Genomic DNA, 47203 nt, shown 5'->3' with positions numbered 1-47203 from the left:
GTTGCGGCGGCTGCGAGCAGACCTGCCGCGACCTCCTGGGCGCCACGCCCCGACTGGAGGGCGTGCGATGAACCAGGTTCACGCGTGGCCCTCCAGTCGCCTACCGGCCGCCCCTGCTCCGTCGGCCCGACTGTGGGCCTGTGAGGTCGGTGAGGCTGTGAGCCAGGTGTCACACGAGTCGTCACGAGCCGTGACGGTCGGGCAACGGCGGGGACGGAGCCTGGTGTCATGAGCCCCACGCACCGTCAACGGATCGTCGTCATCGGCCACGGGATGGTCGGTCACCGGTTCGTGCAGGCCGCGATCGAGCGCGGACTCACCGAGACCCACGACGTGGTCGTCCTCGGGGAGGAGCCGCGGCCGGCGTACGACCGGGTGGCGCTGACCTCCTACTTCGCAGCCGACAGTGCCGACGAGCTGATCGACCCGGCCGCGCGCACCGTGCGGCTGGCCGACGGCGAGGTGCTGGCCTACGACCAGCTCGTGCTCGCCACGGGCGCGGCCCCGTTCGTCCCGCCCGTGCCCGGTCGTGACCTCGACGGCTGCTTCGTCTACCGCACCATCGAGGACCTCGACGCGATCCGGGCGGCCTCGGAACAGGCGACCGCCGGTGTCGTGATCGGCGGCGGGCTGCTCGGCCTCGAGGCCGCCAACGCCCTGGTGCAGCTCGGCCTGGAGACCCACGTCGTGGAGATGGCGCCGCGGCTGATGCCGGTCCAGCTCGACGACGCCGGCGGCGCCACGCTGGTGCGCCACATCGAGAAGCTCGGCGTCACCGTGCACACCGGAGTCGCCACCGAGGCGATCACGGGTGAGGTCTCCGTCGACGGCCTGCAGTTCAAGGACGGCGCGAAGGTCGACGCCTTGCGCCCTGCGTGCGCGAGTTGGACCCCGATCGGCACGCCCTGCTCGTGCACGGCCGCGACCACGCGGCCCCACGCCTCCTGCTGGGCGTCGTCCCAGAGCCCGGTGTCCTCGGGGCTGATGCGACCCTCGGGCACCACCGCGGTGGCCTCGGTCAGGAGCAGCCCGAAGCCGCCCGACGCCCGGGCGACGAGGTGCGCCAGGTGCCAGTCGGTCGGCACGCCGTCGCGCGCGAAGCACGAGTACTGGCACATCGGCGCCAGCCAGACACGGTTGCGGGCGGTGACGCCGCGGAGGGTGACGGGTTCGAGAAGAGCACTCACGTCAGCCGTGCAACGTCCTCGACCGTCCGGATCTTCCCCGCCCCGGCCGCCACGCCCGCCTGGCCCGGCCGGCACGGCAGGACGGCTCAGGGTTCGCTGACCTGGCGGTCGAGCAGGTGCCCCTCGACACCAGGGCCGCGACTCCCGCCGCAACCGCCAGACCTCGTCCGGGAACGGTGATTCGCTTCATCTCTGATCCTTTCTCCTCGGGTCCTGGCCCCGAGCTCCTTGGGTGTCGCGGGGCCCTCGGCCCCACGTGAGGAAGGCGACGACGAGCGCCGCCACGACGACCAGCCACACGACCAGCTCGATCGCGCCGTAGCCCACGCTCCCGCCCAGACCCACGAGCCCGAACGGGAGCAGGACCACCACGACGAGCGCGACCGCGAGGACCTGCCGGCGCCCGGTCACGTGCCCGAGAACGCGTAGCGGTACCTGCCGTTGGAGTACGACCGCAGGGAGTTGGCGGGGTACGACGTCTGGATGCAGCCGTACTTGACGACACAGTTCTCGAACCGACCCTGCCGGTAGTGCCGGAAACCGCTCCGGGGCCGGTTGTTGTTCGCTCCTGCGTCGTAGAAGTTCGTCACCTTGCGCACCTGGCCCCGCCAGTACTGGAACCCGTCCACCGACGAGATGCTCCATCCGGTCTTCACGCCGCGGTGGATCCGCTCGGTCGACCGCGTCCAGCACCAGCGCGTCCAGGTGTTGTAGCGGTAGGCCGTCTTGCCGACGACCGTCTTCGCCCGGTTGGAGATCGTGACCTTGCGGCAGCCCGACGCGGTGCTCGTGCCGCCCGTCCCGCCCCGGTTCGAGAGGGTCGACGGCTCGGTGCCCGCGGAGCCGTCGAGCGGCGTCCGCTGCGTCGACAGCGGCCGACCGTCGAGCGTGAACGACTCCTCCAGGAGATAGTCGCCCTCGGGGGTGTCGACGACCCTCAGGTCGTCGACGGACTGCGCCTCGGCCGGCGGGGCGTGGGCTCCGTCCGGACCTTCGGCCGCTGCGGCGGGTCCGACCACCAGGGCCAGGGCGCACGCCGCCGACGAGACCACCACCGTCATCGCCCGTCTCTGCATCACGTCTCCTCCGATCTCGGCACCTGGGAGGTGCCGGTCCCCCACACGATGGAGGGGCTCGCAGGAGTGCGACAGACTTCTTCAGAGTTGAGGTGGATGGCCTTGACAGGGCGCGTGAGCCGACGTAGCGGAAGCCCTCACCCCTCGTGGATCGGGTCCTTCGGCAGCCGCTTGACCTTGCGGATCCGCTTGCGGCGGCTCGGGATCATCGAGCGCATCTCCTCGAGCTTGCCGAAGCACAGCAGCCGGTCGCCGGCCTCGAGCACGTGCGAGCGGCGCGGGTTCGGGATCACCTGGGTGCCGCGCTGCAGCGTGAGGACGGAGATGTCGCGGTCGCGCAGGCCGCTCTCGCCGAGTGGCGTGCCGACCAGGTCCGACGCCGCCTGCACGAGCAGCTCGGCGACGCCGTAGCCGGTGGAGACGGTCAGCCGCTGCCGGACGTCGATCTCGGGGAAGGCGACCTGGTTGTCGATGTGGTCGATGATCGCCCCGGCGACGTCGAGGTTGGTGGCCGCCTCGATGCCCTCCAGGCCGGGCGAGGAGTTGACCTCCATGACGAGGGGCCCCTCGTCGCCCTCCAGCATGTCGACACCGGCGACCCGCAGACCCATGATCTGCGCCGCCCGTACCGCCACCCGCTCGTACTCGGCGTCGAGCGTGACCGGCTCGACGGAGCCGCCGCGGTGCACGTTGGAGCGGAACTCATCGCCCTTCGCCACGCGTCGCATCGCCGCGACCACACGGTCGCCGACGACGAGCGCACGGATGTCGCGACCCTTGCTCTCCGCGACGAAGTGCTGGATGAGCACGTTCTGGCGGGTGCTCTGCAGGGTCTCGATGATCGCCTCGGCGACCTTGATCTCCGGGGCCAGGATCACGCCGATGCCCTGGGTCCCCTCGAGCAGCTTGATGACGACCGGCGCGCCACCGACCCGCTCGATCGCGGGGATCACGTCGGCCCGGTCGCGCACGAACGTCGTGGCCGGCATGCCGATGTCGTGGCGCGAGAGGATCTGGCTCGCGCGCAGCTTGTCGCGCGAGTTCTGGATGCCCCACGACGTGTTCGGCGTGTACACGTCCATCTGCTCCAGCTGCCGCACGACGGCGGTGCCGTAGTAGGTGATGGAGTTGCCGATGCGCGGCAGCGCGGCATCGTAGTGCGACAGCGGCTTGCCGCGGTACTGCAGGTCGGGCTCGTCGCCCGAGAGGTCGATCGCGAAGCGCAGGGTGTTCAGCACCTTGACGGTGTGACCACGGTCGAGCGCCGCGGTGCGCAGGCGCTGCGTACTGTACGACCGAGGCGCACGTGACAGGATCGCGAGCTTCATGGACTCCCCGAGCTGGAAGGACGGACGGTTGACGCAACCCCCTTCCTACACCTCCGCCCCGCAGTCCGCTCCCCCTGGCGGGCCCGACGCCGACCGTCCGGCGCCGACGCTGGTGGGCTGGCGCGAGTGGGTCCGTCTGCCCGACCTGGACGTGCCGTGGATCAAGGCCAAGATCGACACCGGCGCGCGCACGTCGTCGCTGCACGCCTTCGACCTCGACGACGACGGAGGACGTCGGGTCCGGTTCAGCATCCACCCGTGGCAGGGCAGCGACGAGGACCCGACGCAGGTCGAGCTCGACGTGCTCGACCTGCGCGAGGTGCGGTCGTCGTCGGGCCACGTCGAGGAGCGCTACGTCGTGATGATCGACCTGCACCTCGCCGGTCGCGTGGTGCCCGCCGAGGTGACGCTGTCGCGGCGCGACGAGATGGGCTTCCGGATGCTCGTGGGACGTGAGGCGCTCGCGCAGGGGTTCCTCGTCGACTCCAGCGCGTCCTACCTCGGCGGGCGTCCGCCCGTGCGCGTGCGCCGCCGGAACCGGGGACGGTGATGGTGCGCCCGTCGTTCGAGATCGGCCCCATCCGGGTGCGTCCGGGGCAGGTGAAGTCGGTGTCGCTGCCGATCACCCGACTCGTGACCGGTGCCGACGTCGACCTGCCGGTGCGTGTCGTGCACGGACGTGAGGACGGGCCGACCGTGTGGGTCGACGCCGCCATCCACGGCGACGAGGCGGTCGGCGTCGAGGTGGTCCGCCAGGTGCTCGCCGAGCTCGACCCGAAGACGATGCGCGGCACCCTGATCGCCGTGCCGATCGTCAACGTTCTCGGCTTCATGACCGGCGACCGCTACCTGCCCGACCGCCGCGACCTGAACCGCTCGTTCCCCGGGTCCGCGCGCGGGTCGCTCGCGTCGCGCATCGCGCACCTGATGATGACCGAGGTGGTCGCCAAGTGCGAGGTCGGGATCGACCTGCACACCGGGTCCGATCGCCGCACGAACCTGCCGCAGATCCGCGCCGACCTCGAGGACCCGCGCACGCGCGAGCTCGCGGAGGCCTTCGCCGCCCCCGTCATGCTGCACGCGCGCATCCGCGACGGGTCGCTGCGCGCCGCCGCCCGCGAGGCCGGCGCCACGGTGCTCCTCTACGAGGCCGGCGAGGCATGGCGCATGGACGGGTGGGCGATCGAGGCCGGTGTGCGCGGCGTGCGTCGGGTGCTCGCCGCGCTCGGCATGACCGACGCGCTCGAGGAGGACCCGCCCACCCCCAGCCAGCCGTCGTTCAAGAGCAGCTGGGTCCGGGCCCGCGGCACCGGCATGCTGCACCTGGAGGTCGCGCTCGGCGAGCACGTCAGCGAGGGCCAGCGCCTCGGCGGCCTGTTCGACTCCTTCGGCAAGCGCGTCCGCCTCGTCCACGCCGAGCGGTCCGGCGTCGTCATCGGCCGCACCGAGGCCCCCGTGGTCAACAGCGGCGACGCCGTCGTGCACGTCGCCGAGGTCTGACCCGAGGGAGAGATTCCCAGGTCAGGCGAGGGCGGAGAGCTCGACGGAGGGGTCGGCGAGGCGCTCGGGGTCGACCTCGCGGCCCACGAGGGCGCGCAGGTCGTCCTGGACGTCCCAGATGTTGACGTTCATGGCGGCGGACACGACGCCGTCGTGCAACCAGAAGACGATGAACTCGCCCTCGCCGCTGCCGTCGTCGAGCTCGCCGCGCACGACCACGTCGTCGTCGCCGGACCCGTGGCCGACGTACTCCATGCCGAGGTCGTACTGGTCGGTGAAGAAGTACGGCTCCCAGTCGTAGGTGACGTCCTGGCCGAGCAGCACCTGCGCGACGGCCTCGCCCTGGCGCACGGCGTCGTCCCAGTGCTCGACCCGCACGGCGTGGCCGCGACCGAGGTGCAGCGTGGCCGACACGTCGCCGATGGCGTACACGTCGGGGTGGCTGGTGGCGAAGTGCTCGTCGGTGACGATGCCGTCGTCGACGAGCAGTCCCGCCTCCTGCGCGAGCTCGACGTTGGGCGTCGCACCCACCGCCAGCACCACGACGTCGGCCTCAAGCACCTCGCCGCCGCCCAGCTTCACCGTGCGTGCGGTCACCGCGTCGACCCGTTCGCCCGCCCGCAGCGTCACGCCGTGCGACGTGTGCAGCGACGCGAAGTAGCCGCCGATCCGCTCGCCCATGACCTTCTCCAGCGGCACGTCGTCGCGCAGCACCACCGTCGTCTCGAGGTCGTGGTGGCGCGCCGCGGCCGCCACCTCGAGCCCGATCCAGCCGCCACCCACGACGACGACCGACGACGCGTCGGCGAACGCCGTCGACAGCCGCTCCACGTCGGCCGCGTTCCGCAGGAAGAAGGCGTCGGCACCACCCGCGATGGCGTCGGGGACGGCGGGACGCGCGCCGGTCGCGATGACGGCCTTGTCGAACGGCACGACCTGGCCGTCCGCCAGGTGCACGCGGTGACCCTCCACGTCGAGCCGCTCGGCCTCGGTGCCGGTGACGAGACGCACGTCGTGCTCGGCGTACCACTCCTGAGGCTGCACGACGGCGTCGTCGAGCGTGCCCTCGCCGAGCAGCACGTCCTTCGAGAGGGGCGGACGCTCGTACGGCAGGCGGTCCTCGTCGCCGATGATCGTCAGCCCGCCGTCGTGACCGTTCTCGCGCAGCGCCGCTGCAGCCTTCGCGGCCGCGAGACCGCCTCCGATGATGACGATGTCCATGCGTCGAGCCTCGCACGGACCTCGACGTCGGCAAGCCGAACGCACGAGGGACTAGCCCGGTCCGGGAGTCAGCTCGCCGGGGTCGCGCAGGTGTCGCCGCAGCTCCCGGACCGCCCCAGGGAACCGAGCTCTCGGCCTGCGCCGTCGAACACCACGAGCCGTCCCGACACGAGGCCGTACGACGTCGCAGGGGTCAGCCACTGATCGACGCTCCCACATGCTCTGAGCCCGTGTGCCGTCCTGGCCGGCACGGCACGTCCGTCGACCATCGACCAGGACAGACTCCCGAATCCGTTGCACCCGTCGTAGCCGGCGAGGCGACCGTCGACCACGATCTCCACGTGGACGCCCTCGTGCCCGGGCTCGCCCCACCGGCCGGCGAAGTCGGACGCGACGGCTGGCGTGACGCTCGGCGATGGTGATGGAGATGACGACGGCGTCGGGCCGGGCTCGGGAGACGGGCCGCTGCACGCCGCGAGCACCGCCAAGAGGACCATCCCTGCGACGACGACCGCTCGCTCACCCACGGGGCGTCGCGTCCGGGTCGGTGAGCAGCAGACCGAGCTCGTCGCCGTCGGGTCCGGTCGCCCTCAGCGTGCCGTCGTCCCAGCGGAACGACACCGCCCGGCCCAGCCAGGTGTCGACGCCGTCGCAGGCCATGAGGGTCGAGACGCGGGTGCCCGACGTGGTGACGACGTCGCCCTCGAGCGACCAGTGCTCGCCGCCGAACCGGTTGCACCCGTCGTGCCCGGCGAGGTCGCCGTTGTTGCGCAGCTCGACGAACGCCCGGTCGGGGCCGTTCTCGGGGAGCCAGCGGCCGACGACGTCGGACCGTGCGGGGGCGCTCACTCGCCGTACAGCTCGTTCGTGGGGGTCGACCCCGACGGACCGGACGACAGCACCCGACGGCGGCCGCCGGGCAGCCGCTGGGCGAGCGTGCCGAGCGGCTCGACGGCGCCGCTGAGCACCGACACCGCCTGGTTGAGGCTCGGGATCGCGTTGCCGAGCGCCTCCAGGCGCGGGACGATCGCGTCGATCGTCGACCCGAGCGCGACCAGCTGCTCCAGCGTCCCGCCCGGACGCAGCAGGTTCTCGAGGACGCCCTCCTCCTCCAGCAGCTGCTCCAGCAGGCCACCGGGTCGCAGCACGTTCTCGAGCGTCCCGTCCTGCTCCAGGAGCCGGTCGAGCGGACCATCGGGTGCCAGCATGCGCTCGATCGGGCCGTCCGGTGCAGTGAGCCGCTCCAGGGGGCCGTCGGGCGCGAGCAGCCGGTCGAGCGAGCCGCCGGGCGCCAGGAAGCGGTAGAGCGGGCCGTCCTCGGCGAGGGCGCGGTCGAGTGGACCGCCGGCCTCCAGGAGTCGCACGAACGGGCCGTCCTCCGACGCCATCCGGTCGACGAGGCCGTCGCGCTGCAGCGCCTTGCCCACGGGCCGGTCCTCTGCCGTGATGTCGGCGACCAGGTTGCCGAGCGCGACGATGCCGCGGTCGTCGGCGAGCAGGCGACCCAGCTGCTCCAGCAGCCCGTCCTCGCCGATCAGCACGGCGATCCGGCTCCCGTACCCGCCCTCGCGCAGGATCGGGCCGTCCGGCGACGCCAGCTGGCCCAGCGCCAGGGTCGTGCGGGTGGCCGAGATGGTCACGCGCAGCGGCAGGGTGGCGAGGCCGACGAGGTTCATGCCCGCAGCGTAGGACCGTGACAGCGACGATGTCACGCGCTGCGCACCAGACGCACCGCCCCGTCGCGCCTCGGGTCGGCGGCGCCGCCGTAGTACATCGTGAGGTCCGCCGGGTCCTCGACCTTCACCACCTCGTCGGGGCGTCCGGCCCGGTGCACGTGCACGCGCGGGTGGTCGACGGCTCCCTGCAGGGTCAGGCCGCCGTTGACGAAGCCCGCCACGACCTGCGCGACGGCCGTCGAGATGCGGTCGGCCCCGGGCGAGCCGATCGCCAGCGCCGCGCCGTCGCGGTGGTGGGCCACGGTCGGTGCCATGTTCGACAGCAGCCGGGTGCCCGCCGGCAGGCCGTGCAGCCCCCGCGGGTTCAGCTCCTGCTCGCCGAGGCAGTTGTTCAGCCAGATGCCGGTGCCGCGGGCCACCATGCCCGAGCCGTAGCCCGAGGACACGGTGACGGCGCACGCGCCGCCGTCGCCGTCGGTGGCCGACACGTGGGCGGTGGAGCCCGACGAGCGCACCGTGTCGTCGACCGAGGCCAGGTACGCGAGGGCGTCGGCGACGAGGTCGTCACTGTGGTCGAGCACGTCGAGCCGGTGCCCGAGGACGGTGCGCTGCACCTCGACCAGGCGGTCGACGTCGTGGGTCGACCACCGGCCGTCCACCACATCGAAGGGGACGCCGTCGAGCAGGCGCAGCATGGCCGCGACGCACACCCCACCGATGGCCGGCGTCGGGTTGGTGCCGAGCGTCCAGTCGCCGAGCTCGACGCGCAGCGCCGGCCGGACCACCGGCTGGTACGCCTCGAGGTCAGCGCGGGTCAGCAGACCGCCGCGCGCGACGACGTCGTCGCTGATGAGGTGTCCGAGCTCCCCGGCGTGCAGCGCCGTCGCGCCCTCCTCGGCGATCAGCTCGAGCGAGGCCGCCAGGTCGGCGACCACCACGAGCCCGCGCGTCACCGTGCCGTCGACGTCGTGCACGGCCGCCCGGCTCTGCTGGTCCCAGCCGTAGATGTCGTCGTGCACGTAGTCGAGGTAGTAGCGCGACGCCGAGCCCAGCCGGAACCCTCCGCGGGCGACGTCGACCGCCGGGGCCACGACCTCACGCCACGGGACGCTCCCCCAGCGTCGGTGCGTCTCCTCGAACGCCGCCACCGCACCGTGGGTCGCGACCGACCCGGCCCCGATCGTGACGGTGACCCCACCGCCGTACTCGGTCGTCACGTCCCACGTGCCCGAGCCGCGCGCGGCATCCGCTCCCCGGCCCGGCATGTCCATCCAGCCGTCGACGGTGACGGGGCTCGAGCCGTCCGGGGGCTGGACGGTGACGAACCCGCCCGAGCTGAGCGAGACCAGGCCGACCTCGTTGACCATGGTCACCAGGGCGGCGGCGAGTGCCGCGTCGACGGCGTTGCCGCCCGCGCGGGCCACCTCCGCGCCGGCATCGGCGGCGGCCTCGTTGGGTGCGGCGAGCGCGACGTCGGACATCCCCGCAGGCTAGCCGCGCCGACCGACCCCGCGCGATCCGACGGTAGGATGGACCCCGGTGTGCCGGGAAGTCTGGTCGGCGTCCTGTCGTCGACCCCTGGAGAGCGATTCCCTGTGAACACCACCCGTCCCCGCCTGTTCGGCCGCGGCTCCTGGCCCGAAGCCCAGCGCATCGGCGAGCTGGTCCGCGCCGAGACGTTCGGCGGTGCGCTCCTCGTCGTCGCCGCCCTCGTCGCGCTCGTCGCCGCCAACACGACCGACGCCTACGCGCGGCTGCGCGACACCGTCGTGGGACCGTCGGCGCTGCACCTCGACCTGTCCCTCGGCACCTGGGCCGCCGACGGCCTGCTCGCGATCTTCTTCTTCGTCGTCGGCCTGGAGCTCAAGCGCGAGTTCGTGGCCGGCGACCTGCGCGACCCCTCGCGTGCCGCGGTGCCGATCGTCGCGGCGGTCGGCGGCATGGCCGTCCCCGCCGGCCTCTACCTGCTCGTCAACGGCCTGCACCCCGAGGGACGCCTGGTCGGCTGGGCGATCCCGTCGGCCACCGACATCGCCTTCGCCGTCGCCGTGCTGGCGGTGGTCGGGTCGTTCCTGCCGACCGCGCTGCGGCTGTTCCTGCTGACGTTGGCCATCGTCGACGACCTGCTGGCCATCACGATCATCGCGCTCTTCTACACCGCCGAGCTCGACGTGCTCTGGCTGCTGGCCGCCCTCGTGCCGATCGGCCTGTTCGGGCTGCTCGTCCAGCGTCGCGTCCGCTCACCCTGGCTGCTCGTCCCGCTGGCCGTCGTCGCCTGGGTGCTGGTGCACGAGTCGGGCGTCCACGCGACGGTCGCGGGCGTGCTGCTGGGGTTCACCGTGCCGGTGCTGCGCCGCGACGGCGAGACCGGGCCCGGCCTGGCCGAGCACCTCGAGCACGTCGTGCGCCCGGTGTCGTCGCTGTTCGCGGTGCCGGTGTTCGCGTTCTTCTCCGCCGGTGTGGCGGTCGAGGGGGCGTCGGGCTTCGTGCAGGCCCTGCGCGACCCGGTCACCCTGGGCATCGTCGCCGGGCTGGTGGTCGGCAAGCCGCTCGGCGTCCTCGCCGCGACCTGGCTCATGGCGCGGTTCACCCGCGCCGAGCTCGACGACGACCTGACGTGGACCGACCTGCTCGGCGTGGGCCTGCTCGCCGGCATCGGGTTCACCGTCGCGCTGCTGGTCGGCGAGCTGGCGTTCGGGCCGGGCAGCGAGGCCGACGAGCACGTGAAGGTGGGCGTGCTGCTCGGCTCCCTCACGTCGGCGCTGCTGGCGGTGGTGGTGCTGCGTTCACGCAACCGCACCTACCGTCGCCTGCACGAGCGCGAGACCCGCGACGACGACGGCGACGGCGTGCCCGACGTCTACCAGGCCTGAGCCCTCATCCCTCCCCGTCGCGGGACGTGAGGACTACTCCCACTCGATGGTGCCCGGGGGCTTGCTGGTGATGTCGAGGACGACGCGGTTGACGTCCTCGACCTCGTTGGTGATGCGGGTGGAAATGCGCTCGAGCAGCTCGTAGGGCAGGCGGCTCCAGTCGGCGGTCATCGCGTCCTCGCTCGACACCGGCCGCAGCACGATGGGGTGGCCGTAGGTGCGACCGTCGCCCTGGACGCCCACGGAGCGGACGTCGGCGAGCAGCACCACCGGGAACTGCCAGATGTCGCCGTCGAGGCCGGCGGCCGTCGTCTCCTCGCGCACGATCGCGTCGGCGCGACGCAGGATCGCGAGGCGCTCGGCGTCGACCGCGCCGACGATGCGGATGGCGAGACCCGGACCGGGGAAGGGATGGCGGCCGACGATCGCCTCGGGGATGCCGAGCTGGCGGCCCACCTCGCGCACCTCGTCCTTGAACAACGTGCGCAGCGGCTCCACCAGCGAGAACTCCAGGTCCTCGGGGAGCCCGCCGACGTTGTGGTGGCTCTTGATGTTGGCCGCGCCCTCGCCGCCGCCGGACTCGACGACGTCGGGGTAGAGCGTGCCCTGCACGAGGAACTTGACCGGAGGCCCGGGGGTGGCGAGCACCTCCCGCTCCGCCTCCTCGAACACGCGGATGAACTCGCGGCCGATGATCTTGCGCTTGGTCTCGGGGTCGCTCACGCCGTCGAGGTGCCCGAGGAACCGCTCGCGCGCGTCGACGACCTTCAGGTCGACCCCGGTGGCCTCGACATAGTCGCGCTCGACCTGCTCGGCCTCGCCCTCGCGCAGCAGCCCGTGGTCGACGAACACCGCGGTGAGCCGGTCGCCGACCGCGCGCTGCACGAGCGCCGTCGACACCGCGGAGTCGACACCACCGGACAGTGCGGAGATGACACGGGCGTCACCGACCTCGGCGCGGATCTTCTCGACCTGCTCCTCGACGATGTTGACGCTGGTCCACGTCTGGCGGCAGCCCGCGATCTCGACGAGGAAGCGCTCCAGCACCTGCTGGCCGTGCTCGGAGTGCAGCACCTCCGGGTGCCACTGCACGCCCGCGAGCCGGCGTCCGATGTCCTCGAACGCGGCGACGGTCGCACGCGGCGAGCGGGCGTTCACCGTGAAGCCCTGCGGCGCGCCGACGACCTCGTCGCCGTGCGACATCCACGACGTGAGGCTGCCCGGCAGGCCCTGGAGCAGGGTGCCGGGGTCGAGCACCTCGACGGCCGTGCGCCCGTACTCGCGCTGCCCCGTCCGCGCGACGTCGCCGCCGAGGGCGGCAGCCATGGCCATGAAGCCGTAGCAGATGCCGAACACCGGCACGTCGGACTCGACCATCGTCGGGTCGAGCTGCGGCGCACCCGGCTCGTAGACCGACGACGGACCGCCGGACAGGATGATCGCGGCGGGCTCGCGCGCGAGGATCTGCTCCACCGGCATCGTGTGCGGGACGATCTCGGAGTACACCCGGGCCTCGCGGACGCGACGCGCGATCAGCTGGGCGTACTGGGCGCCGTAGTCGACGACGATGACGAGGTCGTGGTCTGGGGTCACCGCGTCATCGTATCGGTCGAGAAATTTCTTCAGACGGCTCGTAACCCCCTCCGAGGAGCGTCGTTGAACAGGATGGATCTCGCTACACTCCCTCCCGCGAGATCCACATCGTGCCCGCTCCTCGTGGCACATGACAGGACCCGGCCCGTGAGCTCCCTCCAGGCCGGGTCCTGTGCGTTCCGGTACGCCGAGCAAGCCGCAGCGGCTCCACCCCTCCCCCGTCCTCGCCGTAGATTGGTGCCGATGTCCGGTCTCGAGGTCGCCCTCTCGCTCACCGCCGCCGCGCTGGGCGTGCTGCTCGTGGTGACCTGGGGCCTGCTCCTGGGCGCGCGGCGCCGGATCGCCCAGCTGAAGCGGTCGCTGCAGGCCGAGCGGCCCCGACCCCGGCTCACCGTGCCGCGACCCGCCGACGCCGTCCGCACGGTCGTGGGCACGGCGATCAGCCTGAAGGACAAGGGTCTCGGCGGCACGCTGCGCAGCTCGATCGACGACCTCGCGCGCTGGGCCGACGTCGAGCGCCCCGACCTCGCGCGCATGGCCACGCCCGACGGCACCGTCGCGATCCTGTTCTCCGACATCGAGGGCTCCACCGCCCTCAACCACGAGCTGGGCGACGGGGGCTGGGTGCGGCTGCTCGCCAAGCACGACGCCGTCGCCACCCGTGCGGTCGGACGCCACGGCGGCCACGTCGTGAAGACGCAGGGCGACGGTTTCATGGTCGCGTTCCCGTCGGCGACCGCCGCTGTCGCAGCCGCGGGCGAGGTGCAGCGCCGGATCACCCGTGCCCGGCCGGGGTCGCGCCTGGCGGGCGTGGCCGTCCGCATCGGCGTGCACCGCGGCTCGGCGGTCCACCGCGACGGCGACCTCTTCGGACGCAACGTCGCCTACGCCGCGCGCGTCGCCGCGCAGGCAGACGGCGGCGAGGTGCTGGTCAGCGACACCGTCCTCGAGGCGCTCGAGGCCGACGGCACGCCCGTGCCCGTGCTGGAGAGCCGCGAGGTCGACCTCAAGGGGATCCCGGGCACCCAGGTCGTGCACGCCCTCGACTGGCAGGTCTGAGCCCGGACGTGCGACGGCCCGGCGCCTCCGGGGAGGGGCCGGGCCGGGCAGCCACGAGCAGGACGGTCAGTCGAGCCGCTCGGTTGCCTTCTTCTGCAGCTTCTCGGCGAAGTTCGGGTCGTGCTCGAGCAGCTCGGCGACGTCGGAGTCGGTGAGGTGCAGCGCCTTGACCGGCGTCTTCGCCACGACGGTCGCGTTGCGCAGCTTGCCGTTGACGAGCGCCATCTCGCCGATGACGTCGCCGGCACCCAGCTCGGCGATGGACTCCTGGTGGCGACGGATCTCCACCGTGCCCTCGAGGATGATGTACGCCTTGTCCGCGGGAGTGTTCTCGATCATCACGGCCCAGCGCTCGGGGATGTTCACGGGACGACCGACACCGGCGAGCTTCTCGATGGTCTTGGCGTCGAAGTCGGTGACGCGGGTCAGCGCGTCGATGGTCTCGCGGTCTGCCTTGCGTGCCATGGCTTCCTCTCGGTCGAACGGCGCGGGGGTGGGAGGGCGCCGCAGCCGGTCCAACGACCTGGAGCGAAGGAGGACACGCCCGCAGCATGCTGACGGTACGCTGCCCGACGTCCCCTCCGCCAGCCCTGGAAGGCAATGACGTGGCCTCTCGTGACGCGCGTACGGCCCGGTCCCGCCGCGCGTTCGGCTCGGTGCTGCTCGGATCGGCCGAGCAGGACACCAGCCGGCTGCGGGTGCGCATCCAGCTGCTGCTCACCCTCTTCCTCGTCAGCACGAACGTCATCGGCGCCGGCATCGTCGTCGCGCTGTCGGTGTTCGTGGTCCCGAGCCCCCGCCCGACGCGCGACATGGGCGTGGCCCTCGCGGTGGCCGTGCCGATCTACGTCGGGCTCGCCGTGCTCGTGGGCGCGACGTGGGGCACGCGCCGCACGGTCCGCGCCCAGCGGTGGGCGCTGGAGGACCGCGAGCCGACGTCGCGCGAGCGACGCCGCGCCCTGCGCGCCGCACGGTCGCTGACCGTCATGCAGGCGGCCCTGTGGGTGCTGGCCACGGTGCTCTTCACGCTCCTGTCGGTCGCCGTGCAGCCCGAACGCGCGCTCTCGACCGGCCTCACCGTCGGTATCGCGTCGATCGTGGTGACGACCATCGCCTACCTGCTCGCCGAGTTCGCGATGCGACCGATCGCCGCGCGCGCCCTCCGCGGCGCCGTCATGAAGCGTCCGCGCGGGCTGGGTGCCGCGACCCGTGTGCTGATGTTCTGGTGGCTCGGCACCGGCGCACCCGTCGTGGGCCTCGTCGTGGTGGGCATCCTCGCGCTCTCCACCGACCAGCTCACCCTCAGCGAGCTGGCCGTCGTCACGCTCATCATCGGCACGGTCGTGCTGTTCTTCGGCTTCTTCGTCATGTGGCTCACCTCCCGTGCCGTCGTCCAGCCGATGACCGGCGTCACCGAGGCGATGCGTCGGGTCGAGCGCGGCGAGTTCGGCACCACGATCGAGGTGTTCGACGGCTCGGAGCTGGGCATGCTGCAGTCGGGGTTCAACCAGATGTCGACGGGCCTGCTGGAGCGGGAGCGGCTGCGCGACGCGTTCGGCCGCCACGTCGGGCGCGACGTCGCCGAGGCGGCGCTGGACGACGTGCGGCTGGGCGGTGAGACGCGCGAGGTGTCGGTGCTGTTCACCGACCTCGTGGGGTCCACGTCGTACGCCGAGGAGCGCGAGCCGGACGAGGTCGTGGCCATGCTGAACGCCTACTTCGGCGTGATCATCGCCGAGGTCGACGCGCACGGGGGTCTGGTCAACAAGTTCATGGGCGACGCGGTGCTCGCCGTCTTCGGCGCGCCGCGCCACCTCGACGACCACGCGGGTCAGGCGCTGGCCGCCGCCCGGCGCATCGGCGAACGGCTGGAGTCGGAGCTGGTCGGGGTGCGGGCGGGCATCGGCGTCGCCACGGGGCGCGCGGTCGCGGGCTACGTCGGCGACGAGACCCGCTACGAGTTCACCGTGATCGGCGACGCCGTCAACGCCGCCTCTCGCCTGACCGAGCTGGCCAAGGACGTCGACGGCGGCGTGCTGGCAGACCTCCAGGCGGTCACCTCCGCCGATGCTGACGAGGCCGCCCACTGGCGTCGCGAGGGCAGCACCGTGCTCCGCGGCCGGTCCGAGGAGACCGAGACCGCCGTCCCGCGGCGGGCCGACGGTCCCCGGCCTGAGTCCTCGCCCATCGACTGATTCCCATCAGGTCATGGGAATCCCTCGCTCCCCTGCGGATGCATCCGCCGGGGAGCGACGAAGAACCGTGGTGAGCTGCTGATTCCCATCACGTGATGGGAATCAGCAGCGCCAGGCGGAGGTCAGCTGACGCCGACGATGGGCAGGCGCAGGGCCGCGGGGGCGTCCTCGGGGACCACGGGGTTCTTCGGGGCGATCGGCTCGAGCGAGCGGAAGCCCTCCCCTACCGCGGGCCGTGGGTCCGCCTCGCCGCGGTTCGGCCAGTAGGCCATCGCGCGCTCGGCCTGGGCCGTGATGGTCAGCGAGGGGTTGACGCCGAGGTTGGCGCTGATCGACGAGCCGTCGATCACGTGCAGCCCCTCGTGCCCGTAGAGACGGTGGTAGGGGTCGATCACGCCGGTCTCCGGCGAGTCGCCGATGCACGCGCCACCCATGAAGTGCGCCGTGAGCGGCACGTTGAAGGGCTCGCCGATCGTGCCGCCCGGGGTGCCGCCCATGTGCTCGGCCATCCGCTGCACGGCCACGTGACCCGGCTCGATGAACGCCGGGTTCGGCGCACCGTGGCCCTGACGCGACGTCAGCACCTTCCTGCCGAGCACGTTGCGCTTCGTGAACGTCGTGATCGAGTTGTCGTGGGTCTGCATGACCAGCGCGATGACCGTGCGCTCCGACCAGTGCCGCAGGTCGTAGAGCTTGAACATGTTGCGCTTCTGCCGCCACATCTCCTTGAGCCACGTCTTCCAGCGCGCCGTCGGCAGGCTTCCGTCGGTGAGGACGGTCTGCATCAGCGACATCGCGTTGGAGCCCCGCCCGTAGCGGCACGGCTCGATGTGCGTGAACTCATCGGGGTGGAACGACGACGTGATGGCCACGCCCTCGGAGTAGTCGACGTCCTTGCCGTCGGCGATCGAGCCGAGCAGGGCCTCGGAGTTCGTGCGCGTCAGCAGACCGAGCCGGTCCGAGACGTTCGGCAGGACACCCTGGTCCTTCATGCGGTGCAGCAGCTTCTGCGTGCCCATCGTGCTGGCCGAGAAGATCACCTGCTCGGCGGTCATCACGCGGTGCTTGCGGAAGCGCTTGTTGGTGCGGCGCGTCTCGACCGCGTAGCCGCCGTCCGGCAGCGGTGTCACCGACACCGCCGTCGTCATCGGGTGGATCTCGGCGCCGTTCTGCTCGGCGAGGTAGAGGTAGTTCTTGACGAGCGTGTTCTTCGCGTTGTGTCGACAGCCCGTCATGCACTCGCCGCAGTTGGTGCAGGCGTTGCGGTCGGGGCCGGCGCCGCCGAAGTAGGGGTCGGCGATCTTCTGGCCCGGCTCGTCACCGAAGAGGACGCCGACGGGCGTGTGGTGGAACGTGCCCTCGACGCCCATGTCCTGCGCGACCTTCTTGATCACCCGGTCGGCCGGGGTCTCGAACGGGTAGGTCGCGACGCCCAGCATGCGCTTGGCCTGGTCGTAGTACGGCGCCAGCTCGCTCTTCCAGTCGGCGATGTGGCCCCAGGCGGGATCCTTGTAGAACGGGTCGAGCGGCTCGTACAGCGTGTTGGCGTACACGAGCGACCCGCCCCCGACGCCCGCCCCGGAGAGGATGAGCACGTCCTTGAGCTTGTCGATGCGCTGGATGCCGTAGCAGCCCAGCTGGGGCAGCCACAGGAACTTGCGCAGCCGCCACGACGTCTTGGCGAAGTCCTCGTCGCGGAAGCGCTTGCCCGCCTCCAGCACGGCGACCTTGTAGCCCTTCTCGGTCAGCCGCAGCGCGGACACGCTGCCGCCGAATCCGGAGCCGATGACGATGACGTCGTGGTCGAAACCCATGGGAACCTCTCGTGGTGCTGCTGCGGGGTGGGTGGTGCTGTGTGCTGCGGGGTGTGGGGACGCGGGGCGTCCCGGTGCGGTGGCGTCAGGCGCGCGGGGTGCGACGCAGCACCTTCAGCCCGAGGGTGAGGGCCTGGGCGTAGCGGCGCGCGGGGACGAACGCCGGTCCGCCCATCGGCACGGCCCGCTGGACCGCCACGGCCTGCGGCTCGGTGTAGCGCAGGATGCCCTCGGCGCCCTGACGACGGCCGACGCCCGACGTGCGCATGCCGCCCATCGGGGCGTCGATGCTGCCGAACGTGGCGGCGAAGCCCTCGTTGATGTTCACGGTGCCGGCCTTGATGGCCGGGGCGATGCGACGGGCCTCGCGGACCGGTCCGAAGATGCTGGCGTTGAGGCCGTACTCGCCGGCGTTGGCGAGCGCGACGGCCTCGTCGACCGTGCGGTACGGGTAGAGCGAGACGAGCGGGCCGAACGTCTCCTCGGCGAAGCACTCGGCCGCCTCGGTGACCCCCTCGAGCACCGTCGGCTCGAAGAAGTACGGACCGAGGTCGGGTCGGGCCCGACCGCCGGTGAGCACGGTGGCGCCGTTCGCGACCGCGTCGTCGACGTGCTTGGCGACGGTCTCGACCTGGCTCTGGGAGATCAGCGAGCCCATGTCGGCGTCCCAGTCGAGGGATGCGCCGAGGCTCAGGGCCTGCACCCGACGCACGAAGGCGTCGCGGAAGCCGTCGTACAGCGCCTCGGGCACGTAGACGCGCTCGATCGACACGCAGAGCTGACCGGCCGAGGAGAAGCAGGCGGTGACCGCACCGGCCGCGGCGCGCTCGACGTCGGCGCCGGGCAGCACGATCATCGGGTTCTTGCCGCCGAGCTCGAGCGAGCAGCTGACGAGCCGCTCGGCCGCCTGCTTCGCGACCAGGGAGCCGGTCGCCGTCGAGCCGGTGAAGCAGATGTAGTCGGCGCGCTCGATGATCGCCGAGCCGACGACCGAGCCCGCACCGCTGACGACCTGCCAGACGTCGGTGGGGATCCCGGCCCGACGCAGCAACTCGACGCCGGCGAGCGCGATGAGCGGGCTCTGGCTGTCGGGCTTGTGCACCACCGCGTTGCCGGCCGCGACGGCGGGCAGCCCGTCGGAGATCGCCATAGTCAGCGGGTAGTTCCAGGGGCTGATGATGCCGACGACGCCCTTGGGCACCTGGTTCACCTCGACCCGCGTGAGCCCCGGCAGGGCGCCGTTGCGTCGCGTGGGACTCAGCTGGCTCTTCAGACGACGCGCGTAGAAGCGGGCGGTCAGCGCCAGGTGGGCGACCTCGTCGAAGGCGTGGGCCCGCGCCTTGCCCGACTCGAGCTGGATGAGGTCGAGCAGCTCGTCCTGGTGCGCGAGCACGAGGTCGTGCAGACGCAGCAGCGCGGCGGACCGTGCCTCCAGCGGGGTCTGCGCCCAGCGCTGCTGGGCGGCGCGGGCGGCGTCGAAGGCGGCCTCGACGTCGTCGATCGACGACACGGGGATCTGCGCGACGGGCTCGCCCGTGAGCGGGGTGGTGGTCGTGCGGGTCTCGCCGCTGGTGCTGCGGATCAGCGCCGTCAGGCTCTGGACACGGGAGGCGGGGACCACGTCGACGAGTGACATGCCTTCCAGGATACCGCCGGTATGTCGAATGCGACAGGGCTTGTGTCACATCCGCACGGTCCGCCGGACGGACGTCGCCGCCGCCGGTCAGCCGAACAGCGTCTCGCCCCAGAAGCCGCGCGGCCCGACGCCGGGCGGGCAGGCGAACAAGCCGGAGCTGCGGTGCACGAGGTACTCGTTGAGAGCGTCGTTGGTCGGCCCGGCCAGGTTGCGCTGGATCCGCACGAACTGCTCCGGCGAACGCTGGTAGCTGATGAAGAACAGACCGGCCGCCAGCTGACCGAGACCGTCCGTGCCGTTGACGAAGTTGTAGCCGCGCCGCAGGATCCGGGCGCCGCCGTTGTTGTCGGGGTGCGCCTTGGCGACGTGCGACGTGACGGGGATGAGCGGCTGGCCGTCCGAGCCACGCTTGCCGAGGTCGATCGCCGCGTGCTCGTCGCCGCCGGACAGCGGGCCGCCCGAGCCCTTGGCCCGGCCGATGATCGCCTCCTGCCCGGCGAGCGGCTCGCGGTCCCACGTCTCGATGCGCATGTCGATGCGGCGCGCGACCAGGTAGGAGCCGCCGACCATCCAGTCGGGACCGTCACCCTCCTGGACCCACACCACGTCGTCCACGTCGCGGTCCTCGGACTTCACGTTCGCGGTGCCGTCCTTGAAGCCGAACAGGTTGCGCGCCGTGGCCTGGGACGCCGAGGTCGACGACGTGCGACCGAAGCCGAGCTGGGAGTAGCGCACCGACGCACGCCCGAAGGCGATGCGGACGAGGTTGCGGATCGCGTGCACGGCCACCTGGGGGTCGTTCGCGCACGCCTGGATCGCGACGTCGCCGCCCGTCAGCGACGGCTCGAGACGGTCGCCGGAGAACAGCGGCAGGTCGGCGAGGTCGGTGGGCCGCGCGTCGCCGAGCCCGAACCGGGGGCGACCGTCACGCTCGAACAGGCTCGGCCCGAAGCCGATGGTCAGCGTCAGGCCCGACGCGGGCAGGCCGAGGGCCTCGCCGGTGTCCTCCGGTGGCGCCTCCGGGGCGCCCGCGACCGCACCGTAGACGCCCACCTCGTTGCCCTGCGTGAGCTTGCGCGCCGCCTGCGTCCACTCCTTCAGGAGGCCGACGAGCTCGTCACGGCTCTCGGTCGTCACGTCCAGCACGACGAAGTGCAGCCGGTCCTGCGCCGGAGTGAGGATGCCCGCCTGGTGCCGACCCTCGAACGCGACCGGGACCGCCTCGGGGTCGGGGCGGACGGGTTCGTCGCGCGTCGCGCCGACCGCGTAGCCGCCGGCGACGCTCGCAGCCACGGCGCCGGCACCGGCCGCACCGAGCAGGGCGCGACGCGAGAGGGGCGAGCGCTCGCTCACGCCGAGGCCGCGACCACGGCCGCCACCTTGCTGATCGGCTCGCTGAGCGCTGCCACGGAGTCCGAGAGCCGCTTGACCTGCTCCTTGCTGAGCGTGTCGTAGCCGGCCCACTCACCGGTGTCGGCGTCCTGGTACTGGTCGAGCTCGGTGTCGAGGGCCTTGAACCGCTGGTCGATGAGGGTCACGAGGTCGGGGTCGGCCTTCTCGAGCACCGGACGCAGGGACGCGATCGCGGCCTGCGAGCCCTCGATGTTGGCCTTGAAGTCCCAGAGGTCGGTGTGGCTGAACTCGTCCTCCTCGCCGGTGATCTTGCCCGTGGCGACCTCGTCGAGCAGACCCTTCGAGCCCTGGGCGAGCTGGAGCGCCGTGAGCGGCTTGTCCTTGCTCTCCTGGACCACCTTGGTGACGTTGGCGAGCAGCTGGTCGGCGTAGGGGTCCATGCCGTCGGTGTTGCCCGCGACCCACAGCTGCTTCTCGATGCGGTGCCAGCCCGTGAAGTCGCGTCCCTCGGCCTTGGCGTCGGGCTCGCGGCCGTCGGTGATCGGGTCGAGGTCGCCGAAGATCTCCGCGACCGGCTCGATGCGCTCCCAGTAGGTGCGCGCCCGCGGGAAGAGCGCCTTCGCCTCGTCGACCTTGCCGGCCTTGACCGCGTCGACGAACTCGGTGGTCTTGTCGATGAGCGCACCGGTCTGGCTCTCGACGTAGCGCTGGTAGCTGGCGGCAGCGGCCTTGAGCTCGGCGGAGTCCGACAGCTCCTTGGCGGCCTTGCCGGAGACCGTGAGGTCCTGGCGGATGCCGTCGCCGACCATCCCGGGCTTGCACGCGCCCTGGTAGTCACCCTTCGGCAGGTCGACGACGAGGTCGCGCGACAGGCCCGGACCGATGTTCTCGACCTCGCCCATGATCCGGTCGCCCTCGGCGTACACGTAGAACTCGGTGACCTTGGAGCCCGCGTTGGTCACGGCGAACGTGGTGGGGCCGGCCTTGAGCTGCGTCGCCGAGACCTTGCAGGAGGAGTCGGCGGCCTTCACGGAGACTGTGCCGTCGGCCTCCGACGGCTTCTCGGCACAGGCGGCCAGGAGGACGAGCGACGTGGCGGCGAGGCCGGTGGCGATGACGGTGCGGCGCATGGGGGTTCCTTCGGTGCGGGCGTCCAGGTGAGGACAGCCTCACCATGCTAGACCCCGGACCGTTCCTCGCGGCAACGGATTCCGATGTGATCTGGCCCGAACCCCTCCCGAGCCGTCAGCGGGTGATGATCGCCAGGTCCAGGATCATCAGGGCGAGGCCGAGCAACGCGATGCCGAGACCGACGAACGGCCACGGCCAGACGGACCGTCCGGTCGTCGCGGCGCGCACGATCCGGAAGGCGCTGAACAGCACCGCCACGAGCAGCAGGACCCAGAGCAGCGCCAGGCCTCCGAAGAACAGCAGCGAGCCCTCCGGACGGCAGATGAGGGCCCCGTCGTCGGAGGAACCGCCGCAGCCGTCGGACGCCATCGCGGTGAGCGGCGCCAGCGCACCGACCGCCAACGAGCCGAGCGCGAGACCGACCCACAGCACCCCGGCGACCACGACCTCGACGATCCGCGCAGCGGTCGGCGGTTGGCGGTCCGGGGGCGGCTCGGCGACCGGCCAGGCGCCGTCCGGGGGGCTGGTCGCCATCAGGCGACGACCACCTCGACGCGCTGGAACTCCTTGAGCTCGGTGTAGCCCGTGGTGGCCATGGCGCGACGCAGGGCGCCGATGAGGTTCATCGTGCCGTCGGGGACCGACGACGGACCGAACAGCACCGACTCGAGCGAGCCGACCGTGCCGATCTCGACCCGCTTGCCACGCGGCAGCTCGTGGTGCCAGGCCTCGGCACCCCAGTGGAACCCGCGACCGGGCGCCTCGGTGGCCCGCGCGAACGGCGAGCCGATCATGACGGCGTCGGCACCGCAGGCGATCGCCTTGGCGATGTCGCCGCTGCGCCCGATCGAGCCGTCGGCGATGACGTGGACGTAGCGGCCGCCCGACTCGTCGAGGTAGTCGCGACGCGCGGCGGCCACGTCGGCCACGGCGGACGCCATGGGGACGGCCAGGCCCAGCACGGAGCGGGTGGTGTGCGCCGCGCCGCCGCCGAAGCCGACCAGGACGCCCGCCGCGCCGGTACGCATGAGGTGCAACGCGGCCTGGTAGGTGGCGCAGCCGCCGACCACGACCGGGACGTCGAGCTCGTAGATGAACTGCTTGAGGTTCAGCGGCTCGGTCTGGCTCGACACGTGCTCGGCCGAGACGGTCGTGCCACGGATGACGAACAGGTCGACGCCCGCGTCGACCACGACGTCGGCGAACTGCTTGGTGCGCTGGGGCGAGAGCGCGGCGGCCACCGTGACGCCGGCCTCGCGGATCTCGGCGAGCCGGTCCTTGATCAGCGCCGGCTTGATCGGCTCGGCGTAGATGTCCTGCAGGCGTGCCGTCGCGGCGACGGGATCGAGCGACGCGATCTCCGCGAGCAGCGGCGTCGGGTCCTCGTAGCGGGTCCAGAGGCCCTCGAGGTCGAGGACGCCGAGGCCTCCGTGGCGACCGAGCGCGATCACCGTCTCCGGGCTCATCACGCTGTCCATCGGGGCGGCGATGACGGGCAGGTCGAAGCGGTAGGCGTCGATCTGCCAGGCGGTGGAGACCTCCTCGGGGTCGCGCGTGCGCCGGCTGGGCACGATCGCGATGTCGTCGAAGGAGTACGCGCGCCGACCGCGCTTGGCGGCACCGATGTCGAGCTCAGGCATGGGTCCACCCTAGTGCCGTCGGCGACCGCCACGACCCGCCCGGCCGTGGACGCGCGCCTGGACCGACGTCGGTGGCCCTTGGCAGGATCGCTGACGTCGCCGACGATGGAGGGGTGCCGACCATGACCGACGCGCAGAGCTGGACGCTGATCATCGGGTTCCTGACCACGACCGTCGCCGTCCTGGGCCTCGTCATGACCTCCTTCCACCGCACGCTGCAGGCGGGGCTGACGGCGGTGCGGCACGAGCTGCGCGGCGAGATCGGCACCGTCCGCGTCGAGATCGACGGTCTGCGCACCGAGATGGGCACCGAGTTCCGGCGTGTCGACCAGCGGCTCGACCACCTCGACCGCGACGTGCAGGCCCTCACGCGCCACGTGTTCGACCGCCCGGAGTAGGTCTCGTCGCAGGCCCTCAGCCCGTGCGCGCCTCGGCCTCGGCGAGGTCGCGCAGGGTGAGGAGCTGGCGACGGGCCATCGGCAGGTCGCCGAGGCACAGCAGGTCGGTGAGGGGCCGCGCGCCGCGCGAGACGAGCTTGAGGAGCAGGCGGGTGCGCCCGTCGGGCAGCGGCTCGACGCGGTAGCTCATGAGCGACGGGCCGATCCGCGCGGTCAGCTCTCGACCCGGCTCGACGGCGACGACGGTGCCGACGTCGCGGCCCATGGCGTGCATGAAGTGGTCACCGGCGACCGGTTCGGGCACCTCGGATCGGACGCGGGGCGAGCGCCGGCCGAGGTTGTCGACCCAGTCGTAGGAGTAGGGCGCGAGCCTCAGCTGACGCACCCAGGCCCAGACGACGTCGAGCGGGGCGTCGACGGTGACCCCCCTCCACGCCTGCATCGGTGCCGCTGGCAGCACGGCGTCGCAGCCGAAGGCGAGGCGCGTCTCGGCATCGGTGACGCCCCAGCGCTCACCCAGCACCGGCGCGCCCCGGACCAACCCGTCTCGGACGCGCTCAGCGTCCGGCGTAGTTGGGCGCCTCGACCGTCATCTGGATGTCGTGCGGGTGGCTCTCCTTCAGGCCCGCCGACGTGATCCGCACGAAGCGGCCGAGCTCCTGCAGCTCGGGGATCGTGCGCGAGCCGACGTAGAACATCGACTGGTGCAGGCCGCCGACGAGCTGGTGCGCGACGGCACCGAGCGGGCCGCGGTAGGCCACCTGGCCCTCGATGCCCTCGGGGACGATCTTGTCGTCGCTGACGACGTCGGCCTGGAAGTAGCGGTCCTTGGAGTAGGACTTCTTGCCGCGCGAGGCCATGGCGCCGATCGAGCCCATGCCCCGGTAGGTCTTGTACTGCTTGCCGTTCATGAAGATGAGGTCGCCGGGGCTCTCCTCGCAGCCGGCGAGCAGCGAGCCGACCATGACGGTGTCGGCACCGGCCACGAGGGCCTTGGCGATGTCGCCGGAGTACTGCAGGCCGCCGTCGGCGATGACGGGGATGCCGGCGGGCTTCGCGGCGAGCGAGGCCTCGTAGACGGCGGAGACCTGCGGGACGCCGACGCCGGCGACGACGCGGGTGGTGCAGATGGAGCCCGGTCCGACGCCGACCTTGACCGCGTCGACACCGGCGTCGACGAGCGCCTGCGACCCGGCGCGCGTGGCGACGTTGCCGCCGACGACCTGGATGTCGGCGAAGTTCTTGTCGGCCTTGATGCGGCGGATCATGTCGAGCAGGAGGCGTGCGTGCCCGTGGGCGGTGTCGACGACGAGCACGTCGACACCGGCCTCACGGAGGGCGTTGGCGCGGTCCCACGAGTCGCCGAAGAAGCCGACGGCGGCGCCGACGAGCAGGCGGCCCTCGCCGTCCTTGCTGGCGAGCGGGAACTGCTCGGACTTCACGAAGTCCTTGACGGTGATGAGCCCGGCGAGGCGTCCCTCGTCGTCGACGATCGGGAGCCGCTCGCGCTTGTGCTGGCGCAGCAGGGCGGAGGCGTCCTCGCGGCTGATGCCGACCGGGCCGGTGACGAGCGGCATGGGCGTCATGACGTCGCCGACGAGCGTGCTGGCCCACTCCGCGACGGGCGTGAAGCGCAGGTCGCGGTTGGTGATGATGCCGATGAGCCGGTCGTCGGGGTCGACGACGGGCAGGCCGGAGACGCGGTACTCGCCGCAGAGCCCGTCGAGCTCCTCGAGGGTGGCCTTCGGGCCGATGGTGACCGGGTTGGGGATGATGCCGGTCTGGGTGCGCTTCACCAGGTCGACCTGGTAGCTCTGGTCCTCGATCGAGAGGTTGCGGTGCAGGATGCCGATGCCGCCCTCGCGGGCCATGGCGATGGCCATGCGCGACTCCGTGACGGTGTCCATCGCGCTCGACAGCAGCGGGATGCGCAGCGTCAGGTCGCGCGTGAGGCGTGCGGTGGTGTCGACCTCGCTGGGCACGACGTCGGTCTCGCCCGGCAGCAGCAGGACGTCGTCGTACGTGAGACCGAGACTGGCGAACTTGTCGGGGATGCCCTGCTCCATGCACCTATCCTACGACCGCCCGCCAGGGGTCCCGACCGCGTGGAGGGTGACGTCCGACGCTCGCCCCTGCCCGACGCCCCACCCCACCGCTGAGCGGCTGACGGGCCCACCCCGACGCTGGCAGGATGGCCAGGTCCGGACCACCGGGGACCGTCGGGAGGACCCATGAGCACGAGCACCGCACCCTCGCGCCTGCGCCTGCTGCCGATGCGGCCGCGCGACCCGGACGAGGACGGGCGCGTCGCCAGCACGCTCGAGCTGTTCTTCGACCTCGTGTTCGTCGTCGCCGTGAGCGTGGCCTCGGTGCAGCTGCACCACCAGCTCACCGAGGACCACGTGGTCGACGGCCTCGTCTCCTACGCGATGGTGTTCTTCGCCATCTGGTGGGCCTGGATGAACTTCACCTGGTTCGCCACGTCCTTCGCGGTCGACGACTGGCTCTACCGGGTGCTCACGTTCGTGCAGATGGCCGGCGTGCTCGTGCTGGCCGCGGGCGTCCAGCCGGTCTTCGAGGACGACGACCTGCGCCTGGTCATCGTCGGGTACGTCATCATGCGCGTCGCGATGGTCGCCCAGTGGCTGCGTGCCGCGCGCGCCGACGAGACCACGCGCCGCACGTGCCTGACCTATGCCGCGGGCATCTCCCTGGTGCAGGTGCTCTGGATCGCGGTGCTGGTGCTGCCGGGTGCCGCGGTGCCGGTCGCGTTCGTGGTGCTGCTGCTCGCCGAGCTGGCCGTGCCGGTGGTGGCCGAACGGCGGGAGACGACGCCGTGGCACCCGCACCACGTGACGGAGCGCTACGGGCTCTTCACCCTGATCCTGCTCGGCGAGAGCCTGCTCGGGTCGGCGAACGCCGTGCTCGAGGCCCTGCACGACGACACCGCGCTCGTCCCGCTGCTGTCGGTGGCGCTGCTCGCCTTCGTGACCACCGCGGCGCTCTGGTGGATCTACTTCTGGCCGCCGCACCACCGGGCGATCACGTCGCTCGCGAGCTCGCTGCGCTACGGCTACGTCCACTACGTCGTGTTCGCCGCGGCGGGCGCGCTCTCGGCGGGCATCGAGGTCGAGATCGACGTGCTCACCGACCACTCCGAGCTCACCGACGTCGCGGCGGCGTTCACGGTGACCGTCCCCGTCGCCCTCTTCGTGCTCGGGATCTGGTGGATCACGCTGCGCGACAACGCCGACGCCGTCGTCAACACCGTCGTCCCGGTCGGGGCGCTGCTGGTGCTGCTCGACCCGGTGCTGCCGATCCCGTTCGCGCTGACCTCGGTGGTGCTGGCGCTCGTGGTCGCCGTGCTGGTGGTCCGGTCGCCGACGACGTCCGCGCACGGTTGACGGGCGGAGACCTCTACAGGCCGACCTTGCCCTCGGCCCAGTAGGGCTGCGTGCGGACGGCCCGGCGGTCCAGGCCCACGACGTCGCGCAGCAGGGTCCGCTGGCGTTGGATCGCCGGCCCGTTGCCGGCCAGGTAGGCGACGGGGGCGTCCAGCAGACGCAGCGCCTCGACGTTCGCGCGCAGCCAGGCGTCGACCACGGCGCCCGGGACCTCGAGGGCGGGCAGGACGGTGGCGTCGGGCAGGAGCGCCTGCGTGGCGGCGACGTCGGGTCCGGGCACCTCCAGCACGGTCAGCAGCTCGCGACCCTCGCGCGCCGCGCGGTCGGCCATGCACAGCGCGAGGCTGATGACGGTCGCGTCACCGAGCAGCACGACGGGCCGGTCCCCGCCGAGCGCCCAGGTGAACGCCCGCGCCGACGACCACCGGCACACCTTGACCGCGTCGCCCGGCACCCACCGCTCGAGGAGGTCGTGGCCGGGAGTCGGGCCCGGGTGGTCGTGACGCTGGACGACGATCGTCAGGGCGTCGTCGACGACGCGGGCCGGGGTGTAGTGCCGGAACGCGTTGCGAGCCACCCGGAACGCGGTGACGTCGCACGGCTCGATCGTCGCGCCGTGGAAGTCGGTGCTGGCGAGGACGAGCCGGCGCAGCCCGGGCGAGAGCAGGTCGTTGGCACGCACCACGGCGTCGTGGGCCTGTGACTCGACGTAGCTCGCGAGCAGGGTCGGGGTGCGGGCCATGGGATCAGCTCCTCGCCAGGGATCGCAGGTCGTCGGCGTAGGCGTCGAGCACGTCGGCGTAGCCGCGCGCGCTCGGCGCCACCTCGAACCTCCACGGCAGGTAGGCGTCGTCGCGCGCCGCCGTGGTCCGGCCCCAGATGGGCTGGTCCTGCAGCCGCTCCAGGTGCTGGCGACCGCCGCGGGTGTCCCACAGCGCGACGTCGACGTCGTAGGTGTCGGCGTTCTCCCAGCTCAGGGCGTCCCAGTAGACGCCCTCGTCGAGGTCTCGCTCGTCGGGCACCACGACGTCGAGGCCGACCTCCTCGCGCAGGTACCGCAGGTCGCCGTAGGCCGCGGGGTTCGCAACGTAGAGCAGGTCGGGCGTCGTCGACGTCGCGACGAGGGTGGGGTCGCCCGCCGCTCGTGCGGCGGCGCGGAGCCGGTCGCTCGCCGCGACCAGTGCGGCGTGGTCGTCCTCGAAGCCGGCCGGGTCGGCCCCGAGGGCCGTCCCGAGCCGCGCGGCGTTGTCGACGATCCCCTCGACCGTCTCGCCCTCGTAGGTCACGGCGGCGATCGGGTAGGCCTTCTCGACGCGTGCCCGGGTGTCGGGATCGATGAACGAGAGCGCGTCGCCGACGTAGTGGGTCGTCACGACGAGGTCGGGGCGCGCGGTCGCCAGCGCCTCGACGTCGAGCGTCCCCGACTCCTCGGCACCGGTCACGTCGGGGACGGAGGAGAGGTCGAGGTCGGGCGACTGCAGCCCGAGGTCGGGGTCCGGGTTGTCGGGCTTGCCGAAGACCGCGACCACCCGGTCGCCGAGGCCCATGTCGGCGAGGGCGGCGGCGACGTCCTTGCTGGCCGCGATGCGCCGCGGCACCGCGTCGAGCGAGATCCTCGTGCCGAGGTCGTCCGTGAACGTCCAGGCGTCCGGGGCCTCGCCGCCTGGACCGGCGCCGCACCCGGCGACGACCAGCACGGCTGCCGCAAGGGACGCGACATGGCGCAGCGCGTTCACGACCCCAGCTTCTGCAGGTCGCCGGCGAACAGCTCGAGCATCGTCGCGTAGCCCTGCGCGCTCGGCGCGACCTCGAACCGCCAGGGCAGGTAGGCCCCGTCCTGCGCCGCCCGGACCTTGTTCCACACCGGCTGCTGCTCGAGGGCCTCGAGGTTCTTGTCGCCCCCACGGGTGTCCCACAGGGCGACGTCGGCGTCGTAGGCGTCCGCCTGCTCCCAGCTGACGGAGTCCCAGTAGTCGCCTTCGTCGAGGTCCTTTTCCGCCGGACGCACCACGTCGAGGCCGATCTCGTCGGACAGGTAGGTCAGGTCCGCGTACGCGGGCGGGTTGGCGACGTAGAGCAGCTCCGGTGTCGTCGACGTGGCGATGATCGTCGGGTCACCCGCCGTGCTCGCGGCGCTGCGGACGAGGTCGCCGGCCTTCGCCAGGGCGGCGTGGCCCGCCTCGAAGTCGGCCTCGTCGGCACCGAGGGCGAGGGCGAGGCGCTCGCTGTTCTCGATCACCCCGTCGACGGTCTCCTTCTCGAGGTTGATCGCGGCGAGGTCGTAGGTGCCGCCCAGCCGCTTCGCGACGTCGGGCGAGAGGTACCAGTAGTCGCCGGAGCCGTAGGTGGTGGTCACGATCAGGTCGGGCTCGAGAGCGGCCAGCTCCTCGAGCTCGACCGCACCGTACTCGCCGCCCGTGACGTCGGGCAGCGTGCTGACGTCGAGCTCGGGCGACTGCAGCCCGAGGTCGGGGTCGGGGTTCGTCGGCTCGCCGAAGACGCCGACGACACGGTCGCCGAGCCCCATGTCGGCGAGCGCGGCAGCGACACCCTTGTAGGCGACGATCCGCTCGGGCACCGCGTCGAGGCTGATCCTCGTGCCCATGTCGTCCGTGAAGGACCAGCCCTCCTCGGACCCGTCGGACGAGCCGCCGCTGCAGGCCGTCGCCAGGAGCAGCGCGACGGCCGTCAGCGCGGCCTGCAGCGGGCGTCTCATCGGGTGTACTTCTCCAGGCCGTCGGCGAAGCGGTCGAAGACGTCGGCGTAGGCCTGGGCCGACGGCGGCGCCACGGACGTCCATGGGATGTAGGCGTCGTTCTTGGCGGCCGTGGTCTTGCCCCAGACCGGCTCCTTCTTCAGCGCGGCGAGGCCGGCGCTGCCGATGCGGTCGTCCCAGTAGGCGATGTCCGCGTCATACGTGTCGGCCTTCTCCCAGCTCAGGGACTCGAAGTAGCCACCCTCGTCGGGATTCTTCGGCGTCACGATGTCCAGGCCGATCTCGTCGCGGTAGTACTTGAGGTCGGGGCTGACGTCGGGGTTGGAGACGTAGAACAGGTCCGGGGAGTAGGACACGGCCAGGATGGACGGCTTCGCCCCCTCGGCCACGTCGGTCAGGCGCTGCTTGGCGGCGTCGAAGGCCTCCTGGCCCTTCTCGCCGGCGTCGTCGGACGCGCCGAGGGCCTTCGCGGCCTTCTCGGTCGACTCGATGATCTGCGGCAGCGTCTTGCCGTCGAAGCTGATGACGAGCGTCTGGTACTGCTTGTCGAGCTTGGTCTGCGCGTCCTTGTTGATGTACCAGAGGTCGGGCTCGACGTAGGAGCTGGTGACGATGAGGTCGGGCTTGAGGCCGGCCATCTTCTCGAGGTCGATGTCGCCGTACTCGCCCTCGCCGGTCACGTCCTCGACGGAGTCGACGTCGAGGCCGGCGGCCTGGCTGTCGACGTCGCCGTCGGCGTTCTTCACCGGGCCGAAGACGCCGACGATCTTGTCGCCGAGGCCGAGGTCGGTGAGGGCCGCGGCGACCGACGACTGCGCGACGATCCGCTCGGGCGCCTTGCCGAGCTCGAGCTTGGTGCCGAGGTCGTCGGTGTAGGTCCAGGCCTGGTCGGAGGAGGCGTCGTCGGAGGACGAGCCGCAGGCGGCGAGGGGGAGGGCGAGGGCCACGGCGACGGCTGCGGCGAGGCGTCGGGGCGTGAACGTGCGTCGGATCATGGAGGGGAGCCTAACCTAGGTCAGCCTTACCTGAGCAAGGGATGTCCCAGGCGACCGACGTGAGGTGGACCACCCGTGAGGTCGGGGTGTCGGCCGCCGGACGGTCGATGCTCGACAGCGGTCCCCATCGGGCGCACGATGGGGACGTGGACCGCAGCAGCGTCGTCGTCTCGCGCGAGGTCACCGCCTCGCCCTCGGTGGTGTTCGGCCTGCTCGCCGACCCGCGGCGCCACCCCGAGATCGACGGCTCGGACATGGTGCGCGCCGACGACGGCGCCTCCCCCGTCACCGCCGTCGGACAGGTGTTCCGGATGCACGTCCACCACCCGCGCGCCGGCGACTACCGCACCGACAACCTCGTCACACGTTTCCTGCGCGACGTCGAGGTGGCCTGGCGCACCGGACCGGTCGACGGCACCCCGCCGGGCTGGGAGTGGCGGTGGCGCGTCGACGCGACGGCCGCGGGAAGCCTGGTGTCGCTCACCTACGACTGGTCCGACGTCGACGACCCCGAGATCCACCGCAGGGTCGGGGGCTTCCCCGCCGTCCCCGTGACCGCGCTCGAGCGGACGCTCGAGCGTCTCGAGGCGGTCGTCGCATGACCCTCCACCGGCGCTCCAGGCCCGAAGGGATCAGCGTCGGCCAGCCGCGAGGAGCTCCTCGACCGTCACCAGCTTGACCCGCGGGCGTCCGGACGCGCGGCCGGCGTCGACCTCGTGGCGCTCGATGGCGCGCACCCCCGGGGCCTGGACGAGGTCGGGCTGACGCTTGCGCAGGAGCCGGGCGAACGCGCGTCCCGACCGGGCAGGGCGGGGCAGTCGGTGCTCCGCGGCGTCGGCCAGCAGGGTCGTGACGGTCTCTCCGGCGCAGATGCGGTTCGCGCCGATGCCGCCCGTCGACCCGCGCTTCGCCCAGCCGACCACGTAGGCGCCGGGGACGGCCTCGCCCGTGGCCGGGTCGACGACGCGTCCGTCGGCGTTCGGGATGATGCCGCGCTCGGCGTCGAACGGCAGGCCCGGCACGGGGCGGCCGCGGCGCCCGATGGAGCTGACGAGCAGGCGGGTGGGCGCCTCGACCTCGCCGTCGGGTCCGGACACGGTCACCGACGCGAGGGTCGCGTCGCCGTGCGCGGCGACGACGCGTCGACCGAAGGCGAGCACGAGCCGGCGACCGGGGCCCGGCTCGCTCGACCAGTCACTGCGCACCCGGCGACGGTCGGCGAGCAGCGCCGCCTTCGATCCGGGCGCAGCAGCGTCGAGCGTGGCGACGGTGGCGGCGTCGTCCTCGACGACGAGCTCGATGCCGTCGGGCAGGGTGAGCAGCTCCGGACGCGTGAACGCCGACTCCTCCGGTCCACGGCGGCCGAGGAGGACGACCTCGCGCACGTCGCCGCGCCGGATGGCCTCGAGGGCGTGGTCGGCGATCTCCGTGCCGGCGAGCCGCTCGGGGTCGCTCAGCAGGATGCGGGCGATGTCGAGCGCAACGTTGCCGTTGCCGACGACGAACACGCGCGCGCCGTCGACGCGGATCGCGTCGCCGGGGACCTCGGGGTCGCCGTTGTACCAGGAGACGGTCTCGGTGGAGCCGTGCACGCCGTCGAGGTCCTCGCCCTCGATGCCGAGCCGACGGTCCTCGGGCGCGCCGATCCCGTAGACGACGGCGTCGTGGTGCTCGAGCAGCTCGGCGTGGCTGACGTGGCGGCCGACCTCGACGTTCATGAACAGCGAGGTGCGCGGGTGCTCGTACGTCCAGGAGAACGTGTCGCCGACCCGCTTGGTCTCGCCGTGGTCGGGGGCCACGCCCGCGCGGAGCAGACCGCCGGGCACCGGCAGACGGTCGACGAAGGAGACGTCGGCGTCGGTCGCGGCGAGCAGCTCGCGGGCGGCGTAGGTGGCTGCCGGACCTGTGCCGACGACCGCCACGCGCAGGCCGGTGGGGACGCCGGGGCGCACCCGGGCGTGCGTCTGCTCCTTCGCGACCGCTCGGTCGGGGCGCTCGGCGTAGTAGGCGGCGTTGAGCTCGGCGAAGACCTCCTCGCCTCCGCGGAGGATCTCGATCGGCTTGATGGCCGAGGCGGGGCAGGCGTCGGCGCACGCGCCGCAGTCGATGCAGGCGCGCGCGTCGACGTAGAGGATGTCCGTGTGGCCGAAGTCGGGCTCGCCCGGGGTCGGGTGGATGCAGTCGACGGGGCAGACCTCGACGCAGGACGCGTCGGAGCAGCAGCTCTGGGTGATCGCGAAGGGCATGGGCGGATCAGAGCATGTGGACGCGGCGGTAGAGCCGCTTGGCCGCAGGCGTCAGCAGGCCCGCCTCGGACAGGAAGTCCATGAGGTGGACGCACGACAGGCGCATGAGCGCATGGTGGTGCTCGTTGTTCTTGGCCGCCGCGACGGCCTCCTTCACGTCGAGACCGGCCTCGGCGTACACGTCGGGCTGCACCAGGCTCTTGACGATGAAGTAGCCGACGCTGGCGATCTGCAGCGCGCTGGCCTTGCGCCGCACCTCGGAGATGCCGCGCATCGCCTCGATGGTCTCGTGACGCGCGAACTTCATGTGGCGCGACTCCTCGACCACGTGGATCTTGCAGATCGTCTTGACCTGCGGGGCGACCGACGCACCGCGCATCCAGTCGCGCTGCATGACGTCGAGGACCTCCTCGGCGACGAGGATGGAGGTGTAGGCCACCTCGTTGCGCGCGGTCAGCTTGAGCAGCTTGGCCGCCTGGTGCAGACGCGGGTGCGGCAGGTAGGAGCGGCCGGCGATCAGCTGCGCACCCTTGGCGAACATGATCGAGTGGCGGCACTCGTCGGCGATCTCGGTCAGCGCGAACTGGAACTCGCTGCTCGCGTAGTCCTTGTCGTAGATGTCGACGAGGAGCATCTGCTGGAGCAGCATCTCGAACCAGATGCCGATGCTCGCGACGCTGGCGGCCTCGTGACGCGTGAGGGTCGCGCGCTGCTCCGGGCTCATGCGCTCCCAGATGTCGGTGCCGTACAGCGTGCACCACTCCGGGTTCACGCCGTCGTGCAGCGGGTCGAGCGGGGCGTCCCAGTCGACCTCCTTCTCGGGGTCGTACGAGAGCTGGGCCGACGAGGAGAGCAGACGCTCGAGCACACCGTCGCGCTCGACCTCGGCGCGGAAGGCGGCGGCGTCCTGCTCCGGGCTGGGTGCGGTGATCGTCATGGTGGGACTCCTCGACTCGACAGCGATGATGTGACATCGGGAGTGTCACATCCGTACCCACGGTATGCCCGGGGTGGCGGAAGCGCAAGAGACACACGTCACCCGCCGTTCGTCCCCGCGCCTCGTCGAGGATTCCCAGGTGGACCTGGGAATCCGCGATCAGCACGGAGAGCTTTCCGTGCGCCGCTGAGATGTCCGTGCCTCGCGGGAGATTCCCAGGTCGACCTGGGAATCTGCGGACTGCGGGTCAGCGCTGGGCGTCGAGGAAGGTGCGGGCGAGCGGGGCGGGGGCGCGGGCGAGCCAGGCGTCCTCGACGGCCGCCGCGAGCCGTGCGGGGTCGACGACGTCGAGCTCGACGAGGTAGCCGGGGTGGTGGGTTAGGTGCTCGATGGTGAACAGGCCGGGCGCGCCCTCGCCGAGGATGGCGTCGCGCTCGGCGAGGTCCTCGGTGCGCAGGCCGACGATGTCGCCCTGGGGCACGCGAGCGTCGCCGAGGCGTCGCAGGTCGGCCTGCGTGAAGGGCCGCACCCAGCAGAACACCGCCTTGTCCACGAACCAGGCGCGGTTGCGGAACGTGGTGCCCTCGCTCACCGACGGCAGGGCGGTGCACAGACGCTCGACGTCGGCGAGGGTGGGCACGGGTCCAGCGTCGTGCGGGGCGGTCGGCCCGTCAACCCTCGCCGAGCCTCGTCGACCCCTCTCCCCCACCCCAGGACGCGACGAGGCCCGCCGTCCCGGGGGGACGACGGGCCTCGGTCGTGGTGCGGCTGACTCAATGGCTGTGCCCGGCGTGGGCGTCACCCTCGTCGTCGGCGGGCTTGTCGGCCACGAGCGTCTCGGTCGTGAGCAGCATGGCGGTGATCGACGCGGCGTTGGCCAGCGCGGAGCGCGTGACCTTGACCGGGTCGAGGATGCCCTGCGCGAGCAGGTCGCCGTACTCGCCGGTGGCGGCGTTGTAGCCCTCGCCGCTCTCGCGGACCTTGGACACGACGACCTCGCCGGAGACGCCGCCGTTGCGGGCGATCCACTCCAGCGGGGCGTCGGCGCCGATGCGCACGATGCGCACGCCGACACCCTCGTCGCCGGTGAGGCCGAGGTCGTCGTCGAGCACGGACACGGCGTGGACGAGGGCGGAGCCGCCGCCGGCGACGATGCCCTCCTCGATGGCCGCGCGGGTCGCCGAGACGGCGTCCTCGATGCGGTGCTTCTTCTCCTTCAGCTCCACCTCGGTGGCGGCGCCGACCTGGATGACGCACACGCCGCCGGCCAGCTTCGCGAGCCGCTCCTGCAGCTTCTCGCGGTCCCAGTCGGAGTCGGTGAGCTCGATCTCGGCCTTGATCTGGTTGACGCGGCCCTCGACCTCGGCAGCGTCGCCGCCGCCGTCGATGATCGTCGTGTCGTCCTTGGTGACGACCACGCGTCGGGCGGTGCCGAGCACCTCGAGGCCGACCTGGTCGAGCTTGAGGCCGACGTCGGGGGTGACGACGGTCGCGCCGGTGAGGGTCGCGATGTCCTGGAGCATCGCCTTGCGGCGGTCGCCGAACGCGGGCGCCTTGACGGCGACCGAGGTGAACGTGCCGCGGATCTTGTTGACGACCAGGGTCGAGAGCGCCTCGCCCTCGACGTCCTCGGCGATGATGAACAGGCTCTTGTTGGCCGCGATGACCTTCTCCAGCAGCGGGAGCAGCTCGGCGACCGAGCTGATCTTGCCCTGGTTGACGAGCACGTAGGGGTCGTCGAGGACGGACTCCATGCGCTCGGTGTCGGTGACCATGTAGGGCGACAGGTAGCCCTTGTCGAACTGCATGCCCTCGGTGAAGTCGAGCTGCGTGCCGAGGGAGTTGGACTCCTCGACGGTGATGACGCCGTCCTTGCCGACCTTGTCGAACGCCTCGGCGATGAGCTCGCCGATGTGCGCGTCGCGCGAGGAGACGGTGGCGACGTCGGTCATGTCCTTGATGTCGTCGACGTCGCGGGCGACCTCGTGCAGGCGCTCGGAGACGGCCTTGACGGCGGCCTCGATGCCCTTCTTGAGGCCGACCGGGTTGGCGCCGGCGGCGACGGCGCGCAGGCCCTCGTGGACCATCGCCTGGGCGAGCACGGTGGCCGTGGTGGTGCCGTCACCGGCGACGTCGTTCGTCTTGGTGGCGACCTCCTTGGCGAGCTGGGCGCCGAGGTTCTCGAACGGGTCGTCGAGCTCGACCTCACGGGCGACGGTGACGCCGTCGTTCGTGATGGTGGGGGCGCCCCACTTCTTGTCGAGCACGACGTAGCGGCCCTTGGGGCCGAGGGTGACCTTGACGGTGTTCGCGAGGGCGTCGACGCCGCGCTCGAGCGCGCGGCGTGCGTCCTCGTCGAACTCGAGGATCTTGGGCATGATGATGCCTTCCTACGAAACGACTGAATGGTGGTGTCCGGCGGGAGCCGGAGGTGGCGCGTCAGCACGGTCCTGACGCGCATGGGGCCCGACCGGCAAGGCGCGTGAGCGACGGCGACCCGTTCTTGGTCGTCGAGCGAGCAGCAACGCCGCCGGTCGGGAGCCCAGGTGCGTCAGGAGACGACGGCGAGGACGTCGCGGGCGGAGAGGATGAGGAACTCCTCGCCCGAGTACTTGACCTCGGTTCCCCCGTACTTGCTGAAGATGACCTTGTCGCCGACGTTGACGTCGAGCGGGACGCGGTTGCCGGAGTCGTCGATGCGGCCGGGGCCGACCGCGACGACCTCGCCCTCCTGGGGCTTCTCCTTGGCGGTGTCCGGGATGACGAGCCCGGAGGCGGTGGTCTGCTCGGCCTCGACGGCCTTGATGACGAGACGATCCTCGAGCGGCTTGATGGTGACCGACACTGGTCGACCTCCCCTTCAACGATGTGGTGAGTGACGGATGTACGTGATGGGTGTGCACGCCGTCGCGGGGGCCGTGCACGGGTTGGCAGTCTCAGGGTTCGAGTGCCAGTTCAGAATCTAGCACTCACCCCTCTCGAGTGCTAAGGGGTGTTCGCGGGCGGCGGACACGCGTCGTCGAGCCCGGCGGGGGTGCCGGGCCGTGGGCGGCGGGATGCCCCGCCTGCCACGATGGCGTCGTGGACCTGGTGACGTTCGAGCGGCTGCAGACCGACGAGGGTCGGGCGCTGGTGGCGGAGGTGCACGAGGGCGCGGGCCGGGAGTCCGATCTCGCGCTCGGCACGCGGCTGCGCAAGGTGCACGACGTGGAGCTGGTGGCGGCGGCGGTGACGCAGAACCACCTGCGGGGGCTGGCGCGGGCCAAGCTGGGCGACGACGCGGCCGCCATGTTCTTCACGCACGACGCGCTGCAGCAGGCGACGCGTGGCACGGTCGCGACGCTGCGCGCCGAGCGTCTGGCTGCGTCGGGGGCGTCCGCGGTGCTCGACCTCGGCTGCGGCATCGGGTCCGACCTCGTCGCGTTCGCGCGGGCCGGGCTGCGGGTGCGCGGTGTCGACCGCGACCCGGTGCGTGCTGCGATCGCCTCGGCGAACCTGCGTGCGCTCGGGCTCGAGGGTGAGGTGGTGTGCGCCGACGCGGCCGACGTCGTGCCGACCGCGTCGGAGGTGGTGTTCCTCGACCCCGCCCGTCGCGACGACCGTGGGCGGGTGTTCGACCCGGAGGCGATGAGTCCGCCGTGGTCGGTGGTCGAGGAGCACCTGTCGGGGCGCGCCGTGGTGAAGACGCTGCCGGGGATCCCGCACGCGCTCGTCCCCGACGGCGTGGAGGCGGAGTGGGTCAGCGACGGGGGCGACCTCGTCGAGGCGTGCCTGTGGGGTGCGGGGCTCGACCTGACCGACCGCGCGCCGCGGCGGGCGTCGGCACTGCCCGGCCCGCACGAGCTGACCGGCGACGGCGCGCCCGGTGACGTCGGCGAGCTCGGCGGCTGGCTCCACGAGCCCGACGACGCGGTGATCCGCTCCGGCCTGGTGGGGGCGCTGGCCGAGGAGCTCGACGGGCAGCTGGTCGACCCGCGGATCGCGTGGGTGACGACCGACGTCGAGGTGCGGCACCCGCTGGCCCGATCGTTCCGCGTCGTGGCGGAGCTGCCGTTCCGCGAGAAGCAGCTGAAGGCCGCCTTGGTCGCGCGCGACGTCGGCACCCTGACCGTGAAGAAGCGCGGCGTCGACGTCGTGCCCGAGGTGCTCGTGCGCCGCCTGCGCCTGAAGGGCTCGCAGCGCGCCACGGTCGTGCTGACGCGCGTGGACGACAAGGCCGTCGCCCTCCTCGTCGACCCCCTCCCCCGCTGACCGTCGTCGCGCAGGGCCCGCGCGGACCCCGCAGCACAGGACCGTTTGCGTGGGGCCCCACGTAAACCGGCTCGCCCCACCGCAAACATGCGCCTGATCCGCACGTTTGCGTGGGGCCCCACGCAAACGTGCTCACGGCGTGGGGGTGGGGCGGGCGGGCCTAGGGTGGGGGCGTGCGCATCGACCTGAACGCCGACGTCGCCGAGTCGCCGGACGACCTCGCCCTCCTCGACGTGGTCACGAGCGCGAACGTCTGCTGCGGGGCCTACGCGGGGGGCGAGGAGCTCATGCTCGACGCGTGCGAGCGTGCCGTCGAGCGGGGGGTCGTCGTGGGCGCACAGGTCGGCTACCCCGACCGCGAGGGGTTCGGCCGACGACCGCAGGAGCCGACCGACGACGAGCTCGTCGCGACCCTGCGCGAGCAGCTCGACCTGCTCGCCGAGGTCGCCGACGCCGTGGGCGCGCGCGTGGCCTACGTCAAGCCGCACGGCGCGCTCTACAACACCGTCGTGCACGACGAGCAGCAGGCGGCGGCGGTCGTCGAGGCGGTGGCGCCGTACGGCCTCCCGTTGCTCGGCCTGCCGGGCGCCGCGAGTCTCCGCCTGGCCGCCGCCGACGGGCTGCAGGTCGTCGCCGAGGGCTTCGCCGACCGTGCCTACACGCCCGACGGGCTCCTGATGCCGCGCTCCGAGCCGGGCGCCGTGCTCACCGACGTCGACGCGGTCGCCGCCCAGGCGCTGCGCCTCGCCCCGCAGGTCGACTCGCTCTGCGTGCACGGCGACTCCCCCGGCGCCCTCGACCTCGCGCGTGCGGTGCGTGCCGCGCTGGCCGACGCCGGGCACCACGTCACGCCCTTCGCATGAGGGTGCTGGCGTGCGGGGACGACGCGGTCCTGCTCGACTGCGCCGACCTCGACGACGCCCGCCGGCGCCACGCGGCGCTCGTCGACCACCCCGACGTGACGGAGGCGGTGCTCGGCGCGCGCACCGTGCTGCTCCGCGGCCACCCCGCGACCCTGCGCACGCTGGCCAGGAGCACCCCGCCGGCGGACGACGTCGCCCCACCCGACGCCCGCGAGCACGTCGTGCCGGTCCGCTACGACGGCCCCGACCTCGCCGACGTCGCGCAGCGCACCGGTCTCGACGAGGACGCGGTGGTGGCCGCGCACACCGGCACGCCCTGGACGGTCGCGTTCGGCGGGTTCGCGCCCGGCTTCGCCTACCTGGTGGGCGGCGACCCCCGCCTCGTCGTGCCACGTCGCGCGACGCCCCGCGCCAGCGTCCCGGCGGGCGCCGTCGGTCTCGCCGGGGAGTTCAGCGGCATCTACCCCCGCGCGTCCCCCGGGGGGTGGCAGCTGCTCGGCACCACCGACGTGACTCTCTTCGACCTCGCACGCACGCCCGCCGCCCTCCTCGCGCCGGGCGACACCGTGCGCTTCACCGTCGCTGACCGTGACGTTCCGGCCCCCGACGACACCGATCCGGGGCCACATCGTCACGGTCAGCGGGGTGGAGAGGCGTCGTGAGCCTGACAGTGATCTCGGCGGGCCCGCTCACGCTCGTCGAGGACGACGGCCGACCCGGCCTGGCGAGCCAAGGCGTGGGGCCCTCCGGCGCCTTCGACCGACGCGCGACGCACCAGGCGCGGGCGCTCGTCGGCGACGCCGGGCGTGGCACCGCCGTCCTCGAGGTGCTCGGTGGCGGGCTCGTCCTGCGCGCCGACGCGGCCCATGTCGTCGCGGTGACCGGCGCGGTCGGCCCGGTGCTCGTCGACGCGACCCCGGTCGACCACGGCCGACCGCTGGTCCTGCGCGCGGGGCAGGTGCTGGAGCTCGGCGGGGTCGAGGTCGGCCTGCGGGCCTACGTGGCCGTGGGCGGCGGCCTCGACGTGCCCCCGACACTCGGCTCGCGCAGCGCCGACGTGCTCGCCCGCCTCGGGCCAGCCGCCCTGGCCGACGGCGACGTCCTGGAGGTCGGGAGCCCGCGGGTGCCGCACGGCGGACCGCCCGTCCCGAGCCTCCTCACGCCCGGCACCACGACGGTCGACGTCGTGCTCGGCCCCCGCGACGACTGGTTCACCCGCGACGCGCTGGCCGGCTTCCTGAGCACCGCCTGGACCGTGTCGCCGCGCTCGGACCGCATCGGTGTCCGCCTGGACGGTGCGCCGCTCGAGCGCAGGGTCGACGGCGAGCTGGCGAGCGAGCCCGTCGTGCGCGGCAGCGTGCAGGTGACGTCGGCCGGGCTGCCCGTGGTGCTCGGCCCCGATCACCCGGTCACGGGCGGCTATCCCGTCCTGGGCGTCGTCACCGCCGACGGCGTGGACCGCTTGGCGCAGGTGCGACCCGGTGACGCGGTGCGGTTCCGGCGCGCCCCCAGGCCCTGACCGTCGCCTGCGGCACCATCGGAACATGAGGCCCACCCACCGCCCCGTCGAGGACGGGGTCGCGACCGACCTGGCCGGCGAGTCGACGTACGGCTCCTACCTGCGGCTCGACCTGCTGCTCGCGGCGCAGCAGCCGGTGACCGACCACCACGACGAGATGCTGTTCGTCGTCCAGCACCAGGTGACCGAGCTGTGGCTCAAGCAGCTGGTGCACGAGCTGCGCTCGGCGATCGCGCTGGTCGACGCCGACCAGCTCGCCCCGGCGCTGAAGCGGCTCGCGCGCGTGAAGGCGGTGCAGCGGCAGATGTTCGAGCAGTGCGGGGTGCTCGAGACGCTCACCCCCGTCGAGTACCTGCAGTTCCGCGACGCCCTCGGGCGGGCGTCGGGGTTCCAGTCGGCGCAGTACCGGACCGTGGAGTTCCTGCTGGGCAACAAGAACCCGGCGATGGTGAAGGTCTTCGACCACGAGCCCGTCACGCGCGACCAGCTCGCGGCCGACCTCGCCGCCCCGAGCCTGTACGACACCTTCCTGGCCTACCTCTCGCGCCACGGACACGCCGTGCCGCGCGAGGTGCTGGACCGCGACCTCACGCAGCCGTACGTGCCGCACCCGGACGTCGTGGAGGTCTTCCGCCGCGTGTACGCCGACCCCGAGACGCACTGGGAGGTCTACGAGACCTGCGAGGAGCTGGTCGACGTCGAGGAGGGGTTCCACCTCTGGCGCTTCCGCCACCTCAAGACCGTGCAGCGCATCATCGGCCACAAGCGCGGCACCGGCGGCTCCAGCGGCACCACGTTCCTGCAGCGCGCCCTGGAGCTCACGTTCTTCCCCGAGCTCCAGGACGTCCGCACCGCCCTCTGATCGCCCCCGGCGGTCAGAGGGGGGCGGCCGGCAAGGAGCTCAGCGTCGGAGCACCTTCCGCGCGGCTGCGTTGGCCGCGAACTGCCCGAGCTGCACGAGGACGACGACGACGGCGATCGCCGTCCAGGTCACCCACGGGTCGAACTGGCGGTAGCCGTAGGTCAGCGCGAAGTTGCCCAGCCCGCCGCCGCCCACGGTGCCGACGACGGCCGTCATGTCGACGACCGCGACGAAGGCGAACGCGTACCCGAGGATGAGCGGGCCGAACGCCTCGGGCAGCAGGACGGTGAGCACCACGCGCGTGCGGCTGGCGCCCATCGCCCGGGCGGCCTCGAGCACGCCGGGCGGCACGCTGACGAGGTTCTGCTCGACGATGCGGCCGATGCCGAACGCGGCGCCGAAGACGACGGCGATGATGGCCATCGTGTTGCCGATGCCCGTGCCGACCACGGCGCGCGCGATGGGCTGCAGGCCCACCGCGAGCAGGATGAACGGGATCGGTCGGAAGGTGTTGACGACGACGTTGAGCAGCACGTTGACCACGCGGTTCGGTGCGATCCCGCCGGCGCGGGTGACGTACAGGGTCGTTCCGATGAGGAGCCCGAGCAGCCCGCCGATCGTCAGGCCTCCCGCGACGAGGTAGAGGGTCTCCCACAGGGCGGTGAGCAGCTCGGAGCGGAGCTCGAGGACGCGGTCCATCACGCCACCTCCCGCGTCTCGACGAGCGCGGACACCGCGCCCACCGCCTCGTCGACGCGGGCCGGGTCGCCGCGCAGCTCGAGCGTGAGGTGCCCGAACGCCCGACCACGCACCTGCTCGACGCCGCCGTGGACGAGCTCGAACTCGACGTCGCGCCGTACGAGCTCGGCGAACACCGCGCTCTGGCTGACGCTCTCGTCGCGGAAGGACACCGTCACGAGACGGCCGTCGTGGCGTCGACGGATGGCCTCGACGGTGCGCTCGTCGGGCACGTCCTCGACGAGGGTGCGCACGAACCGCTGCGTGGCCGGGTGCTGCGGCCGCGAGAACACGCCGAACGCGTCGCCCTGCTCGACGACACGACCGGCCTCCATCACCACCACGCGATCGGCGATGGAGCGCACGACGTCCATCTCGTGGGTGATGACGAGGATCGTGACGCCGAGGTCGGCGTTGACGCGGCGCAGCAGGTTGAGCACGTCGACCGTGGTCTCCGGGTCGAGCGCGCTGGTGGCCTCGTCGGCGAGCAGGATGGCGGGTCGGGTGGCGAGCGCACGGGCGATGCCCACACGCTGCTTCTGCCCGCCCGACAGCTGCTCGACGTGGGTGTGCGCCTTGTCGGCGAGCCCGACGAAGGTCAGCAGCTCGACGATCCGCTGGTGTCGTTCCTCGCGCGGCACCCCTGCGACGACGAGCGGGTACTCGACGTTGCCGTAGACGGTGCGCGACGTGAACAGGTTGAACTGCTGGAAGATCATGCCGATGCCGCGGCGCACCTGCTGCAGCCTCCGTTCGGACAACCCGACGATCTCGGTGCCGTCGACGCGGATGGAGCCGGACGTGGCGGGCTCGAGCGCGTTGACGAGGCGCACGAGGGTCGACTTCCCGGCGCCGGAGTAGCCGACGATGCCGACGATCTCGCCGGCCTCGACGGACAGGTCGACCTCGCGCACGGCGTGCACCGGCTCGGCACCCTTGCGGGCCGGCGGGTACGTCTTCGTGACGTCCCGGATCTCGATGAGAGCCATCATTCCTCCTGCACGACGACGGGCCCCACGACGTCGCGTCGCGGGGCCCGTGCGTGGCTCACTTCTGGTCGGCGGTCTGCTGCTCGGTCTTCTTCAGCGCGGCGACGAGCTGGTCGACGGGCGTCTTCAGCAGCACGGCCGTGTCGCCCGAGACCTCCTGCACGCCGTCGGTCACGGCCTTCGTGTCCTGGTAGACCTCGACGAGCTTCTTGACCGACGGGTCGTCGGCCTCGTCCGCCCGTGCGGCGAAGACGTTGACGTAGGGCAGCGCGTTCGGGTCCGACGGGTCGTCCTGGGCGATCGCGTCGGAGAACGTCAGGCCGGCCTTCTCGACGAAGTCGTTGTTGACGATCGCGGCGGCGACGTCGTCGAGCGACGTGGCGGTCACGTTGGCGTCCAGGGCCGTCACCTTCACGCGCGAGGCGCTGGTGTCGACGTCGGCGAGGTCGGAGAAGATCGTGCCGCCGTCCTTGAGCTCGATGAGTCCGGCGGACTGCAGCACGAGCAGGCCGCGGGCCTGGTTGCTGGCGTCGTTCGGGACGGCCACGGTCGCGTCGTCGGGGATGTCGGCGACGTCGGTGTACTTCTTGGAGTACAGGCCGAGCGGGTAGATGGCCGTGGCGCCGACCGGCACGAGGTCCTGGTCGTTGGAGACGTTGTAGTCGGCGAGGTAGACGATGTGCTGGAACTGGTTGAGGTCCAGGTCGCCCTCGGCGACGGCCGGGTTCGGCTGCGCGTAGTCGGTGAAGTCGACGATGTCGACGTCGAGGCCGGCCTTCTTCGCGGCCTTCTCGTACTCGGCCCAGTAGGGGTCGCTGGCGCCGACGACGCCGATCCGCCAGGTCTTGGAGTCGTCGGCGGACTCGTCGGCACCGCCACGGGTGGCGAGGAAGATGACGACGGCGGCGACGACGACCGCGAGCGCGACGATGATGGCGACGAGACGGCCGCGACGCTTCGGGGCCTCGATGACGGGGGTGGGCTCGGACACGACGAGCTCCTTCCTGCGGGGTGACCGCACGGGGTGGGGGACGTGCCGCCGGGGTGGGGCGACCCGTGCACGCTACGGCGGGGTGCTGCACCGTCCGGACGGGTGACCAGCATGCGAGAACGGCACGGCGTCGGCGTCGCCGACTGGTAGCGGGCGGACTCAGGGGCGGTCGTCGTAGCTCCAGGCGACGTCGTCGCGCACCACCCGGGCGGGCGTGCCGGCAACGACGCTGTGGGCCGGCACCTTCTGTCCCCGGACCACCGCGCGCATGCCCACGACGGCACCGTCGCCGACGTCGGCGTGGCCCGTGACGACCGCGTCCTTGCACAGCCACACGTGGCGGCCGAGCCGGATGCTCGCGCCGAAGGGGTTGAGCCGCTCCCCTGTGGCGCGGTCCTCGAGCCGGTGCATGTCGTCGGTGGCCACGTAGACGTCGGCCGCCCACAGCTGCTCGGGCAGGGCCACCACGCTGCCACCGTTGCGCGCGTCAACGACCGCGCAGCGGGTGGCGACGAGGGGCCCGTGCAGCACGATGCTGGACCCGCCGCCGCAGTAGACCTCCCCGGCGGTGAGCTCGCAGCCCGCGTCGACGAAGACGGTGGCACCGTCGCCGCCGACGAGGAGCGACGCGATGCTGCGCAGCGCGGACCCGACGGCCACGACGACGTCGCGCACGGGGAACAGGGTCAGCTGCTCGAGCACCTTCGGGGGCAGCAGGGCACCGTCGGCCAGGTAGAGCGCGTTGTCGCAGTCGTGCCACCACGTCGGGACGCCGTCGCGCACCCGGGTCCAGGTCTGCGCGTCGACGGCGTCGACGTCGGCCCCGGCGGCGCGCAGGCGTTCGCGGTGCTCGGGGGCCAGACCCACGTTCGGTTCCACCCGAGCATCCTGCCAGGGCCTGGGCCCGTCACGGTGCGGGACGCTCCACCCGCTCGATCAGCTCGTGCGGCGCCTGCACGCAGTACGACTCGACGAGCAGCTCGCGCAGCTCGTCGAGGTCGGGCTCGTGCAGGGCGTCGTCGAGCACCAGGCCGACGACGTCGCCGCTGCGCCCGACCCGGAAGTACGGCGGGCCGAGGTGCTCGAACGCGGCCACCTCGTCCATCGGGGCACGGAACGTGATCCGGAGCAGGCCGTCCTCGCCCCCGAAGAGGTGCGCGACGTGGGCGCCACGCACGACCCAGCGGACGCCGGTCCAGGCGCGCTCGCGCCGCGCCTCGGGCAGCGGGTCGAGCACGCGCCCGACGCGCTCGAGCCAGACGTCGGGGACGGGTGCGCGAGCCACGTGCCCCACCCTGGCACGGGCCGCCGACATCCGGTCGCGGCACGAGACGCGAGAGGGCCCCGACCGGCGAACCGGTCGGGGCCCTCGTCGTCAGCGGCGAGGCGCAGGGCTCAGAAGCCCATGCCGCCCATGTCGCCCATGTCGGGGGCGCCACCACCGGCCGGAGCGGGCTCCGGCTTGTCGGCGACGACGGCCTCCGTCGTGAGGAACAGCGCCGCGATCGAGGCGGCGTTCTGCAGCGCGGAGCGCGTGACCTTAGCGGGGTCGATGATGCCCTCGCCGATGAGGTCGACGTACTCGCCCGTGGCGGCGTTGAGGCCGTGGCCCGGCTCGAAACCGGCGACCTTCTCCGCCACGACGCCGCCCTCGAGGCCGGCGTTGACGGCGATCTGCTTCAGCGGGGCCGACGCAGCGGTGCGCACGATGTTCGCACCGGTAGCCTCGTCACCCTCGAGCTGCAGCTTCTCGAACACGGCCGCGGTGGCCTGGACGAGCGCCACGCCACCACCGGCGACGATGCCCTCCTCGACGGCCGCCTTCGCGTTGCGCACGGCGTCCTCGATGCGGTGCTTGCGCTCCTTGAGCTCGACCTCGGTGGCCGCGCCGACCTTGATGACGGCCACGCCGCCGGCCAGCTTGGCGAGGCGCTCCTGCAGCTTCTCGCGGTCGTAGTCGGAGTCGCTGTTCTCGATCTCCGCACGGATCTGGTTGACCCGGCCGGCGATCTGGTCCTGCGAGCCGCCGCCCTCGACGATGGTCGTCTCGTCCTTGGTCGTGACGACCTTGCGCGCGGTGCCGAGCAGCGAGATGTCGGCGTTCTCGAGCTTGAGGCCGACCTCCTCGCTGATGACCTCGCCGCCGGTGAGGATGGCGATGTCGGCCAGCATGGCCTTGCGGCGGTCACCGAAGCCGGGGGCCTTGATGGCGACCGACTTGAAGGTGCCGCGCATCTTGTTGACGATCAGGGTGGCCAGCGCCTCGCCCTCGACGTCCTCGGCGATGATCGCGAGCGGCTTGCCCGACTGCATGACCTTCTCGAGCACCGGGACGAAGTCCTTGACCGAGCTGATCTTGCTGTTGACGATGAGGATGTAGGGGTCCTCGAGGACCGTCTCCATGCGCTCGGGGTCGGTGACGAAGTAGCCCGACAGGTGACCCTTGTCGAAGCGCATGCCCTCGGTGAGCTCGAGGTCGAGGCCGAACGTGTTCGACTCCTCGACCGTGATGACGCCCTCCTTGCCGACCTTGTCCATGGCCTCGGCGATGATCTCGCCGACCGTGGTGTCGGCGGCCGAGATGGACGCGGTGGAGGCGATCTGCTCCTTGGTCTCGACGTCCTTGGCCATGCCGAGCAGCTGGCTGCTGATGGCCTCGACGGCGGTCTCGATGCCCTTCTTCAGGCCCATCGGGTTGGCGCCGGCGGCCACGTTGCGCAGACCCTCGCGCACGAGCGCCTGGGCCAGGACGGTGGCCGTCGTGGTGCCGTCGCCGGCGACGTCGTCGGTCTTCTTGGCGACCTCCTTGACGAGCTCGGCGCCGATCTTCTCGTAGGGGTCCTCGAGCTCGATCTCCTTGGCGATGGACACACCGTCGTTGGTGATCGTGGGGGCGCCCCACTTCTTCTCCAGCACGACGTTGCGGCCCTTGGGGCCGAGCGTCACCTTGACGGCGTCGGCAAGCTGGTTCATGCCGCGCTCGAGGCCGCGGCGGGCCTCCTCGTTGAACGC

The 47203-nt window shown here is 72.1% G+C and carries 45 protein-coding genes and 2 pseudogenes; 14 read left to right on the top strand and 33 right to left on the bottom strand.

Annotation, left to right across the window (positions count from 1 at the left end):
• Nucleotides 1–228: 228 nt before the first annotated feature.
• Nucleotides 229–804: pseudogene (locus A6Q81_RS10810) on the top strand (NAD(P)/FAD-dependent oxidoreductase); the annotation flags it as partial.
• A gap of 50 nt (nucleotides 805–854) precedes the next feature.
• Here A6Q81_RS10810 and A6Q81_RS10805 read toward each other — a convergent pair.
• The 4 genes and pseudogenes from A6Q81_RS10805 to A6Q81_RS10790 form a co-directional block, all read right to left on the bottom strand.
• Nucleotides 855–1187: pseudogene (locus A6Q81_RS10805) on the bottom strand (oxidoreductase); the annotation flags it as partial.
• A gap of 186 nt (nucleotides 1188–1373) precedes the next feature.
• Nucleotides 1374–1598 (bottom strand): hypothetical protein, encoded by a 225-nt coding sequence (locus A6Q81_RS10800; RefSeq protein WP_286690437.1) that lies wholly within the window; start codon nucleotides 1596–1598, stop codon nucleotides 1374–1376.
• On the bottom strand, nucleotides 1595–2263 hold the full coding sequence (locus A6Q81_RS10795) for a hypothetical protein (RefSeq protein WP_286690436.1): 669 nt from the start codon (nucleotides 2261–2263) through the stop codon (nucleotides 1595–1597). The genes A6Q81_RS10800 and A6Q81_RS10795 overlap by 4 nt, the downstream gene beginning before the upstream one ends.
• 137 nt (nucleotides 2264–2400) lie before the next feature.
• On the bottom strand, nucleotides 2401–3591 hold the full coding sequence (locus A6Q81_RS10790) for a RimK family alpha-L-glutamate ligase (RefSeq protein ID WP_067854263.1): 1191 nt from the start codon (nucleotides 3589–3591) through the stop codon (nucleotides 2401–2403).
• A gap of 28 nt (nucleotides 3592–3619) precedes the next feature.
• Between A6Q81_RS10790 and A6Q81_RS10785 the strand changes: the two genes are divergently transcribed.
• Together A6Q81_RS10785 and A6Q81_RS10780 are read left to right on the top strand one after the other, a co-directional pair.
• Nucleotides 3620–4141: an ATP-dependent zinc protease family protein gene (locus A6Q81_RS10785; RefSeq protein WP_286690435.1), complete on the top strand. Its 522-nt coding sequence runs from the start codon at nucleotides 3620–3622 to the stop codon at nucleotides 4139–4141.
• Nucleotides 4141–5091, top strand: coding sequence for a succinylglutamate desuccinylase/aspartoacylase family protein (locus A6Q81_RS10780; protein ID WP_286690434.1), 951 nt, complete (start codon nucleotides 4141–4143; stop codon nucleotides 5089–5091). Before A6Q81_RS10785 ends, A6Q81_RS10780 begins: the two co-directional genes overlap by 1 nt.
• 21 nt (nucleotides 5092–5112) lie before the next feature.
• Here the strand turns inward: A6Q81_RS10780 and A6Q81_RS10775 are convergent, their stop codons facing one another.
• The 4 genes from A6Q81_RS10775 to A6Q81_RS10760 all read right to left on the bottom strand — a co-directional run bounded on the left by A6Q81_RS10775 (nucleotide 5113) and on the right by A6Q81_RS10760 (nucleotide 9469).
• On the bottom strand, nucleotides 5113–6312 hold the full coding sequence (locus tag A6Q81_RS10775; protein ID WP_286690433.1) for an NAD(P)/FAD-dependent oxidoreductase: 1200 nt from the start codon (nucleotides 6310–6312) through the stop codon (nucleotides 5113–5115).
• Between the two features lie 519 nt (nucleotides 6313–6831).
• A complete protein-coding gene (locus A6Q81_RS10770; protein WP_286690432.1) occupies nucleotides 6832–7161 on the bottom strand; it encodes an META domain-containing protein in 330 nt (109 codons plus the stop codon).
• Nucleotides 7158–7988 (bottom strand): hypothetical protein, encoded by an 831-nt coding sequence (locus A6Q81_RS10765; protein ID WP_067854248.1) that lies wholly within the window; start codon nucleotides 7986–7988, stop codon nucleotides 7158–7160. The genes A6Q81_RS10770 and A6Q81_RS10765 overlap by 4 nt, the downstream gene beginning before the upstream one ends.
• A 32-nt stretch (nucleotides 7989–8020) precedes the next feature.
• Nucleotides 8021–9469 (bottom strand): gamma-glutamyltransferase, encoded by a 1449-nt coding sequence (locus A6Q81_RS10760; RefSeq protein ID WP_286690431.1) that lies wholly within the window; start codon nucleotides 9467–9469, stop codon nucleotides 8021–8023.
• A 114-nt stretch (nucleotides 9470–9583) separates the two neighbouring features.
• Here A6Q81_RS10760 and nhaA point away from each other — a divergent pair, with 114 nt between their 5' ends.
• Nucleotides 9584–10861, top strand: a complete 1278-nt coding sequence (gene nhaA / locus A6Q81_RS10755) for a Na+/H+ antiporter NhaA (RefSeq protein ID WP_286690430.1) — start codon at nucleotides 9584–9586, stop codon at nucleotides 10859–10861.
• Nucleotides 10862–10894: 33 nt separating this feature from the next.
• Here the strand turns inward: nhaA and guaA are convergent, their stop codons facing one another.
• Complete coding sequence (gene guaA, locus A6Q81_RS10750) at nucleotides 10895–12454, bottom strand: glutamine-hydrolyzing GMP synthase (protein ID WP_067854238.1); 1560 nt, start codon at nucleotides 12452–12454, stop codon at nucleotides 10895–10897.
• Between the two features lie 243 nt (nucleotides 12455–12697).
• On the opposite strand from guaA, the gene A6Q81_RS10745 reads away from it, so the two are divergent.
• Nucleotides 12698–13513: an adenylate/guanylate cyclase domain-containing protein gene (locus A6Q81_RS10745; protein ID WP_286690429.1), complete on the top strand. Its 816-nt coding sequence runs from the start codon at nucleotides 12698–12700 to the stop codon at nucleotides 13511–13513.
• Nucleotides 13514–13579: 66 nt separating this feature from the next.
• Here the strand turns inward: A6Q81_RS10745 and A6Q81_RS10740 are convergent, their stop codons facing one another.
• Nucleotides 13580–13978, bottom strand: a complete 399-nt coding sequence (locus tag A6Q81_RS10740; protein WP_067854232.1) for a cyclic nucleotide-binding domain-containing protein — start codon at nucleotides 13976–13978, stop codon at nucleotides 13580–13582.
• Between the two features lie 140 nt (nucleotides 13979–14118).
• Here A6Q81_RS10740 and A6Q81_RS10735 point away from each other — a divergent pair, with 140 nt between their 5' ends.
• Nucleotides 14119–15708 carry an adenylate/guanylate cyclase domain-containing protein gene (locus A6Q81_RS10735; protein WP_067854229.1) on the top strand — a complete coding sequence of 530 codons (1590 nt, stop codon included), beginning with the start codon at nucleotides 14119–14121 and terminating at the stop codon, nucleotides 15706–15708.
• Nucleotides 15709–15830: 122 nt separating this feature from the next.
• Here the strand turns inward: A6Q81_RS10735 and A6Q81_RS10730 are convergent, their stop codons facing one another.
• From A6Q81_RS10730 to A6Q81_RS10705, 6 genes are all read right to left on the bottom strand, one after another.
• Nucleotides 15831–17522: a GMC oxidoreductase gene (locus tag A6Q81_RS10730; protein WP_286690428.1), complete on the bottom strand. Its 1692-nt coding sequence runs from the start codon at nucleotides 17520–17522 to the stop codon at nucleotides 15831–15833.
• An 85-nt stretch (nucleotides 17523–17607) separates the two neighbouring features.
• Nucleotides 17608–19158, bottom strand: coding sequence for a succinic semialdehyde dehydrogenase (locus A6Q81_RS10725; RefSeq protein WP_286690427.1), 1551 nt, complete (start codon nucleotides 19156–19158; stop codon nucleotides 17608–17610).
• Nucleotides 19159–19245: 87 nt separating this feature from the next.
• Entirely contained in the window at nucleotides 19246–20511 is a 1266-nt protein-coding gene (gene efeB, locus A6Q81_RS10720; protein ID WP_286690426.1) for an iron uptake transporter deferrochelatase/peroxidase subunit, read from the bottom strand.
• Complete coding sequence (gene efeO, locus A6Q81_RS10715; RefSeq protein ID WP_286690425.1) at nucleotides 20508–21641, bottom strand: iron uptake system protein EfeO; 1134 nt, start codon at nucleotides 21639–21641, stop codon at nucleotides 20508–20510. Before efeO ends, efeB begins: the two co-directional genes overlap by 4 nt.
• A gap of 115 nt (nucleotides 21642–21756) precedes the next feature.
• Entirely contained in the window at nucleotides 21757–22176 is a 420-nt protein-coding gene (locus A6Q81_RS10710) for a hypothetical protein (RefSeq protein WP_286690424.1), read from the bottom strand.
• Nucleotides 22176–23282 (bottom strand): GuaB3 family IMP dehydrogenase-related protein, encoded by a 1107-nt coding sequence (locus A6Q81_RS10705; RefSeq protein ID WP_067854215.1) that lies wholly within the window; start codon nucleotides 23280–23282, stop codon nucleotides 22176–22178. Before A6Q81_RS10705 ends, A6Q81_RS10710 begins: the two co-directional genes overlap by 1 nt.
• Nucleotides 23283–23395: 113 nt before the next feature.
• Here A6Q81_RS10705 and A6Q81_RS10700 point away from each other — a divergent pair, with 113 nt between their 5' ends.
• On the top strand, nucleotides 23396–23680 hold the full coding sequence (locus tag A6Q81_RS10700; RefSeq protein WP_286690423.1) for a hypothetical protein: 285 nt from the start codon (nucleotides 23396–23398) through the stop codon (nucleotides 23678–23680).
• 16 nt (nucleotides 23681–23696) lie between these two features.
• Here A6Q81_RS10700 and A6Q81_RS10695 read toward each other — a convergent pair whose 3' ends face one another.
• Nucleotides 23697–24203: an SRPBCC family protein gene (locus tag A6Q81_RS10695; RefSeq protein WP_286690422.1), complete on the bottom strand. Its 507-nt coding sequence runs from the start codon at nucleotides 24201–24203 to the stop codon at nucleotides 23697–23699.
• Nucleotides 24204–24237: 34 nt separating this feature from the next.
• Nucleotides 24238–25746: an IMP dehydrogenase gene (gene guaB, locus A6Q81_RS10690; protein ID WP_286690421.1), complete on the bottom strand. Its 1509-nt coding sequence runs from the start codon at nucleotides 25744–25746 to the stop codon at nucleotides 24238–24240.
• Between the two features lie 165 nt (nucleotides 25747–25911).
• Here guaB and A6Q81_RS10685 point away from each other — a divergent pair, with 165 nt between their 5' ends.
• A complete protein-coding gene (locus A6Q81_RS10685; RefSeq protein WP_286690420.1) occupies nucleotides 25912–27084 on the top strand; it encodes a low temperature requirement protein A in 1173 nt (390 codons plus the stop codon).
• A gap of 13 nt (nucleotides 27085–27097) precedes the next feature.
• Here A6Q81_RS10685 and A6Q81_RS10680 read toward each other — a convergent pair whose 3' ends face one another.
• Genes A6Q81_RS10680 through A6Q81_RS10665 form a run of 4 tightly spaced genes read right to left on the bottom strand, consistent with a single transcriptional unit; the run spans nucleotide 27098 to nucleotide 30795 of the window.
• A complete protein-coding gene (locus A6Q81_RS10680; RefSeq protein WP_286690419.1) occupies nucleotides 27098–27826 on the bottom strand; it encodes a siderophore-interacting protein in 729 nt (242 codons plus the stop codon).
• A gap of 4 nt (nucleotides 27827–27830) precedes the next feature.
• Nucleotides 27831–28820 (bottom strand): ABC transporter substrate-binding protein, encoded by a 990-nt coding sequence (locus A6Q81_RS10675; RefSeq protein ID WP_286690418.1) that lies wholly within the window; start codon nucleotides 28818–28820, stop codon nucleotides 27831–27833.
• A complete protein-coding gene (locus A6Q81_RS10670) occupies nucleotides 28817–29800 on the bottom strand; it encodes an ABC transporter substrate-binding protein (RefSeq protein ID WP_286690417.1) in 984 nt (327 codons plus the stop codon). Before A6Q81_RS10670 ends, A6Q81_RS10675 begins: the two co-directional genes overlap by 4 nt.
• The gene (locus A6Q81_RS10665; RefSeq protein ID WP_286690416.1) at nucleotides 29797–30795 is read right to left on the bottom strand and encodes an ABC transporter substrate-binding protein; all 999 of its coding nucleotides are present in this window, start codon (nucleotides 30793–30795) and stop codon (nucleotides 29797–29799) included. The genes A6Q81_RS10670 and A6Q81_RS10665 overlap by 4 nt, the downstream gene beginning before the upstream one ends.
• Nucleotides 30796–30941: 146 nt before the next feature.
• Between A6Q81_RS10665 and A6Q81_RS10660 the strand changes: the two genes are divergently transcribed.
• Nucleotides 30942–31397, top strand: coding sequence for an SRPBCC family protein (locus tag A6Q81_RS10660; RefSeq protein WP_286690415.1), 456 nt, complete (start codon nucleotides 30942–30944; stop codon nucleotides 31395–31397).
• A 30-nt stretch (nucleotides 31398–31427) separates the two neighbouring features.
• On the opposite strand, the gene A6Q81_RS10655 is transcribed toward A6Q81_RS10660, so the two are convergent.
• The 5 genes from A6Q81_RS10655 to groES form a co-directional block, all read right to left on the bottom strand.
• Nucleotides 31428–33041, bottom strand: coding sequence for an FAD-dependent oxidoreductase (locus A6Q81_RS10655; protein ID WP_286690414.1), 1614 nt, complete (start codon nucleotides 33039–33041; stop codon nucleotides 31428–31430).
• A 7-nt stretch (nucleotides 33042–33048) separates the two neighbouring features.
• On the bottom strand, nucleotides 33049–33978 hold the full coding sequence (locus tag A6Q81_RS10650; protein ID WP_067854184.1) for an AurF N-oxygenase family protein: 930 nt from the start codon (nucleotides 33976–33978) through the stop codon (nucleotides 33049–33051).
• A 247-nt stretch (nucleotides 33979–34225) separates the two neighbouring features.
• A complete protein-coding gene (locus tag A6Q81_RS10645; protein ID WP_286690413.1) occupies nucleotides 34226–34618 on the bottom strand; it encodes an MmcQ/YjbR family DNA-binding protein in 393 nt (130 codons plus the stop codon).
• 133 nt (nucleotides 34619–34751) lie between these two features.
• A complete protein-coding gene (gene groL, locus A6Q81_RS10640; RefSeq protein WP_067854178.1) occupies nucleotides 34752–36356 on the bottom strand; it encodes a chaperonin GroEL in 1605 nt (534 codons plus the stop codon).
• 173 nt (nucleotides 36357–36529) lie between these two features.
• Entirely contained in the window at nucleotides 36530–36823 is a 294-nt protein-coding gene (groES, locus tag A6Q81_RS10635; protein ID WP_067854175.1) for a co-chaperone GroES, read from the bottom strand.
• A gap of 236 nt (nucleotides 36824–37059) precedes the next feature.
• On the opposite strand from groES, the gene A6Q81_RS10630 reads away from it, so the two are divergent.
• The 5 genes from A6Q81_RS10630 to A6Q81_RS10610 all read left to right on the top strand — a co-directional run bounded on the left by A6Q81_RS10630 (nucleotide 37060) and on the right by A6Q81_RS10610 (nucleotide 41473).
• Nucleotides 37060–38229: a class I SAM-dependent methyltransferase gene (locus A6Q81_RS10630; RefSeq protein WP_286690412.1), complete on the top strand. Its 1170-nt coding sequence runs from the start codon at nucleotides 37060–37062 to the stop codon at nucleotides 38227–38229.
• A 173-nt stretch (nucleotides 38230–38402) separates the two neighbouring features.
• Nucleotides 38403–39092: a 5-oxoprolinase subunit PxpA gene (locus A6Q81_RS10625; protein WP_286690411.1), complete on the top strand. Its 690-nt coding sequence runs from the start codon at nucleotides 38403–38405 to the stop codon at nucleotides 39090–39092.
• Nucleotides 39089–39754 carry a 5-oxoprolinase subunit B family protein gene (locus tag A6Q81_RS10620; protein ID WP_286690410.1) on the top strand — a complete coding sequence of 222 codons (666 nt, stop codon included), beginning with the start codon at nucleotides 39089–39091 and terminating at the stop codon, nucleotides 39752–39754. The genes A6Q81_RS10625 and A6Q81_RS10620 overlap by 4 nt, the downstream gene beginning before the upstream one ends.
• Nucleotides 39751–40611, top strand: coding sequence for a 5-oxoprolinase subunit C family protein (locus A6Q81_RS10615; protein ID WP_286690409.1), 861 nt, complete (start codon nucleotides 39751–39753; stop codon nucleotides 40609–40611). Before A6Q81_RS10620 ends, A6Q81_RS10615 begins: the two co-directional genes overlap by 4 nt.
• A gap of 25 nt (nucleotides 40612–40636) precedes the next feature.
• Nucleotides 40637–41473 (top strand): tryptophan 2,3-dioxygenase, encoded by an 837-nt coding sequence (locus A6Q81_RS10610; protein WP_286690408.1) that lies wholly within the window; start codon nucleotides 40637–40639, stop codon nucleotides 41471–41473.
• Between the two features lie 39 nt (nucleotides 41474–41512).
• Here A6Q81_RS10610 and A6Q81_RS10605 read toward each other — a convergent pair whose 3' ends face one another.
• The 6 genes from A6Q81_RS10605 to groL (A6Q81_RS10580) all read right to left on the bottom strand — a co-directional run.
• Nucleotides 41513–42172, bottom strand: a complete 660-nt coding sequence (locus tag A6Q81_RS10605; RefSeq protein ID WP_286690407.1) for a methionine ABC transporter permease — start codon at nucleotides 42170–42172, stop codon at nucleotides 41513–41515.
• Nucleotides 42172–43200: a methionine ABC transporter ATP-binding protein gene (locus A6Q81_RS10600; RefSeq protein WP_286690406.1), complete on the bottom strand. Its 1029-nt coding sequence runs from the start codon at nucleotides 43198–43200 to the stop codon at nucleotides 42172–42174. Before A6Q81_RS10600 ends, A6Q81_RS10605 begins: the two co-directional genes overlap by 1 nt.
• 58 nt (nucleotides 43201–43258) lie before the next feature.
• On the bottom strand, nucleotides 43259–44191 hold the full coding sequence (locus tag A6Q81_RS10595) for a MetQ/NlpA family ABC transporter substrate-binding protein (RefSeq protein WP_067854156.1): 933 nt from the start codon (nucleotides 44189–44191) through the stop codon (nucleotides 43259–43261).
• 159 nt (nucleotides 44192–44350) lie between these two features.
• Nucleotides 44351–45070, bottom strand: a complete 720-nt coding sequence (locus tag A6Q81_RS10590) for an acyltransferase (RefSeq protein WP_067854154.1) — start codon at nucleotides 45068–45070, stop codon at nucleotides 44351–44353.
• A 28-nt stretch (nucleotides 45071–45098) separates the two neighbouring features.
• Entirely contained in the window at nucleotides 45099–45476 is a 378-nt protein-coding gene (locus tag A6Q81_RS10585) for an MmcQ/YjbR family DNA-binding protein (RefSeq protein WP_286690405.1), read from the bottom strand.
• 110 nt (nucleotides 45477–45586) lie between these two features.
• Nucleotides 45587–47203: chaperonin GroEL (gene groL / locus A6Q81_RS10580; RefSeq protein WP_286690404.1), on the bottom strand; the 1617-nt coding region annotated here is incomplete at its 5' end.

The sequence above is a fragment of the Aeromicrobium sp. REDSEA-S38_B2 genome, assembly GCF_001628525.1.
Classification (GTDB): Bacteria; Actinomycetota; Actinomycetes; order Propionibacteriales; family Nocardioidaceae; genus Aeromicrobium; species Aeromicrobium erythreum.
Note: the sequence above shows the minus strand (reverse complement) of the source record. Positions and strands in the feature narration are given on the sequence as shown.

What these genes read in the sequence shown, in the direction of transcription:
- A6Q81_RS10795 (WP_286690436.1), bottom strand. Translation starts at nt 2,263, where the DNA reads ATGCAGAGACGGGCGATGACGGTGGTGGTCTCGTCGGCGGCGTGCGCC.
- A6Q81_RS10790 (WP_067854263.1), bottom strand. Translation starts at nt 3,591, where the DNA reads ATGAAGCTCGCGATCCTGTCACGTGCGCCTCGGTCGTACAGTACGCAG.
- A6Q81_RS10780 (WP_286690434.1), top strand. Translation starts at nt 4,141, where the DNA reads ATGGTGCGCCCGTCGTTCGAGATCGGCCCCATCCGGGTGCGTCCGGGG.
- A6Q81_RS10775 (WP_286690433.1), bottom strand. Translation starts at nt 6,312, where the DNA reads ATGGACATCGTCATCATCGGAGGCGGTCTCGCGGCCGCGAAGGCTGCA.
- A6Q81_RS10765 (WP_067854248.1), bottom strand. Translation starts at nt 7,988, where the DNA reads ATGAACCTCGTCGGCCTCGCCACCCTGCCGCTGCGCGTGACCATCTCG.
- A6Q81_RS10760 (WP_286690431.1), bottom strand. Translation starts at nt 9,469, where the DNA reads ATGTCCGACGTCGCGCTCGCCGCACCCAACGAGGCCGCCGCCGATGCC.
- A6Q81_RS10745 (WP_286690429.1), top strand. Translation starts at nt 12,698, where the DNA reads ATGTCCGGTCTCGAGGTCGCCCTCTCGCTCACCGCCGCCGCGCTGGGC.
- A6Q81_RS10740 (WP_067854232.1), bottom strand. Translation starts at nt 13,978, where the DNA reads ATGGCACGCAAGGCAGACCGCGAGACCATCGACGCGCTGACCCGCGTC.
- A6Q81_RS10730 (WP_286690428.1), bottom strand. Translation starts at nt 17,522, where the DNA reads ATGGGTTTCGACCACGACGTCATCGTCATCGGCTCCGGATTCGGCGGC.
- A6Q81_RS10725 (WP_286690427.1), bottom strand. Translation starts at nt 19,158, where the DNA reads ATGTCACTCGTCGACGTGGTCCCCGCCTCCCGTGTCCAGAGCCTGACG.
- efeO (WP_286690425.1), bottom strand. Translation starts at nt 21,641, where the DNA reads ATGCGCCGCACCGTCATCGCCACCGGCCTCGCCGCCACGTCGCTCGTC.
- A6Q81_RS10710 (WP_286690424.1), bottom strand. Translation starts at nt 22,176, where the DNA reads ATGGCGACCAGCCCCCCGGACGGCGCCTGGCCGGTCGCCGAGCCGCCC.
- A6Q81_RS10705 (WP_067854215.1), bottom strand. Translation starts at nt 23,282, where the DNA reads ATGCCTGAGCTCGACATCGGTGCCGCCAAGCGCGGTCGGCGCGCGTAC.
- guaB (WP_286690421.1), bottom strand. Translation starts at nt 25,746, where the DNA reads ATGGAGCAGGGCATCCCCGACAAGTTCGCCAGTCTCGGTCTCACGTAC.
- A6Q81_RS10685 (WP_286690420.1), top strand. Translation starts at nt 25,912, where the DNA reads ATGAGCACGAGCACCGCACCCTCGCGCCTGCGCCTGCTGCCGATGCGG.
- A6Q81_RS10680 (WP_286690419.1), bottom strand. Translation starts at nt 27,826, where the DNA reads ATGGCCCGCACCCCGACCCTGCTCGCGAGCTACGTCGAGTCACAGGCC.
- A6Q81_RS10670 (WP_286690417.1), bottom strand. Translation starts at nt 29,800, where the DNA reads ATGAGACGCCCGCTGCAGGCCGCGCTGACGGCCGTCGCGCTGCTCCTG.
- A6Q81_RS10665 (WP_286690416.1), bottom strand. Translation starts at nt 30,795, where the DNA reads ATGATCCGACGCACGTTCACGCCCCGACGCCTCGCCGCAGCCGTCGCC.
- A6Q81_RS10655 (WP_286690414.1), bottom strand. Translation starts at nt 33,041, where the DNA reads ATGCCCTTCGCGATCACCCAGAGCTGCTGCTCCGACGCGTCCTGCGTC.
- A6Q81_RS10650 (WP_067854184.1), bottom strand. Translation starts at nt 33,978, where the DNA reads ATGACGATCACCGCACCCAGCCCGGAGCAGGACGCCGCCGCCTTCCGC.
- groL (WP_067854178.1), bottom strand. Translation starts at nt 36,356, where the DNA reads ATGCCCAAGATCCTCGAGTTCGACGAGGACGCACGCCGCGCGCTCGAG.
- A6Q81_RS10620 (WP_286690410.1), top strand. Translation starts at nt 39,089, where the DNA reads ATGAGGGTGCTGGCGTGCGGGGACGACGCGGTCCTGCTCGACTGCGCC.
- A6Q81_RS10610 (WP_286690408.1), top strand. Translation starts at nt 40,637, where the DNA reads ATGAGGCCCACCCACCGCCCCGTCGAGGACGGGGTCGCGACCGACCTG.
- A6Q81_RS10605 (WP_286690407.1), bottom strand. Translation starts at nt 42,172, where the DNA reads ATGGACCGCGTCCTCGAGCTCCGCTCCGAGCTGCTCACCGCCCTGTGG.
- A6Q81_RS10600 (WP_286690406.1), bottom strand. Translation starts at nt 43,200, where the DNA reads ATGGCTCTCATCGAGATCCGGGACGTCACGAAGACGTACCCGCCGGCC.